Annotated in this window: 46 protein-coding genes and 2 pseudogenes (1 of these 48 cut by a window edge); 20 read left to right on the forward strand and 28 right to left on the reverse strand. The window is 67.2% G+C overall.

The window, feature by feature from the left end:
• Nucleotides 1-62 precede the first annotated feature (62 nt).
• The 9 genes from AC1DK4_RS20060 (at nt 63) to AC1DK4_RS20100 (ending at nt 10,201) form a co-directional block, all read left to right on the forward strand.
• Entirely contained in the window at nt 63-2,618 is a 2,556-nt protein-coding gene (locus AC1DK4_RS20060) for a DNA translocase FtsK (RefSeq protein ID WP_441649841.1), read from the forward strand.
• A 182-nt stretch (nt 2,619-2,800) separates the two neighbouring features.
• Nucleotides 2,801-2,980 carry a hypothetical protein gene (locus AC1DK4_RS20065; RefSeq protein WP_441615585.1) on the forward strand — a complete coding sequence of 60 codons (180 nt, stop codon included), beginning with the start codon at nt 2,801-2,803 and terminating at the stop codon, nt 2,978-2,980.
• Nucleotides 2,981-3,019: 39 nt separating this feature from the next.
• Complete coding sequence (locus tag AC1DK4_RS20070) at nt 3,020-3,772, forward strand: DUF2968 domain-containing protein (RefSeq protein WP_477131730.1); 753 nt, start codon at nt 3,020-3,022, stop codon at nt 3,770-3,772.
• Between the two features lie 126 nt (nt 3,773-3,898).
• A complete protein-coding gene (locus AC1DK4_RS20075) occupies nt 3,899-4,279 on the forward strand; it encodes a cupin domain-containing protein (protein ID WP_441615739.1) in 381 nt (126 codons plus the stop codon).
• Nucleotides 4,280-4,773: 494 nt separating this feature from the next.
• Complete coding sequence (msuE, locus tag AC1DK4_RS20080; RefSeq protein ID WP_441615589.1) at nt 4,774-5,340, forward strand: FMN reductase; 567 nt, start codon at nt 4,774-4,776, stop codon at nt 5,338-5,340.
• A 14-nt stretch (nt 5,341-5,354) separates the two neighbouring features.
• Nucleotides 5,355-6,503, forward strand: coding sequence for an FMNH2-dependent alkanesulfonate monooxygenase (ssuD, locus tag AC1DK4_RS20085; protein WP_477131731.1), 1,149 nt, complete (start codon nt 5,355-5,357; stop codon nt 6,501-6,503).
• Nucleotides 6,500-7,684 (forward strand): acyl-CoA dehydrogenase family protein, encoded by a 1,185-nt coding sequence (locus AC1DK4_RS20090; RefSeq protein ID WP_441615593.1) that lies wholly within the window; start codon nt 6,500-6,502, stop codon nt 7,682-7,684. The genes ssuD and AC1DK4_RS20090 overlap by 4 nt, the downstream gene beginning before the upstream one ends.
• A 4-nt stretch (nt 7,685-7,688) precedes the next feature.
• Nucleotides 7,689-8,897, forward strand: a complete 1,209-nt coding sequence (locus AC1DK4_RS20095) for a sigma-54 interaction domain-containing protein (RefSeq protein WP_441615595.1) — start codon at nt 7,689-7,691, stop codon at nt 8,895-8,897.
• Nucleotides 8,898-8,959: 62 nt separating this feature from the next.
• Nucleotides 8,960-10,201 (forward strand): acyl-CoA dehydrogenase family protein, encoded by a 1,242-nt coding sequence (locus AC1DK4_RS20100; RefSeq protein WP_441615597.1) that lies wholly within the window; start codon nt 8,960-8,962, stop codon nt 10,199-10,201.
• A gap of 15 nt (nt 10,202-10,216) precedes the next feature.
• Here AC1DK4_RS20100 and AC1DK4_RS20105 read toward each other — a convergent pair whose 3' ends face one another.
• The 15 genes and pseudogenes from AC1DK4_RS20105 to AC1DK4_RS20175 form a co-directional block, all read right to left on the reverse strand.
• Nucleotides 10,217-10,564 carry a HigA family addiction module antitoxin gene (locus AC1DK4_RS20105; protein WP_441615599.1) on the reverse strand — a complete coding sequence of 116 codons (348 nt, stop codon included), beginning with the start codon at nt 10,562-10,564 and terminating at the stop codon, nt 10,217-10,219.
• Nucleotides 10,565-10,605: 41 nt separating this feature from the next.
• Nucleotides 10,606-10,887 carry a type II toxin-antitoxin system RelE/ParE family toxin gene (locus AC1DK4_RS20110; protein WP_441615601.1) on the reverse strand — a complete coding sequence of 94 codons (282 nt, stop codon included), beginning with the start codon at nt 10,885-10,887 and terminating at the stop codon, nt 10,606-10,608.
• Nucleotides 10,888-11,279: 392 nt separating this feature from the next.
• The gene (locus AC1DK4_RS20115; RefSeq protein ID WP_441643404.1) at nt 11,280-11,933 is read right to left on the reverse strand and encodes a methionine ABC transporter permease; all 654 of its coding nucleotides are present in this window, start codon (nt 11,931-11,933) and stop codon (nt 11,280-11,282) included.
• A complete protein-coding gene (locus AC1DK4_RS20120; protein WP_441615604.1) occupies nt 11,914-13,074 on the reverse strand; it encodes a methionine ABC transporter ATP-binding protein in 1,161 nt (386 codons plus the stop codon). The genes AC1DK4_RS20115 and AC1DK4_RS20120 overlap by 20 nt, the downstream gene beginning before the upstream one ends.
• A 4-nt stretch (nt 13,075-13,078) precedes the next feature.
• On the reverse strand, nt 13,079-13,897 hold the full coding sequence (locus AC1DK4_RS20125; RefSeq protein ID WP_441615606.1) for a MetQ/NlpA family ABC transporter substrate-binding protein: 819 nt from the start codon (nt 13,895-13,897) through the stop codon (nt 13,079-13,081).
• 87 nt (nt 13,898-13,984) lie between these two features.
• Nucleotides 13,985-15,346, reverse strand: coding sequence for an LLM class flavin-dependent oxidoreductase (locus AC1DK4_RS20130; protein WP_441615608.1), 1,362 nt, complete (start codon nt 15,344-15,346; stop codon nt 13,985-13,987).
• Nucleotides 15,346-16,372, reverse strand: a pseudogene (locus tag AC1DK4_RS20135) (acyl-CoA dehydrogenase family protein). The gene AC1DK4_RS20130 and the pseudogene AC1DK4_RS20135 overlap by 1 nt, the downstream one beginning before the upstream one ends.
• Nucleotide 16,373: 1 nt before the next feature.
• Nucleotides 16,374-17,645 carry an SfnB family sulfur acquisition oxidoreductase gene (locus AC1DK4_RS20140; protein WP_441615612.1) on the reverse strand — a complete coding sequence of 424 codons (1,272 nt, stop codon included), beginning with the start codon at nt 17,643-17,645 and terminating at the stop codon, nt 16,374-16,376.
• Between the two features lie 21 nt (nt 17,646-17,666).
• Nucleotides 17,667-18,506: an ABC transporter permease gene (locus tag AC1DK4_RS20145; RefSeq protein ID WP_441615614.1), complete on the reverse strand. Its 840-nt coding sequence runs from the start codon at nt 18,504-18,506 to the stop codon at nt 17,667-17,669.
• A complete protein-coding gene (locus tag AC1DK4_RS20150) occupies nt 18,503-19,534 on the reverse strand; it encodes an ABC transporter permease (protein ID WP_441615616.1) in 1,032 nt (343 codons plus the stop codon). Before AC1DK4_RS20150 ends, AC1DK4_RS20145 begins: the two co-directional genes overlap by 4 nt.
• A 12-nt stretch (nt 19,535-19,546) precedes the next feature.
• Complete coding sequence (locus tag AC1DK4_RS20155; RefSeq protein WP_441615618.1) at nt 19,547-21,256, reverse strand: ABC transporter substrate-binding protein; 1,710 nt, start codon at nt 21,254-21,256, stop codon at nt 19,547-19,549.
• A gap of 128 nt (nt 21,257-21,384) precedes the next feature.
• On the reverse strand, nt 21,385-23,151 hold the full coding sequence (locus AC1DK4_RS20160) for an ABC transporter ATP-binding protein (RefSeq protein WP_441615620.1): 1,767 nt from the start codon (nt 23,149-23,151) through the stop codon (nt 21,385-21,387).
• Between the two features lie 268 nt (nt 23,152-23,419).
• Nucleotides 23,420-24,576, reverse strand: a pseudogene (locus AC1DK4_RS20165) (CMD domain protein).
• A gap of 72 nt (nt 24,577-24,648) precedes the next feature.
• Nucleotides 24,649-26,130, reverse strand: coding sequence for an NAD(P)-binding domain-containing protein (locus tag AC1DK4_RS20170; RefSeq protein ID WP_441615622.1), 1,482 nt, complete (start codon nt 26,128-26,130; stop codon nt 24,649-24,651).
• Complete coding sequence (locus AC1DK4_RS20175) at nt 26,127-27,206, reverse strand: LysR family transcriptional regulator (protein WP_441615624.1); 1,080 nt, start codon at nt 27,204-27,206, stop codon at nt 26,127-26,129. The genes AC1DK4_RS20170 and AC1DK4_RS20175 overlap by 4 nt, the downstream gene beginning before the upstream one ends.
• Nucleotides 27,207-27,370: 164 nt before the next feature.
• Between AC1DK4_RS20175 and AC1DK4_RS20180 the strand changes: the two genes are divergently transcribed.
• Nucleotides 27,371-28,948, forward strand: coding sequence for an ABC transporter permease/substrate-binding protein (locus AC1DK4_RS20180; RefSeq protein WP_441615740.1), 1,578 nt, complete (start codon nt 27,371-27,373; stop codon nt 28,946-28,948).
• Nucleotides 28,949-28,954: 6 nt separating this feature from the next.
• Here AC1DK4_RS20180 and AC1DK4_RS20185 read toward each other — a convergent pair whose 3' ends face one another.
• On the reverse strand, nt 28,955-30,385 hold the full coding sequence (locus AC1DK4_RS20185) for an aminotransferase-like domain-containing protein (RefSeq protein ID WP_441615626.1): 1,431 nt from the start codon (nt 30,383-30,385) through the stop codon (nt 28,955-28,957).
• A 173-nt stretch (nt 30,386-30,558) separates the two neighbouring features.
• On the opposite strand from AC1DK4_RS20185, the gene AC1DK4_RS20190 reads away from it, so the two are divergent.
• The 3 genes from AC1DK4_RS20190 (at nt 30,559) to AC1DK4_RS20200 (ending at nt 34,158) form a co-directional block, all read left to right on the forward strand.
• Complete coding sequence (locus AC1DK4_RS20190) at nt 30,559-30,744, forward strand: DUF2970 domain-containing protein (RefSeq protein ID WP_441615628.1); 186 nt, start codon at nt 30,559-30,561, stop codon at nt 30,742-30,744.
• 231 nt (nt 30,745-30,975) lie between these two features.
• Complete coding sequence (locus AC1DK4_RS20195; protein WP_441615742.1) at nt 30,976-32,244, forward strand: cytochrome c; 1,269 nt, start codon at nt 30,976-30,978, stop codon at nt 32,242-32,244.
• Between the two features lie 75 nt (nt 32,245-32,319).
• A complete protein-coding gene (locus tag AC1DK4_RS20200) occupies nt 32,320-34,158 on the forward strand; it encodes a flavin monoamine oxidase family protein (protein WP_441615629.1) in 1,839 nt (612 codons plus the stop codon).
• A 7-nt stretch (nt 34,159-34,165) separates the two neighbouring features.
• On the opposite strand, the gene AC1DK4_RS20205 is transcribed toward AC1DK4_RS20200, so the two are convergent.
• Nucleotides 34,166-35,407, reverse strand: a complete 1,242-nt coding sequence (locus tag AC1DK4_RS20205; RefSeq protein ID WP_441615631.1) for a tyrosine-type recombinase/integrase — start codon at nt 35,405-35,407, stop codon at nt 34,166-34,168.
• 105 nt (nt 35,408-35,512) lie between these two features.
• Entirely contained in the window at nt 35,513-36,541 is a 1,029-nt protein-coding gene (locus AC1DK4_RS20210; protein ID WP_441615633.1) for a sensor domain-containing diguanylate cyclase, read from the reverse strand.
• A 670-nt stretch (nt 36,542-37,211) separates the two neighbouring features.
• On the opposite strand from AC1DK4_RS20210, the gene AC1DK4_RS20215 reads away from it, so the two are divergent.
• Nucleotides 37,212-37,661 (forward strand): hypothetical protein, encoded by a 450-nt coding sequence (locus AC1DK4_RS20215; protein ID WP_441615635.1) that lies wholly within the window; start codon nt 37,212-37,214, stop codon nt 37,659-37,661.
• A gap of 45 nt (nt 37,662-37,706) precedes the next feature.
• On the opposite strand, the gene AC1DK4_RS20220 is transcribed toward AC1DK4_RS20215, so the two are convergent.
• Both AC1DK4_RS20220 and AC1DK4_RS20225 read right to left on the reverse strand, forming a co-directional pair.
• Nucleotides 37,707-38,000 carry a hypothetical protein gene (locus AC1DK4_RS20220; protein ID WP_441615637.1) on the reverse strand — a complete coding sequence of 98 codons (294 nt, stop codon included), beginning with the start codon at nt 37,998-38,000 and terminating at the stop codon, nt 37,707-37,709.
• A 389-nt stretch (nt 38,001-38,389) separates the two neighbouring features.
• The gene (locus AC1DK4_RS20225; protein WP_477131732.1) at nt 38,390-38,827 is read right to left on the reverse strand and encodes a hypothetical protein; all 438 of its coding nucleotides are present in this window, start codon (nt 38,825-38,827) and stop codon (nt 38,390-38,392) included.
• Between the two features lie 996 nt (nt 38,828-39,823).
• On the opposite strand from AC1DK4_RS20225, the gene AC1DK4_RS20230 reads away from it, so the two are divergent.
• Complete coding sequence (locus AC1DK4_RS20230; RefSeq protein ID WP_441615641.1) at nt 39,824-41,344, forward strand: MltF family protein; 1,521 nt, start codon at nt 39,824-39,826, stop codon at nt 41,342-41,344.
• A gap of 84 nt (nt 41,345-41,428) precedes the next feature.
• On the opposite strand, the gene AC1DK4_RS20235 is transcribed toward AC1DK4_RS20230, so the two are convergent.
• From AC1DK4_RS20235 to AC1DK4_RS20245, 3 genes are all read right to left on the reverse strand, one after another.
• Nucleotides 41,429-42,109, reverse strand: coding sequence for a hypothetical protein (locus AC1DK4_RS20235; protein WP_441615744.1), 681 nt, complete (start codon nt 42,107-42,109; stop codon nt 41,429-41,431).
• A gap of 671 nt (nt 42,110-42,780) precedes the next feature.
• Nucleotides 42,781-43,887, reverse strand: a complete 1,107-nt coding sequence (locus AC1DK4_RS20240) for a porin (protein ID WP_441615643.1) — start codon at nt 43,885-43,887, stop codon at nt 42,781-42,783.
• Nucleotides 43,888-45,506: 1,619 nt separating this feature from the next.
• Nucleotides 45,507-45,998, reverse strand: coding sequence for a ProQ/FinO family protein (locus tag AC1DK4_RS20245; protein ID WP_441615645.1), 492 nt, complete (start codon nt 45,996-45,998; stop codon nt 45,507-45,509).
• Between the two features lie 517 nt (nt 45,999-46,515).
• Here AC1DK4_RS20245 and AC1DK4_RS20250 point away from each other — a divergent pair.
• Nucleotides 46,516-46,833 carry an H-NS histone family protein gene (locus AC1DK4_RS20250; protein ID WP_441615647.1) on the forward strand — a complete coding sequence of 106 codons (318 nt, stop codon included), beginning with the start codon at nt 46,516-46,518 and terminating at the stop codon, nt 46,831-46,833.
• Between the two features lie 271 nt (nt 46,834-47,104).
• On the opposite strand, the gene AC1DK4_RS20255 is transcribed toward AC1DK4_RS20250, so the two are convergent.
• From AC1DK4_RS20255 to AC1DK4_RS20265, 3 genes are all read right to left on the reverse strand, one after another.
• Entirely contained in the window at nt 47,105-47,803 is a 699-nt protein-coding gene (locus AC1DK4_RS20255) for an RraA family protein (RefSeq protein ID WP_441615649.1), read from the reverse strand.
• Nucleotides 47,804-47,816: 13 nt separating this feature from the next.
• Nucleotides 47,817-48,812, reverse strand: a complete 996-nt coding sequence (locus AC1DK4_RS20260; protein WP_441615651.1) for a Bug family tripartite tricarboxylate transporter substrate binding protein — start codon at nt 48,810-48,812, stop codon at nt 47,817-47,819.
• A gap of 77 nt (nt 48,813-48,889) precedes the next feature.
• The gene (locus tag AC1DK4_RS20265) at nt 48,890-50,098 is read right to left on the reverse strand and encodes a pyridoxal phosphate-dependent aminotransferase (RefSeq protein ID WP_441615746.1); all 1,209 of its coding nucleotides are present in this window, start codon (nt 50,096-50,098) and stop codon (nt 48,890-48,892) included.
• 154 nt (nt 50,099-50,252) lie between these two features.
• On the opposite strand from AC1DK4_RS20265, the gene AC1DK4_RS20270 reads away from it, so the two are divergent.
• On the forward strand, nt 50,253-51,167 hold the full coding sequence (locus AC1DK4_RS20270) for a LysR family transcriptional regulator (protein WP_441615653.1): 915 nt from the start codon (nt 50,253-50,255) through the stop codon (nt 51,165-51,167).
• Between the two features lie 91 nt (nt 51,168-51,258).
• Here the strand turns inward: AC1DK4_RS20270 and AC1DK4_RS20275 are convergent, their stop codons facing one another.
• On the reverse strand, nt 51,259-51,990 hold the full coding sequence (locus AC1DK4_RS20275; protein ID WP_441615655.1) for an enoyl-CoA hydratase/isomerase family protein: 732 nt from the start codon (nt 51,988-51,990) through the stop codon (nt 51,259-51,261).
• Entirely contained in the window at nt 51,987-53,210 is a 1,224-nt protein-coding gene (locus AC1DK4_RS20280; RefSeq protein WP_441643406.1) for a CaiB/BaiF CoA transferase family protein, read from the reverse strand. The genes AC1DK4_RS20275 and AC1DK4_RS20280 overlap by 4 nt, the downstream gene beginning before the upstream one ends.
• Before the next feature lie 82 nt (nt 53,211-53,292).
• Between AC1DK4_RS20280 and betC the strand changes: the two genes are divergently transcribed.
• The 3 genes in view from betC to mmsB are tightly spaced (at most 26 nt apart) and all read left to right on the forward strand, a layout consistent with a single transcriptional unit that may run on beyond the window.
• On the forward strand, nt 53,293-54,816 hold the full coding sequence (gene betC, locus AC1DK4_RS20285) for a choline-sulfatase (protein WP_441615658.1): 1,524 nt from the start codon (nt 53,293-53,295) through the stop codon (nt 54,814-54,816).
• A 10-nt stretch (nt 54,817-54,826) separates the two neighbouring features.
• Entirely contained in the window at nt 54,827-56,329 is a 1,503-nt protein-coding gene (locus AC1DK4_RS20290) for an aldehyde dehydrogenase family protein (RefSeq protein WP_441615660.1), read from the forward strand.
• Between the two features lie 26 nt (nt 56,330-56,355).
• Nucleotides 56,356-57,079, forward strand: the 5' portion of a protein-coding gene (mmsB, locus tag AC1DK4_RS20295) for a 3-hydroxyisobutyrate dehydrogenase (RefSeq protein WP_441615662.1). 152 nt of this gene lie beyond the right edge of the window; 724 of the gene's 876 nt are visible here — the first part of the coding sequence; it begins with the start codon at nt 56,356-56,358; the stop codon falls past the right edge of the window.

Genomic DNA, 57,079 nt, shown 5'->3' on the forward strand with positions numbered 1-57,079 from the left:
CCGATGCCCCGGCCACGGCCCCCGAAACGCTGCAGCCGGTGGCTGTGCTGTCCGCGGAGGATGTGGCCATTCCACCCGCTGCTGCCGCCGCCGGCGCCGGCATCGGCGTCGAGACGCATGATGTGACGCTGGAACAGATCCGCCAGGAGGCGGAGACGCTGCTGGCCGAACTGAAGGCGCTGGCTGCCGGCCGGCAAGCGGCGCCGCAGGCGGACGCAGGGGCGGATGCGCCGGTGGCCGGGACGGTCGGGCAAGCCGGGATAGTTGAGCAAGCCGACCTGGCCGAACAGGTCGAGGCCCGAACGCCTGGCGCCACCGATAGCGACGCCGCACCGGATACCGCCGGTATTCAGGCCGCGCAGCCGGCGATCGCCGAAGCGGCTCCGGCTGCGTTGCGCGAGCCCATCCTGCTCGCTGACGCATTGGAGGCGCCCGCCGCGGACGAGCCGGAGGCGATAGCCGGGACGGAGACCGGCACGGAGACTGGCACGGAAGAGGGCGCCGACAGCGTGCTCGATGCCAACCTGCTGGTCGAGCATCGCGGCGAGAGCATCGCGGCGGCTGCAACTGCCGCCATCGCGCAAAGCGTTGCCGTGGCCGCCGGCCAGATGGCGTCCGAGGCAGACCGGGCCGGTCCGCAAGCGCAGCCGGAAGTGGAGCCGGAGGTGGAGCCGGAAGTAGAGCCAGAAGCAGGGCTGCATGTTGCCGACGATGCGGGAGCCCGGGCAGGGGCCGAGTCTGGAGCGGGGACGGATATCGATGCCGATGCCGCTACGGATGCAGGTGCCGGCGCCGGGCCGGAGGGTCATGTTGTCCACGCACCCGAAATCACCGAATCCGAACAAGAAGTCGTAGCCGAAGCCGTAGCCGTAGCCGAAGCCGAAGCCGAAGCCGAAGCCGAAGCCGAAGCCGAAGCCGAAGCCGTAGCGCAGCCCGAGCCGGCGCCGGAAATGGAAACGGCCGCGGCCGCGCCCGCGCCCGCTCCACAGCCCGGGACGGCTCCCGCCGCCCCCACGCCGAAGCCCCGTATCGTACTGCCCGCCGTGGTCGGCAAGACCGTGCCGCTGGCCCCCGCTGCACCGGCGCTGCCGCCCGCGCAGGCCATCGCCGTCACGCCTGCGCCCGCCCGCATCGCCGACTACCGCCTGCCGCCGCTGGCGCTGCTGGAGGCCGCCTCGTCCGATGTCGAGCAGGTCAGCGAAGAACGCCTGCAGGAAACCGGCAACCTGATCGCGCAGCGCCTGGCCGAGTTCAAGGTGCCGGTGTCGGTGGTCGGCGCCTCGGCCGGCCCGGTGATCACGCGCTTCGAGGTGGACCCCGCGATGGGTGTGCGCGGCGCGCAGGTGGTCGGCCTGATGAAGGACCTCGCGCGCGCGCTGGGGGTGACCTCCATCCGCGTGGTGGAAACCATTCCCGGCAAGACCTGCATGGGCCTGGAACTGCCCAATGCGCGGCGCCAGATGATCCGCCTGTCCGAGATCGTGGCGGCTTCGTCCTTCCTCGCGCACAATTCGCACCTGGTGCTGGCGATGGGCAAGGACATCACGGGCAATCCCGTGCTGACGGACCTGGCGCGCGCGCCGCACCTGCTGGTGGCCGGCACCACCGGCTCGGGCAAGTCGGTGGCGGTCAATGCCATGATCCTGTCGCTGCTCTACAAGGCCACGCCGGACGATGTGCGCCTGATCATGATCGACCCCAAGATGCTGGAGCTGTCGGTCTACGAAGGCATCCCGCACTTGCTCGCGCCGGTGGTCACCGACATGAAGCAGGCCGCGCACGCGCTCAACTGGTGCGTGGGCGAGATGGAAAAACGCTACCGCCTGATGTCCGCGCTGGGCGTGCGCAACCTGGCCGGCTTCAACCAGAAGATCCGCACCGCCGAGGCCGCGGGCGAGCACGTGCCCAACCCGTTCTCGCTCACGCCGGACGCGCCCGAGCCGCTGCGCAAGCTGCCGCTGATCGTGGTGGTGATCGACGAACTGGCCGACCTGATGATGGTGGCCGGCAAGAAGATCGAGGAACTGATCGCCCGCCTGGCGCAGAAGGCGCGCGCGGCCGGCATCCACCTGATCCTCGCCACGCAGCGGCCTTCGGTGGACGTCATCACCGGCCTGATCAAGGCTAATATCCCGACCCGCGTGGCCTTCCAGGTCTCGTCCAAGATCGACTCGCGCACCATCCTCGACCAGATGGGCGCGGAGAGCCTGCTGGGGCAGGGCGACATGCTGTTCCTGCCGCCCGGCACCGGCTACCCGCAGCGCGTGCACGGCGCTTTCGTGGCCGACGAGGAAGTGCACCGCGTGGTCGAGCACTGGAAGCAGTTCGGCGAGCCTGACTACGACGAAGCGATCCTCGCCGGCGACCCGGGCGAGGCCGCGGCCGCCGACCTGTTCGGCGAAGGCGGTGGCGATATCGAGGCAGATCCGCTCTACGACGAAGCCGCGGCCTTCGTGCTCAATACGCGGCGCGCGTCGATCTCCGCCGTGCAGCGCCAGCTGCGCATCGGCTACAACCGCGCGGCGCGCCTGATCGAGCAGATGGAAGTGGCGGGCCTGGTCTCGCCGATGGGCCGCAACGGCGCGCGCGACGTGCTCGCGCCAGGCTCCGGCGACTAGACCGCGGCGGGGTCGGGGCCGGGGTTTGCGGCGCCGATCCCGCCTTGCCGGGCTGCCGGCATGCAAGAAGACGCACATCCCGTGCGCAATGGCCGAATAGCGCCATCTTTTCCTCGCTAATGTCCGCCTGCGCGTCGCGCCGCCTCCAATATGCTGGGGTCATCGAACTTCGGCAGGCCAGCATGGGCGAAGAACAGACAATCCCGGTTTCCCTTTCCCTCGACCAGCTCAAGGCGTTCGCCACCGTGCTGACGCAGGGCTCGCTACTGCAGGAGGCGACGCTGCGGGTCGTCGCCGAGTGCGAGCAGAAGGCGATCATGGCCAATCAGATGCGCTGCGCACGACAGCGCCAGTGGGATTGACATCTCTGCAACCGGTTCCCGAGCGCTAAAGGATCTCCAGTGAAAAATGTCGCCGAACAGTTCTTGGATGCGGACAACTATGAGCCGCCTCCGCTCAGGCAGGTCCTTGGCGAGGATGCCGACGCCATCGACGCCATCGACGCCAACGACGCCATCGATGGCAGCGAGCTTGCGGATCCCGCGACCGGCCAGCCCGATGGCAAAGAGGGCCCGCGCCAGTTCCCGCGGCTGCTGCCGGTGGCGGTCGCCTCCGCCCAGTCCGGCGCGCGCACCGTCAAGGTGGCCGACATCGCCGGGTTCGAGCGACTCGTCGAGCAGAACGCGCTGACGGAATTCCGCGTGTTCCGCAGCTTCGGCTACTCAGTGGTCCTGTTCTTCCACGCCGCGGAGATGGTCTTCTATACCGTGCTCTACCAGGACGGTTCTCCCTGGCGCGTGATGACTTCCGTCGATCACGAGGCCAGCGAGTCGGTTTTCGTCCACTTCGAGGAGCGTACACGGCGCTGGGCCGAGGGCGAGGCACGCTGCGCGCTGGTCAAGGCAAGGAACGAGCAGATGGCGCGGATGTTCGAGCAATCGGAGCAGAGAGCGGAGCGCCTGCGCAGCGACCTGCAGCGCGTTGCCATGCAGGACCAGGCGCTGGGCAGCCGCCRGCAACAGGTGCGCAGGGAACTGGCCCGGCTCGAGGGCCTGCGCGTCACCGCCCAGGCCCAGCTCAACAAGTCCACCCGCCAGGCCCACCAGCTCATGCTGGCCGAGAGCGAAGGCTTGCCGCATCTGCCGGGCCGCTGAGAACGCGTACGGCGAGCCGCCCGGCACGCCTCGGCACACCTGCGCACAATTTGCCCGCGTGAGCCGGCACAATGCGGGACCGGCATGCATTGCGCCATGCCGGCCGCCCGCGCTGTGGAGACGATGATGGACACGACAGACAAGCCGGCCGGCGCCACGCCGCCGGCAATCCCGCATGGCAATCTGCTGGCCGGCGTGCCGGTGGAGCGCGCCGCCGAGCGCTTCGACGCCTTGCTCGAGCGCCCTGGCCTGAAAATCGAGCGCATCGTCTCGAATGGCCAGGCCAGCCCGCCGGACTTCTGGTACGACAGCGCGCAGGACGAATGGGTGCTGCTGCTCAGCGGCAGCGCCGGCCTGCACATCGATGGCGAAGCCGAAGCGCGCCGCCTGCTGCCCGGCGACTGGCTGTATCTGCCGGCGCATTGCCGCCATCGCGTGGCCTGGACCGATGCGGCGCAGCCTTCGGTCTGGCTCGCCGTGCATTGCGAACCGGGTGCGCAAGGCTGAGCCAGCGCTCGTCCCGCATCCGCATGCCCGACACCCGCATACCCATATGCGGGCCGCTGCTCTATGCATAGACGAAATGCGCGCTTCGGCGCGGGGCGCCGCTCGGCTATCGTGTGAGCTTGGCAAGCCAACCAGTCCATAGCGGGCTCGCCGCGTATCCAGCGGCCTGATAACCCGCCCATCCCGAATCATGTCTTTCCCGCTCCAGGCGCGGCTACCCGCGCGGCTCCCCGAGTCCTCGCCAGCGCGGGCACGCGCCGCCACTGTTGCCGGTGCAACAGCGATTCAACAAGCTGCGCCTGCAGCTGCTGCGATCGCGCCGCCGATCGTCGCAGGTGGCCGCAAATGGCCGCGGATAGCTCCAATCGCGGGCGATCCGTGCGGGCTTGCTTCTTGCGTCGTCAGCCGACAAGCGCACGCGGCAAGCGCCGGCGGACGGCCGATCGTTTTCCCCGCGGCGTCAATCCGGATCCATTCCTCAGGAGGTTTTCTCAATGGCTAAACCGCTGAACGTAGTTGCCGTCAACGGCAGCGCGCAGCAACCGTCGCGCACGCTGGCGCTGGTCCAGGCACTGCTGGACGAGCTGGACGCGCGGCTCGCGATCCAGCGCCGCATCGTCAACCTGGGCGACATCGCGCGGCCTCTGGGCGCCGCGCTGACACGCGCGGAACTGCCCCACGAGATCGAAAGCGAGCTGGTGGCGATCGAGCAGGCGGACCTGCTGCTGGTGGCGGCGCCGGTCTACCGCGGTTCCTATCCGGGCCACTTCAAGCACCTGTTCGACCTGATCGGGCAGGAGGCGCTGGTCGACAAGCCGGTGCTGCTGGCCGCCACCGGCGGCAGCGACCGCCACGCGCTGGTGCTGGAGCACCAGTTGCGGCCGCTGTTCGGCTTCATGCAGGCGCTGACCTTGCCGATCGGCGTGTACGGCAGCCCCGGCGAGTTCGAGCACTACAAGGTGAGCAGCCCCGCGCTGGCCGAGCGCATCCGCCTGGCCGCCGATCGCGCCGCGCCGCTGTTTGCCGCGCACCGCCGCACGGCGCTGCAGCGCGCCGCCTGAGGAGCACGCCGGCGATGAACGTATTCTGGTTCCTTCCCACCCACGGCGACGGCCATTACCTCGGCACCACCGAAGGCGCGCGGCCGGTCTCGCTGCGCTACCTGAAGCAGATCGCGCAGGCCGCGGACGACCTCGGCTACTACGGCGTGCTGATTCCCACGGGACGCTCCTGCGAGGACTCCTGGGTGATCGCCTCGGCTGTCGCGCCCTGGACCGAGCGGCTGCGCTACCTGGTGGCCATCCGCCCGGGCATCATCTCGCCCACGGTGTCGGCCCGCATGGCGGCCACGCTGGACCGCATCACCRACGGCCGGCTGCTGATCAACGTGGTCACCGGTGGCGATCCCGACGAGAATCGCGGCGACGGCCTCTACCTGGATCACAGCCAGCGCTATGCCGCGTCGGCCGAATTCCTGCGCGTATGGCGCCGCGTGCTCGAAGGCGAGGCAGTGCATTTCGCGGGCGAGCACATCAAGGTGGAGAACGCCAAGGCGCTCTATCCGCCGGTGCAGCGCCCCTATCCGCCGCTGTACTTCGGCGGCTCCTCGGAAGAGGCGCACGAACTGGCGGCCGAGCAGGTCGACGTCTACCTGAGCTGGGGCGAGCCGCCCGCCGCGGTGGCGCAGAAGATCGCCGACGTGCGCGAGCGCGCCGCGCGGCTCGGGCGCACGGTGCGCTTCGGCGTGCGGCTGCACGTGATCGTGCGCCGCACCAGCGAGGAAGCATGGCGCGCCGCGGACCAGTTGATCGCGCAGATATCCGACGAGACCATCGCCGCCGCGCAGACATCGTTCGCGCGCTTCGATTCGGTCGGCCAGCGCCGCATGGCGCAGTTGCATGGCGGGCGCCGCGACCAGCTCGAGATCTATCCCAACCTGTGGGCCGGCGTGGGCCTGGTGCGCGGCGGCGCCGGCACCGCGCTGGTGGGCAGCCCGCAGGAGGTCGCGGCGCGCATCAAGGAGTATGCCGATCTTGGCATCGAGAGCTTCATCTTCTCGGGCTACCCGCACCTGGAGGAAGCCTACCGTTTCGCCGAACTGGTGTTCCCGTTGCTGCCCGAGCCGTATGCCAGCCTTGCGCGCGGCGGCGCCACCAACCTGACCGGACCGTTCGGCGAGATGATCGCCAACGACGTGCTGCCCGGCAGCAAGGCCGCGGCATGAGCGTGCGCCCGCGCGTGGTGCCGCTGGACCCGCGCCGCACGGCCCAGGCGCTGGCGCGCGACTTTGCCGGGACCGCCGCCGAGCGCGATGCGCGCGGCGGCACCCCCAAGGCCGAGCGCGATGCGCTGCGCGCCAGCGGCCTGCTGGCCCTGACCATTCCCGCCGAGCTCGGCGGGCTGGGCGGCAGCTGGGCCGACATGCTGGCCGTGGTGCGCACGCTGGCCAGCGCCGATGCGTCGCTGGCCCATGTCTATGGCTTCCATCACCTGACACTGGCCACGCTGCGGTTGTTCGGCAACGCCGGCCAGTGGCGGCCGTGGTGGGAGCAGACCGCGCTGCGCGGCTGGTTCTGGGGCAACGCGCTGAACCCGCTCGATGCGCGCACCGTGGCCAGCCGTGGCGCGGCCTGCTACGAATTCTCCGGCAAGAAGAGCTTTTGCTCCGGTGCCCTCGATTCCGAGATGCTGGTGGCATCGGCGCTGGAAGATGGCAGTGGCCGCCTGCTGATCGCCGCGCTGCCGACCAGCCGCAGCGGCATCACGCCGCATCATGACTGGGACAGCATCGGCCAGCGCCAGACCGACAGCGGCAGCGTCTCCTTCGAGCGCGTGCGCGTCGAGGCGCAGGAACTGCTGCTCGACCCGGGGCCGCTGAGCACGCCGTTCGCGTGCCTGCGGCCGCTGCTGGCGCAACTGGTGTTCTGCCATACCTTCCTGGGCATCGCCGAAGGCGCCTTCGAGGAAGCGCGCGGCTATACGCGGAACGAGGCGCGTCCGTGGTTCCGCTCCGCGGCCGCGCACGTCACCGAGGATCCCTATGTGCTGGCGCGCTACGGCGAGTTCTGGGTCGGCCTGGAAAGCGTGCGGCTGCTGGTGGAGCGCGCCGCCGCCCACTTCGACAAGGCCTGGCAGGCCGGCGAGCGGCTCGATGCCGATGCGCGCGGCGCGCTCGCGGTCGACATCGCCGCGGCCAAGGTGGCTTCGACCCGCACCGGGCTCGACCTCGCCAGCCGCATCTTCGAGGTCACCGGCGCGCGCGCCACGCACGGCGCGCTGCGGCTGGACCGCCACTGGCGCAACCTGCGCACGCAGTCGCTGCACGACCCGCTCGACTACAAGCTCCACGAACTCGGCGACTGGGCACTGAACGGCGCCGTGCCAAGCCCATCCTTCTACTCATGATCCCATGCAGCTAGTGTCCTGGCCACCGCCGGCGTCGCGTCCGGCGCAGCACCTCGCGCACGTCTTCGCCGACACGAGATCTCTGGCCCTGCTCAGCCACGTGGAAAAGGTCGCGCCCAGCGAGGCCAGCATCCTGATCGTGGGCGAGACCGGCACCGGCAAGGAGATGATGGCGCGCCACGTCCACAACCTGAGCGCGCGCCGCCACCGGCGCTTCGTCGCGGTCAACTGCGGCGCGTTCTCCGAGTCGCTGGTCGATGCCGAACTGTTCGGCCACGAGAAGGGCGCCTTCACCGGCGCCCTCGGCGCCAAGCCGGGCTGGTTCGAGGAAGCCGACGGCGGCACGCTGTTCCTCGACGAGATCGGCGACCTGCCGATGTCGCTGCAGGTCAAGCTGCTGCGCGTACTGCAGGAGCGCGAAGTGGTGCGGCTGGGTTCGCGCAAGCCGGTGCCGATCGACGTGCGCGTGCTGGCCGCCACCAACCGGCCGCTGGACGAAGCCATCCGCAACGGCAGCTTCCGCAAGGACCTGTTCTATCGCCTCAACGTGGTGACGCTGGAGATCCGTGCGCTGCAGGAACGCCCCGGCGACATCCTGCCGCTGGCGCAGCATTTCCTGCGCAAGTACGGCGAGCGGCTCGGCTACGGCGAGGTCGCGCTGAGCCCGGACGCGCAGCGCAAGCTGCAGCGCTATGCGTGGCCCGGCAATATCCGCGAGCTGGAGAACGTGCTGCACCACGCCTTGCTGACCTGCCAGCACGACTGCATCGACGCCGGCGACCTGCATGTGCGGGAGCCGGGCGGGGACGTCACCGCGGTGCTGCCCGATGCGGCTCCCGGCGTGGCGCTCGCCGCGGGCGCCATGCCGGCCGCCGCCGGGCCGGACGATGAAGCTGCCTCCGCCTTGCTGGAACGCGCGCTGCTGCGCCTGTTCGAGCAAGCACCGGAAGGCGTGCACGAAACCGTGGAGAGCGCGCTGCTGCGCGCCGCTTTCCGCTACTGCCGCTTCAATCAGGTCCACACCGCGGCGCTGCTTGGCCTGAGCCGGAACATCACGCGCGCCAGGCTGATCCAGCTTGGCGAGCTGCGCGTCAACCGGCGCAAGCCGGGCGAGCCAGAAGAGCCGGCGAGCACCGATCCGGCCGGCATCGGCGAGGCCGCCGGTGGCACGGCACAAGCCGGCGCCGCGAAGGTATTCGCCATCGCCATCTGAACCTGGGTCAGGCCGGCGTCCAGGGCAACAATCCAACCAGGCGCAACACCGCCATTTCCACCATGCCAGAAAAAGATCATTTCCCCGCGTCGGCCGAACTGGCCGCCCGCTTCCGCCCACTGTTCGCCGGGATCGCCGAACGCGCGGCCGAACGCGAGCACACGCGCGAACTGGCCTTCGATGCCGTGAAACTGCTGCGCGAGTCCGGCTTCGGCGCGCTGCGGGTGCCGGTGGCGCTAGGCGGGTTCGGCGCCTCGCCCGAGCAACTGGCCGAACTGCTGGTCGAGCTGGGCGCGGCGGACTCCAACCTGCCGCAGATCCTGCGCGCGCATTTCGGTTTCGTCGAACGCCTCTATGCCGAGGTGGCGCCCGCGCTGCGCGAACGCTGGCTGAGGCTGGTGGCCCAAGGCACCATCTTCGGCAACGCCACCACCGAGACCGGTGACGGCACGCTGGGCCGGCATCGCACTACGCTGACGCGTGACGCAAGCAACGGCGAAGGCTGGCGCCTGGACGGCGAGAAGTTCTACAGCACCGGCACGCTCTATGCGGACTGGATCGCGGTGGCCGCCAACCGTGTCGGCGAGGACAGCGCGCCCGACACCGTCGATACGGTCTACGTGCTGGTGCCTGCCGATGCGGCCGGCATCGAGCGCGTCGACGACTGGCGCGGCTTCGGACAGCGCCTGACCGGCTCCGGCACCACGCGCTTCGACGGCGTGACGGTCGGCGATGCGCAGGTGCTGAGCTTCCCGCGCAATGTGCCCACCTCCATGACCGCCTTCTTCCAGCTGGTGCACCTGGCCACGCTGGCCGGCATCGCGCGCGCGGTCGAGCGCGACGCCGCCGCCTTCGTGCGCGCGCGGCGCCGCGTCTACAGCCACGGCAGCGGCGCCACGCCGGCCGAAGATCCGCTGGTGCAGCAAGTGGTGGGACAGTTGAGCGGCACCGCCTTCGTCGCCGCCAGCGCGGTCGCCGCGGTGGCGCAGGGCCTGGGCGAAGTGGACCGCGTGCGCCAGCGCGGCGAGACCGTGCCCGCGGCCCTGCTCGACGAGGTGGAACTGCGCGCGGCCAAGGCGCAGTCGGTGGTGCCCGACCTGGTGCTGGCAGCCGCCACGCGCCTGTTCGATATCGGCGGCGCCTCGGCCCTCGACGAAAGCCGCCGGCTGGACCGGCACTGGCGCAATGCCCGCACGCTGGCCTCGCACAATCCGGCCATCTACAAGGCGAGGGCGGTGGGGGACAACGCGATCAATGGCGCCGCGCCTACCTACTACTGGTCGGTGGGCGCCAAGGCGGCCTGACCGGTCCGGTGGGGCTCAGGCCGCCAGCGGCACGATCTCGCGGGCGATAGCCTCGCCCGACGCTGCCCACGCCACGCGCAGGTCGTAGGCTGCCTGCAGGTTCGCCCAGAATTCCGGCGTGGTGCCGAAGTAGCGTGCCAGGCGTAGTGCCGTCTCCGGCGAGATGGCGCGCTTGCAGCGCACGATGTCGTTGATGCGGGGTGCCGGGACATGCAGGGCCATGGCCAGGGCATGCGCCGTCATGTTGTTCGGAACGAGGAAGTCCTCGCGCAGGATCTCGCCGGGGTGGACCGGCTCGATGCTTTCGCCGGTGGCGACATCCGAGAAATCGACCTTGTTCAGGTCCGCGCGCTTGATCGTCATGGTGGCCTCGATGGTCGATGTGGTCGATGTGGTCGGTGTGGTCAGTGGTAGTCGGTGATTTCCACCTCGTAGGCGTCGCCGCTGCCAAAGCGGAAACAGATCCGCCACTGGTCGTTGATCCGGATGCTCCACTGGCCCTTGCGGTCAGCCTTGAGTGCCTCCAGCCGGTTGGCGGGCGGCGCCCGCAGGTCCTCGAGTGCGGCCGCCGCGTCGAGCATCTCGAGCTTGCGGAGCGCGGGCCGCTGGATTTCGCGCGGAAGGCTGCTCACGAACTTGCCGGCGTACACCGCTGCGGTGGCCTTGCTGGCGAAGCTTCGAATCATGTCGGCAATCCTATAATGCGTTGAGTTTAACGTCAAGCGTTATTCGCTTCACGTTAAGTCGCGTCCGCGCGATGCACACGCCGGCACGCTGGGGTTGCGGATGGCGGCGCCGATATGACGCTTGCGGAAATAGAAACGGGTGCGCGAGGCGCCTGGGGGAAGGCAACCGCGCCTCGCGGCATGCGCAAGGCGCGGGGGCGAAGACGCCCGGGTGTTGAAGCGTGCCGGGACGTCCGGGGTGCTGAAGGCGGAGGTTTCATGAGGTCCATGCATGGCGAACCGCTCGCGGTCCAGCCAGAGAGCGTAAATCCGCTCTCCCCGGGCATGCATGGGACGATTCTCAAGGCGCCCGGTTAGTCGGCCGTATCGGGCCCTGCCGGCCCGGCCCGCGCTCAGGGCGCCCGCAGCAGCCGCGCGCAGCGGTCGCCCAGCCACTGGATGATGCTGACCAGGCCGATCAGCAGCACGATCACCACCACCATCACGGTGGTGTCGAAGCGCTGGTAGCCGTAGCGGATGGCGATATCGCCGAGCCCGCCCGCGCCCACCGCGCCGGCCATGGCCGACGCGCCTACCAGTGATACCACGGTGATGGTGAAGCCGCCCACGATGCCGGGCAGCGCTTCCGGCAGCAGCACGTGCCAGACGATATGGCGGCGCTGGCAGCCCATGGCCTGCGCCGCTTCCACCAGGCCGCGGTCGACTTCGCGCAGGCTGATCTCGGCAATGCGGGCGAAAAAAGGCGTGGCGCTGATCGACAGCGGCACCACGGCTGCCCACACGCCGATGGTCGCGCCCACCACCAGGCGCGTGAACGGCAGCAACGCCACCAGCAGCACGATGAAGGGCGTGGCGCGAAAGCCGTTGACCACGCTGCCCAGGGCGCGGTGCAGGCGCGGCGACGCGAGCACGCCGCCGGGCGCGCTGAGCACCAGCACCAGCGCCAGCGGAATGCCCAGCGCCACCGCCACCAGTGCCGAGGCGCCGACCATGGTCAGCGTATCGAACAAGCCTTGCCAGATACGTTCAATGGTCAGTGGGGACATAGCCGATCACCTTGGCGTGTTGGGACTGGATGGCGGCGGCCAGCGCCTCGGGCGCCAGCCTGGTACCGGGCGCGGCCAGCAGCAGGCGGCCCTGGCTGTGGCCCTGGATGCGGTCGATGCCGGCGTGCAGCAGGCGCACGCGGCCACCCAGCGCGGCGGCGATGCCGGCCAGCTCGGGGGCGGCGCCTGCGCCGCTGTAGCGCAGCTCGACCAGTTGTTCGCAGGCGCCGTGCGCCGGCGGCGCGGCCTGCAGTTTCTGCGCGAGGTCTTCGGGCAGGCCGGCTTGCAGGGGCTGCAGCAGCGCCTGCGTGGCGGCATGGCGCGGATTGCCGAACACTTCCCAGACCGGGCCATGTTCGGCGATGCGGCCGCCCTCGAGCACCAGCACGCGGTCGCAGATGTCGCGGATCACGCGCATCTCGTGCGTGATCAGCACCACGGTCAGGCCGAAGCGCCGGTTGATGTCGCGCAGCAGCGCCAGGATGGACTGCGTGGTTTCCGGGTCCAGCGCCGAGGTGGCCTCGTCGCACAGCAGGATCTGCGGCCGGTGCACCAGCGCGCGGGCAATGCCCACGCGCTGCTTCTGGCCGCCGGAGAGCTGGCCCGGGTAGGCGTACTGCTTGCCGTCCAGCCCGACCAGGCCGAGCAGTTCCTCTACCCGCGGCGCGATCTCGGCGCGCGGCACGCCGGCCACCTTGAGCGGCAGCGCCACGTTGTCCCATACGGTCTTGGCCGAGAGCAGGTTGAAGTGCTGGAAGATCATGCCGATGCGGCGGCGCAAGGCCACCAGCGCGGCGGCGTCGAGCGTGGCAAGGTCGGCGCCGTCCACCAGCACACTGCCGCTGCTGGGCGTTTCCAGCCGGTTGATGGTGCGCAGCAGGCTGGACTTGCCGGCGCCGCTGCGACCGATGATGCCGAACACGCCGCCGGCGGGGATGTCGACGTCGATCTCGCGCAGCGCATGCACGTCGCCGGCCGGCGTGTGGTAGACCTTGCAGACCTGCCGGAAGGCGACGGCGCCGGCGGCGTTCGTGGCCTGCCTGGTGTTCGTGGCGGCATCGCGCGGGCTGCCGGCATGGGCGGGCAGGCTCGCCCGGTCGGGCGCGGCTCCGAGCCGGCGCAGGAAGGTCAGCGTGCCCATGGCGTCACTGCTTGCGCCACGGCAGGCTATAGAGCTTGTCGTTATTGGCGTAGGACTCGCGCAGCTTCTGCAGCACGGCCGGCGACTCCTGGTAGAGCCTGACGAAGCGGGCGATGCGCGGGTCGCCGGCATTGTCCTGGCGGCTGACGAAGCGGATGGCAAAGTAGACGTCGTCCACGCCGGAATAGAGCAGGCCGGCGCCAGCGATCTGCGGCTTGCCCGCGTTGACGAAGTGGGCCGGGTAGCCTTGCGCCAGGTCCACGTCGTCGAGCGCCCGTACCAGTTGCGGGCCTTCGATCTCCACGAACTTGAGTTTCTTCGGGTTGGCCACGATGTCGTCGAGCCCGCCGCGCGCACCCACGCCGTCGCGCAGCTTGATCAGCCCGGCTTTCTGCAGCAGCAACAGGCCGCGGCCCTGGTTGACGGGGTCGCTGGCCACGCCCACGCGCGCGCCGTCCTTGAGCTCGTCGAAGCGCTTGATGCGGCTGGAGTACAGGCCGATATTGGGCAACACGCCCACTGCCACGCTCTTGAAGGCATAGCCGCGTTCCTTCACGGCATTGTCGAGGAAGGCCTGGTGCTGGAAGTAGTTGAGGTCGAGATCGCCTGACGCCAGCGCCACGTTCGGCGTGGTCCAGTCGGTCAGCTCGACCACCTTCACGTCCAGGCCCTGCTTGCGCGCCTCGGCCGCGGCCACTTCGACCGAGTCGGCCAGCGCGCCCGGGGTGACGCCGATGCGCAGCGGCGCGGCATGGGCGGCATGCAGGGCCGTCGCCAGGGAGAAGCCCGCGAGGGCGGAAATCAACAGTCGCTTGAGTGTCATTTGCTTGGATGCCCGGTTGAAACGGAAGTGGATGCGCAGTGGCTTGCGCGGTTGTTTGCGCAGTTGTTTGAAACCTGCCCGGCCGCCTTAGTCCGACAGCCGGCGGAACTGCGCCGCCGCGTGGCGCGCCGGCAGGCGATCGCCTTCGCCGAACAGCTTGCCGCGCAGGCTGCCCTCGGCGTAGCGGGTCTTGTAGAGGCCGCGGTTCTGCAGCTCGGGCACCACCAGCTCGACGAAGTCCTCGTAGCTTTCCGGCACCACGGTGCGGCTCAGGTTGAAGCCGTCGATGCCGGTCTCGTCGATCCAGGACTGCAGCTCGTCGGCCACCTGCGCGGCGTCGCCGACGATGGCCGGATAGCGCCCGCCCAGCTCGAACAGCTCCAGCAGCCGCCGGCGCGTCCAGCCGTGCTGCTGGGCTGTGCGCGTGGCGGATTCAATGGCGTTGCCGCCGTTGTAGTCGACCGGTGCGTCGAGGTCGTAGCGGCCGAAGTCCACGCCGGTGCTGGCGGCGAAGTGGGCGAGGCCAGCCTCGCGGCTGGCGTAGTCCTTGTAGTCGGCGTGTTTCTGGCGCGCCTCGGCATTGGTGCGGCCCGCCACCACGGCGGCGCCGGCGAATACCTTGATATCGTCGGGCCGGCGGCCGGCCGCCATCAGTTGCTCGCGCAGCGCGCGCACGGTGTTGCGCGCGGCTTCCTTGCTGGGCGGCGAGATGAATACGCATTCGGCGTGGCGCGCGGCGAATTGCTGGCCGCGCCCCGAGCTGCCGGCCTGGAACAGCACCGGCGTGCGCTGCGGCGACGGCTCGGCCAGGTGACAGCCCTCGACCTTGTAGTACTTGCCCTGGTGGTTCACCTTGTGCACGCGGCCGGGGTCGGCAAACACGCGCGCGGCCTTGTCGCGCCGCACCGCGTCGTCTTCCCAGCTGCCTTCCCACAGCTTGTAGAGCACCTCCAGGTATTCGTCGGCGCGGTCGTAGCGCTCGTCGTGGGCGATCTGGTTGTCCAGTCCCATCGCGCGCGCGGCGCTGTCCAGGTAGCCGGTGACGATATTCCAGCCCACGCGCCCGCGCGTGAGGTGGTCAAGCGTGGAGAAGCGCCGCGCCAGCAGGTAGGGCTGCTCGTAGGTGAGGTTGACGGTGACGCCGAAGCCCAGGTGCTGCGTCACGGCGGCCATCGCCGATACCAGCAGCAGCGGGTCGTTGACCGGCAACTGGATCGATTCGCGCAGCGTCACGTCCACGTTGCCCTGGTAGATGTCGTACACGCCCACGATGTCCGCGATGAACAGGCCGTCGAACAGGCCGCGCTCGAGCGTGCGCGCCTGGCCGGTCCAGTATTCGATCGTGTTGTAGTCGATGGAGCGGTCGCGCGGATGCGTCCACAGGCCGTGGTTGATATGGCCCACGCAGTTCATGTTGAAGGCGTTGAGCAGGATTTGCTTGCGTGCCATCAGAGGGCTCCGTGCCGGGTGGGAAGGCGGTCGTTGAGGTAGTAGTTGCCGACCGCGTGGTACTTCCAGCGCACCGGGTCATGCAGCGTGTGAGTGCGTGCGTTGCGCCAGAAGCGGTCCAGCCCCAGGCCATCGAGCGTGGCGCTGGTGCCGGCCAGCTCGAACAGCTTGCTGCCGGCCAGCAGCGATGCGGTGGTGGTGAGCGCGCGCGCCTCGGCCACGGCGATCGAGGCCGCGGCCACGCTGCGCTCGTCCGGCGCGGCCTGGGCCACGTCGACGATGCGCCCGGCGCGGCGCAGCAGCGCTTCGGCCGCGCGCAGGCGCACCGCCACCTCGCCCACCTGGTGGATGGTCAGCGGATCGTCCGCGGCGCGCGCCACGCCGGCATCCAGCCACGGGCGCGACTGCTCGCGCACGAAGGGCAGCGTGGCCTCGAAGGCGCCGCGGCCGATGCCGAGGTCGATGGCGGCGTGCATGATCTGCGCCACCGGGCCGATGGTGGTGGGCTGCTCGAAGGAGGCCAGGAAGGGCACCACCCAGTCCGCCTCCACGCGCACGTTCTCGAACGTGACAGAGCCACTGCCGGTGATGCGCTGGCCGAAGCCGTCCCAGTCGTCGGTGATGGTCACGCCCGGCGCGGTGCGCGGAACGACCGCCAGCAGCGTGACCTCGCGGCGCATAGAAATGGTTCTGCGGGATCTGCCCCAGCGAGCCGTCGGCGCCGGCGATGGTGGCGATCACCTCGGCCAGCGTCACGGTGCAGACGCCGGCGCCGCCGAACTCGCGCGGCACCGTGATGCCCCACAGGCCGCTGGCGCTGAAGGCGTCGAGCTCGGCCCAGGGCAGGCGGCGCTCGCGGTCGCGCAGCGCGGCCCCGGGCGCGAACTGCGCGGCCAGCCGGCGTGCGGTGGCGATGGCGTCGGCGTCGTCGCGGATCAGGGCGGGCGCCTGCGCCGGCGGCGCGGCGGGCGCGGGGCGGCTGGCGGGGCTGTCGTCGGCGGGAACCGGGGTAAGTAGCAAGGACATGTCAGTTCCAGGAGTGGCGCGCGGGCAGCACGTGATTGAGGTAGTAGTTGCCGATCAGGTGGGTCTTCCAGCGCACCGGGTCGTGCAGCGTGTGGGTGCGCGCGTTGCGCCAGTGGCGGTCGAGGTTGTGGCGCGCGCGCGTGGCGGAGGAGCCGGCCAGCTCGAACAGCTTTTCGCTGGCGGCAAGCGCGGCCTCGGTGGTCAGCACCTTGGCCTCGGCCACGGCGACCGAAGCGCGTGCGCTGGCCTCGGCGTCCGGCCCCTGCGGCGCGGCCGCGGCGGCGATGGCGTCCAGCGCGCGGCCGGCTTCGAGCAGCACTTCGCGCGCGGCGTGCACATCGATCTGCAGGCGGCCCACGTCGGCGATGAGATGGGGGTCGTCGGTGGCGTGCTCCAGGCCGGAGTCGATCCACGGGCGCGCGTACTGCCGCGCGAAGGCAATGGCGTCGGCCAGCGCGGCCTCTGCGATGCCCTGGTCGATGGCGGCCTGGATCAGTTGCGAGGTGGCGCCGTACAGGCCGGGGCGCTCCGCCAGCTGCCACACCGGCAGCACGTCGTCGGGCGAGACCGGCACGTTGTCGAACACCACGCCGCCGCTGGCGGTGGTGCGCTGGCCGAAGGAGGACCAGTCGTCCACGATGGACAGGCCGCGCGCCTCGCGCGGCGACCACACCTGCACCGCGCGGCCCTGCGCATCGAGCGCGCGCGCCGGCACGCGGTGCGCGAACAGCGCGCCGGTGGAATAGAAGCGGCGGCCGTTCAGGCGCAGGCCCTGCGGCGTCTCGCTCAAGCGCGTGGTGCCTTGCAGCACGTCCGGGCTATGCTCGGAGCGGCGTTCCGGGCCGGCGTTGCCCAGCCGCGCGCCGGACAGCACCTCGCTGTAGAAGCGGCGCTTCTGCGCCGCGGAGCCGGCTTCGCGCAGCACGCCCAGCAGGCCGAAGTGGTTCTGCGGGATCTGGCCCAGCGCCGGATCGGCCGCGCACAGGATCACGAAGACCTCGGCCAGCGTGGCGTAGGACACCTCGGCGCCGCCGTAGGCGCGCGGCACCGTGATGCCGCCCAGGCCGCTCTCGGACCACAGGTCCAGTTCTTCCCATGGCAGGCGGCGCGTGCGGTCGCGCCCGGACGCGCCCTCTGCGAAGCGGGTGGCAAGATCGCGCGCGGCCTCGAGGGCCTGGGCGTCGGTGGCGATGCGCCGCACGCGCTCGGGGTCGGGCAGGCGCGCCGGCGCGGCCGGCAGGGCGGAAGCAGGAAAATCTGACAGTCGGGTCATGGCAGTCGAGGAAAGGAAAAGCTAGGCCGGCGCCGTGGTGCGGACGCGGCGCAGGCGAGGATTGAGGGCGGCCTGAAGGCCATCGCTGAGCAGGTTGAGCGCAAGCACGGTCAGCACTACCGCCAGCCCGGGGATGGCGGTCATGTACCAGCCGGTGCGCAGGGCGTCGCGGCCCAGGCCGATCATCGAGCCCCAGCTCACCACATTGGGGTCGCCCAGGCCGAGGAAGGCCAGCCCGGCCTCGGACAGGATGGCGTTGGCCACCAGCAGCCCGGTGGAGACGATGATCGGCGTCCAGGCGTTGGGCAGGATCTCGCGGAAGATCAGGTGCACGTCGCCGGCGCCCACCGCCACCGCGGCGCGCACGTACTCGCGCTCGCGCAGCGACAGGAATTCCGCGCGCACCAGCCGCGCCACGCTGGTCCACGAGGTCACGCCGAGCGCGAACACGATGGTGCCCAGCGTGGGCTTGAGCACCGCCACCAGGATGATGGCCAGCAGGAAGGCCGGGATGGTCTGGAAGAACTCGGTGATGCGGCTCAGCACGGCGTCGGTGCGGCCGCGGTAGAAGCCGGCCACGGCGCCCACCGTGACGCCGATGGCCAGCGCCACCAGCGCCGACGACACGCCCACCAGCAGCGACACGCGCGCGCCGTGCGCCAGCCCGGCCAGCAGGTCGCGGCCCATCAGGTCGGTGCCGAGCGGCGTGGCGGGACCGGCGCCGGGCCAGGTGTAGGGCGCGCCCACCATGTCGAGCGGGTCGTCGGGGAACAGCACGCCGGCCAGCGCGGCGGCCGCGGCCACCACCAGCAGCACGATGCCGCCGAGCCAGATCGAAGGTTGCAGGTACCAGCGTTTCATGCGGCGCTCCCGGTAGCGGATGCAGGCGGGCGCGCCGGCGAGGCCGCGCGGCGCACGCGCGGATCGAGCGCGGCCTGCGCCAGATCCACGAGAACGTTGGCCAGCACCACCAGCACGCCGCTGCAGATCAGCACGGCCAGCAGCACCGGGATGTCGCGGCTCTTGATGGCTTCGAACGACAACTGTCCGAGGCCGGGCCAGGCGAACACCGTCTCCACCACGATCGAGCCGCCCAGCAGGGCGCTGCTCTGCACGCCCAGCATGGTGACCACCGGCAGCAGCGCGTTGCGCAGCGCATGGCGGAAGATCACCTGGTGCTCGCGCGCGCCCTTGGCACGCGCGGTGCGGATGTAGTCTTCGGCCAGCGTCTCGATCATGGCGGCGCGCGCCAGCCGCGCGTACACCGCCACGTAGTAGATCGCCAGCGTCAGCACCGGCAGCGCCAGGTGCCGCAGGTAATCCAGCCACAGTTGCACGCCGTGGTAGCCGGCGTTGACCTCGCGCAGGCCGCCTACCGGCAGCCATTCGAGCTGTACGCCGAACAGCACGATCAGCATCAGCGAAGTCCAGAACATCGGTGCCGAATAGCCCACCGTGGCCAGCGCCGACAGCACGGTGTCGGTCAGCCCGTGCGGGCGCCGCGCCGCCGCCACGCCCAGCAGCACGCCGGCCAGCGTGGACAGCAGCAGCGCCGCGCCGACCAGCGCCAGCGTGGGGCCGAGCCGGTCCAGCAGCAGGTTGAGCACCGGCTCGCCGAAGCGGAACGAGTAGCCCAGGTCACCCTGCGCGATGCGGCCCAGGTAGGCCAGCAGTTGTTCCGGCAGGCTGCGGTCCAGCCCGTAGAGCTGGCGCAGTTGTGCCACGTACTGGGGCGGCACGTTGCCGCTCTCGCTGGCGATCACGTCGACCAGGTCGCCCGGCAGCGCCTTGAGCAGGGCGAAGTCCAGCACGGCGGTGGCGAACACCACGCCCAGGAGTTGCAGCAGGCGCCTGAGCAGCGACCTGAGCAGGGATCTGGCTATGCGCACGGCGTCCTCGCTTTACTTGGCGGCCAGCCAGACCCGGGCAAAATTGCTCTGGCTGTGGTCGAAGGTGTCGGTGACGTTGCGCAGGCGCTTGTCCCACACGCCGAACCAGCGGAACTCGAACAGGTTGAGCAGCGCCAGGTCCTGCTGGGCCAGCTTCTGGAAATCCTGGTAGAGCCGCACGCGGCGCGCCGGGTCGGGTTCCACCTGGGCCGCTTCGAGCAGGCGGTCCGCTTCCGGGCTGGCGTAGCCGGAGGCGTTCTGCCACGGCGTGCCCTTCGATTCGGCCTTGGACCAGTAGTGCTGCTCGACGCCGATCTGCGGGTCCTGCCAGTTGATGCCCCAGGAACTGACCAGCTGGAAGTTGTAGTCGCTGAAGACGTTCTTGGTCCAGGTGGGCAGGTCCTGGCCGCGCAGGTTCACGTCGATGCCCACCGCGCGCAGCGACTGGCGCACGAACTCCCCGGTGCGGCGGTAATCGTCGCCGAAGGGGATGTAGTCATGGTCCAGCTTGAAACGCCAGCCGTCGGCCTTGCGCGGGAAGCCGGCTTCGTCGAGCAGGGCTTCGGCCTTCTTGCGGTCGTATGGGTATTGCCTGGTGTCGCGCGTGTAGAAGGTCTTGAGCAGCGAGGACACCGGCCCGGTGGCGGGTTCCGCGTAGCCGCCCCACACGGTCTTGACCAGCGCCTGGTCGTTGATCGCGTGCAGGATGGCCTGGCGCACCTGGAGCTTGCCGATGATGGGGTCGCGCAGGTTGGGGATCAGCCACAGCCAGCCGGCAAAGCCGTTGTAGCCCTCGGTGCTGACCACCAGGTTGGGCGACTTGGCCAGGCGGTCGGCATCGGCGAAGGTCACCGGGTTGCGCTCGCCGTATTGCACCGCGCCGGTTTCCAGCGCGGTGGCGCGGCCGGCCACGTCGGGAATGATCTTGAAGGTGAGCTTGTCAAGGTAAGGCAGGCCCGGCGCCCAGTATTTGTCGAAGCGCTCCAGTGCGATGTGCTGGCCACGCACCCACTCCTTGAAGACGAAGGGGCCGGTGCCGACCGGCTTGTTGTTGTACGGGTTGTTGGGGATGTCGGTGTTTTCGTAGAGATGGCGCGGCAGCACCGGCGCGGCCACCACGTCGAGCGCGTTGAGGATCACCGGGGTCGGCTTGGCCAGCGTGAGCACCACGGTGTAGTTGTCGGGCGTCTCCACCTTGCGCAGGTGCTGGAACACGCGCCGCGCGGTCGGCGCGTACCTGGACCAGATCTGCTCGGCGGAGAACTTCACGTCGGCGGCGCCGAAGGGCTTGCCGTCATGCCACAGCACATTGCGGCGCAGCTTGATGCGCACGGTCAGGCCATCGGGCGAGACGTCCACGCTCTCGGCCAGTTGCGGGCGCGGCTTGAGGTCGGGGCCGTAGTCGAGCAGGCCGTCGAAGATCTTGCTGACCACCGTGCGGCCCGGGGTCGACGTATTGATGAAGAAGGCCAGCGTGGGCGGCTCGGGGTGCACCACGGCATCGAGCGCGCCGCCGCGCTGAGCGCCTTGCTCGGTATTCGGCGCGGACTTGGTCAGGGCCTGTGCCTCGGGCAACAGGCCGCCGAACAGGCCGCCGGCCAGCAGCGCGCCGCCGGCGCCCAGCCATTGTCGGCGCTGCGGGCTCTGCAGGTCGGCGGTGCCGGGAGAGGCTGCGTCGGCAGCGGAGGACGGATCGGCGATGGCGCGGTCTGGAGCGGTCATGGGGCGTCTGTGAGGCCGGAAGGCGGAATGTTGGAAAGGGCGAAGGAACGAAAGCGGCGCGATGAAAGCGGCGAAGGTGCAGCGAAGGCGTAGCGCAGGAAAACGAAGTCAGACGGAATGGAATCGAATCAGCCGGCCAGCGCCAGTTGCGGCGGTGCCGGCGCATCGTCGCGGCACGGCCGCGCGGTGCCCGGCACGGCGGCCAGCAGCGAGCGCGTGTACGGGTGCCGCGGGCTGGCCCACAGCGCATCGGGCGTGCCGCTTTCCACGATGCGTCCGGCCTGCATTACGCACATGCGGTCGGCGATATAGCGCACCACCGACAGGTCGTGCGAGATAGACAGGTAGGTCAGGCCATGCTCGGCCTTCAGGTCCGCCAGCAGGTTCAGGATCTGGGCCTGGATCGACACGTCCAGCGCCGAGACTGGCTCGTCGCAGATCACCAGCTCGGGGCGCAGCACCAGTGCGCGCGCAATCGCGATGCGCTGGCGCTGGCCGCCGGAAAACTCATGCGGATAGCGCCCGCCGGCGGCGCGGCCAAGGCCCACGTCGTCGAGGATGGCGGCAATGCGGCGCGCGCGTTCGGGGCGCTCGCGCACGCCGTGGATGGCCAGCGCGTGGCCGAGGATCTCTTCCACGCGCTGGCGCGGATTGAGCGAGCCGTATGGGTCCTGGAAGATCAGCTGCACGCGCCGCCGCCACGGCAGCAGGGCGGGCGGCGCCAGCGCCAGCAGGTCCTGGCCGGCGAACAGCACGCGGCCGGCATCGGCCTGCGCCAGGCGCACGATGGCGCGCGACAGGCTGGACTTGCCGCAGCCCGATTCGCCCACCAGGCCCACCGTTTCGCCGGCGGCGATGTCGAGCGACAGGCCGTCCACCGCGCGCACGCGCTGGTGATCGTCGCCGGGGTAGCTTAGCGTCAGGTCTTGCACGCTGAGCAGTGGCATGGCGGCCGCCGCAGCGCGCGATTCGATGCGCCGTGGCGCGGCGGGCGGCGTCACCAGCCGGAAATCGCCGTCGCTCCCGGCGCGGATCTCCGCCAGCCTGTCGCGGCTATAGTGCAGCCCGCCGGCGACGTGCAGCGAGGCGCCCAGCAGGCCGCGCGTGTAGGCATGAGCCGGCGCGGCGAACAAGGTTCCGGTGGCGCCTTCCTCCAGCTTGCGCCCGCCGTGCATCACCGCCACGCGGTCGGCGTAGTCCGCCACCACGCCGAGGTCGTGCGTGATGAGCAGCACCGCCATGCCCAGCGTGTGGCGCAGGCTGTCGATCAGGGCCAGGATCTGCGCCTGGATGGTGACGTCGAGCGCGGTGGTGGGCTCGTCGGCGATCAGCAGGCGCGGGCCRCAGGCCACCGCCATGGCAATCATCACGCGCTGGCGCTGGCCGCCGGAGAATTCGTGCGGATAGGCGTCGAAGCGCCGCGCGGGTTCGGGCAGGCGCACCAGTTCAAGCAGCTCGATGGCGCGCGAACGCGCGGCACGGCGCGACAGCGGCTGGTGCAGGGTGATGGCCTCGGCTACCTGCTGGCCCACGCTGAGCACCGGGTTCAGCGAGGTCATCGGTTCCTGGAAGATCATCGACACGCTGCGCCCGCGCTCGGCGCTCAGCGCGCGCTCGCCCAGGCCGATCAGTTCGCGGCCGTCCAGGCGCACGCTGCCGGTGCTGCGCGCATAGGCGGGCAGCAGGCCCATCAGCGCCAGCGCGGCGCTCGACTTGCCGCAGCCGGACTCGCCCACCAGCGCCAGCATCTCGCCGGCGGCGAGCTGCAGGTCGAGTCCCTGCACGGCGTGCTTGCCGGGAAAGTGCACATCGAGCCCGCGCACGGCGAGCAGCGGCGCGGCTATGCTGGCGGCCGGGGTGGCATCGGATCGGGGAGTCTGGGCAGGAAAAACCATGCGTGCATTGCAGCATGGCACCCCGCGGTCTTCCCACGAATATTTGCGTAGATGCTTACTCGGATATGCGTTTGTGGCTGCCGGCGCGCTGTGCTAGCGCGGCGCGGCGCAGGGCGCGCAACCCCCATGGCGCCTGGGCTGGCGGGACGGGCGTTGCTTGCGTGGCGGCGCTCGCGCACCTGGGCGGCGCGGCGGCGCCTGCTGGCGGGCATGCAGTTTGCGCGCGCCATGTTGGCAGGCGGGCAGCGCGTGCCCGCCCCCGGCCAGCCTAGGCGGCTTGCGGCGCCGGGAACACCGGCTCGCCCAGGTTCAGCATCAGGCGGTTGGCCCACGCGAAGATGGCGATCGAGTGGATCAGGTCCAGGATCTCGGCGTCGCTTACGCCCACTTCGCGCAACGCGCGCAGGCTGTCGGCACTGACTTCGTCGGGCTGCTCGGTCAGTTCGATGGAGAACTTCGCGATGGCCTGCTCGCGCGCGGTGGTGCCGGCGCCGCGCGGGTCTTCGAACACCTGGGCGATCACGTCGTTGCGCTTGGCCAGTTGCTCGAAGCGCTGGGCATGGACCGAGGCACAGTACACGCAGCCGTTGACGCGCGACACCACCGTGCTGGCCAGCTCGCGCTCGGCGCGCGCCATGCCGCCGGGGGCGTACATGATGGCGTTGAAGGCGGTGGAGCGCTGGCGCAGGATCTCGGGCTGGTGCACCAGGAACAGGTAGTAGTCGGATACCTTGGCCTTGGGGTGGCTTTCCTCCAGCACCGCGATCTGTGCGGGCGTGGCCTGGTCCAGCCGGGCCACATCCAGCCATGCCTTCCAGTCGAGCACTTCGTTGGTGAAGCCGTGGGCCTTGATGGGTGCGTTGGCGGGCAAGTTGGCGGACAAGTTGGCGGGCGCGCTCATGCTGCGTTCTCCTCGGCTTGCAGGGTCTTGAGGGCCTTCAGGCCGGCCACCAGCCGCACCTGGTAGGACAGGAATGCGATCAGCTGCGCCAGCGTCACCACGTCCGGCGTGGACAGGCCCGCCGCGGGCAGCGTCCTGAGCGCGGCTTCGTCGCCGGCCACCGGGTTCTCGATCAAGGTGCGGGTGAAGGCCAGCATGGCGCGCAGGCGCGCGTCGGCCAGCGTGGCTGGATCACCATGTCCGGCGGCTTCGATCAGTGCGGCGTCGGCGCCGGCTGCCTCCAGGCGCTGGCGGTAGTGCGCGGCCAGTTCCGGCGAGGGCGTGAGGCGTGCCGCATAGAGCGCGACCAGCAGGCGCTCGGCCAGCGGGAGGCCGGGCAGGGCGGGATCGAACAGGGCATCGTAGCTGCCCTGGGTGGCGGCTGCTACCTTGTCGCGCTGGTGGCGCAGCGCATGCGTGGCGGAGCCGGCCGCGATGCCGGCCACGCGGTCGACCACGTCGGGATTGGGGTTGGCTTGGGTCATGACCTTGTCTTCGTCTCGGTTCGGTTGACGGTTTCGTTCTGGCTCGGGAATCGGTTGGTCCGGATGGCGGGATCAGCGCGCTGGCGGCGGGTCGGCGGCCACCCATTCGTCGCCGAAGACCTCGGGCTCGGCAAACGCCTCCAGATTGGCGTAGTGCGTCTCGACGTCTTCCTGGTAGAGCAGCGCGGCAATGCCCTGGCCGAGCCGCCTGGCGCCATCGCTGATGGCCGGGATGTCGCCCGACACGGTGCCGTGCGTCAGTGCCGCGGGGTAGTTGAAGCAGTGGATGCGCGACAGCCCCGGGCAGGCGCCCGGCGTCGTCTCCAGGAATTCGAAGGCGGGGCCGAGGTCCGGCGAGTCCGACAGTTCCTGGTCTTCCTGCCCCGCGCGCGGCGCGTAGCGGTCGCGCCAGTAGCGGATATGCGGGGCGAAGGCGGCGAACTCGTCGCGGCTCTCGAGCGCGATGCGAAAGCCCGTGGAGAACACCAGGAAGTCCAGCTCGAACACGCCCCTGGACGTATGGACGCGCAAGGTGTCGCCGGCCTGCTCGATGCGCCCGATCGCGCAGCCGAGGTTGAAGCGCGCGTTCGCGTGGCGCGACACCCGCTGGGTGCTGCCGCGCGGCGGCGGTACCTGCTGCACGTTGATGTAATGGCGGATGCGCCATTTCCATTCGTCGGGCAGCCCCGGATAGCCATGCGTCATGCCTGCGTTGCCGGCGCCTTTGCCTTTGTTCACGCGGGGGATGTCGGCGCGGCGGATCAGCAGGTCCACGCTGGCCGCGCCCGCTTCCAGCGCGGTGGCGGCGCTGTCCATGGCGGATGCGCCGGCGCCTATCACGCCCACGCGCTTGCCGCGCAGCGTGCCGTAGTCGAATTCGTCGCTGGAATGCGCCCAGCTCGCGCGCGGCAGCGCTTGCGCGAAGGGTGGCACATAGGCGCCGCCGAGGCCGTCGCGGCCGGTGGCCAGCACCACGCGGCGCGCCAGCACGGTCTGCATGCCGTCAGGGGTGCGCATTTCCAGCGCCACCAGCCCGTCGGCGCGCGGCAGCACGCGCGCCACGGTGTGCGCGTTGCGGATATCGAGTTCGAGCACGCGGCGGTACCAGCGCAGGTAGTCCATCCATTGCAGGCGCGGGATCTTGTCCAGCGCCTCCCAGGCCGGCGTGCCGAACTGCGCTTCGAACCAGGCGCGGAAGGTCAGCGCGGGCAGGCCGAGCGCGGGGCCGGTGAGCTGCTTGGGCGAGCGCAGCGTCTCCATGCGCGCGGTGGTGGCCCACGGGCCTTCGAAGCCTTCGGGCGAGCGGTCGAAGATGCGCACCGCGATGCCGAGGTGCTTGAGCGTGGCGGCCGCGGCCATGCCTGCCATGCCGCCGCCGACCACCGCCACGTCGAGCACCGGCTGGCCCTGATGCGTGCGCGCGGGAACCCACGCTTTGGCGGGCAGCTCAAGCCAGGCCAGGTCCTGACGTAGGCGTGCTTCCAGTGCGGCCAGGCCTTGGGCGGCGCCGGCGGCGGCCGGCCGGGCCGGGGTGATGTCGGCAGTCAGGGTCATGATTCGTTCGTTTCCGTATCTTGGGAGGCGTGCGCGTCGTCGGCGGGGCCATAGAGCGCTTGCAGCAGCGCGCTATGCTCTTCGGGGCCGCGCTGCGTGAAGTCGGGAAGCAGCGCGCGGGCTGCATCGGCCAGGGCGTCGATCAGCGCCAGCACCGCCGCGCTGGCCGGGCGGCCCTGGGGCGTGATCACGCCGAAGTAAAAGGGAATGTCGGTATCGATCGGGCGCACCACGATGTCGGCCAGCGGCACGCCGCGCGCGGTAACCGGCTCCAGCACGGCAATGCCCAGGCCGGCACGCACCGAGGTCAGCGCATTGAAGGACGAATTGGTATTGATCAGTGCGGCCGGTGTCACCCCGGCGCGGGCAAAGCCTTCGTCCACGCGGCGGCGCAGCCGGTAAGGGTTGTGCATGGTGATGATGCGCCGGCCGCTGCAGGCCGACAGTGGAATCGCAGCCAGCGCGGCGAGCGGATCGTCGGCGCGCACCGCGGCCACGCAGGCGGCCTGTCCGATCCAGTGCACGGTCACGCCGCGATGCTCCAGCGGCAGGCTGGTGACGCCGATCTCGGCGGCGCCGGTCAGCACCGCATGCACGACCTTCTCGGGGAACAGGCTATCGATATGGATCTGGCTGGACTGGCCCGCTACGCCATGCGCGCCATACGTACCGTGCGCGGGATGGCCGGCCTGGTTTGCGGCCTGGCCCATGGCCTGGCCCACGGCGTGATCCGGCAGGCGCCCGGCGAGCGCCAGCGGCAGCAGCCCGGCCGCCAGCGCCGGCGTGGCGGCGATATGCAGCGGCCGGTTCGCGTCGCGGGCGATCTCGTCGGCCCGGGCACGGATCTGCTTCAGGCCCACCAGCGCATGTTCCACGTCCTCGTACAGCAGGAAACCACGCTCGGTCGGCGTCACGCGCGGCCCGCTGCGCACGAACAGCGCAAAGCCGATCTCGGCCTCCAGTTCCTGGATCAGCCGCGTGATGACAGGCTGCGAGCGGCCCAGCAGGCGGCCAGCAGCCGTGATGCTGCCGCTGGTGATGACTGCCGCGAAGGCTTCCAGCTGCCGGATTTCCATGGTTTGGCACGATGTATGTGGTTTTAGCATTCTCCATCGTTAAGTATTCTGATTGCAAATACTATTTTTGCATTCCTTCGTGCTACGACAGATGGCCGAGGCGCCGCATGGGGCGAGCACGTATCATGCGATCAACCGACGTCGCCATCCGCATGCCGCCGCTCATGGAAAGCCTGCCTTCGACACCGCAACCTTGTTTCGCCCGCCGGTATCCATTGCGGCCCCGGCTGGCGCTGGCCTTGTGCTGGGCGCTGGCGTGGCTGGCATTGTTGGCGCCGGTGCGCGCCGATACGCTGCGGGTTGGCTCCAAGCGCTTCACCGAGTCCTATATCCTCGGCGAGATCCTCAGCCAGACCGCGGCCGCCCACGCCAGCACGGAGAACACGCCTGGCCTGGGCAACACGGCGATCGTGTTCGAGGCGCTCAAGAGCGGCAGCATCGACCTCTACCCGGACTACACCGGCACCATCGCCAGCGAAATCCTCAGGCTGCCGGCCGGCGCCAGCCTCGAGCAGATCAACCAGGGTCTGGCGCCGCTCGGCTTGGCGGCGGGCATCGCGTTCGGCTTCGAGAATACCTACGCGGTGGCCATGGCAGGCGCGAAGGCGGGCCGGCTCGGGCTGGCGACGCTGGATGACCTGGCCGCGCATCCCGATCTCCGCCTGGGGTTGTCGCACGAGTTCCTGGGCCGCGCGGACGGCTGGCCCGGCCTGGCCCGGCGCTACGGCCTGCGGCAGCGGCCGCTCGGGCTGGACCACGGCGTGGCCTACGAGGCGCTGGCCAGCGGACAGGTCGACGCGATCGACATYTATTCCACCGACGCCAAGATCCGCAAGTACGGGCTGCGCGTGCTGGCCGACGATCGTCACTATTTCCCGCGCTATGACGCCGTGGTGCTCTACCGGCGCGACGTGCCGCAACGATTTCCCGGTGCCTGGCAGGCGCTCGAAGGGCTGGCCGGCAAGATCAGCACGGCGGACATGATCGCCATGAACGCGGCCGCCGAACTGGACGGAAACTCGTTCGTCACCGTGGCGCGCAATTTCCTGGCGCGCGGCATCGGCGGCGTGGAGGCGGGCGAGACGGCGGCGGGCGCGCGCGCCGGGCTCGCCGGCACACTGTTCAGCCGCGACACGCTGAACCTGACATGGCGCCATCTGGGGCTGGTGCTCGGCGCGGTGGGCGCGGCCACCTTGCTGGGCGTGCCGCTGGGCATCGTGGCGGCGCGCCGGCCGCGGCCGGGGCAGGCGGTGCTGGCGCTGGTCAGCGTGCTGCAGACGGTGCCGTCGCTGGCCTTGCTGGCGATGCTGATCCCGCTGATGGGGCGCATCGGCGTATGGCCTGCGCTGGTGGCGCTGTTCCTCTATGCGCTGCTGCCCATCGTGCGCAATACGCTGACCGGCCTGCGCCAGGTGCCCGCCGGCATGCGCGACGCGGCGCGCGCGCTGGGCTTGCGGCCCGGCCAGGTGCTGCGCTATGTAGAGCTGCCGCTGTCGATGCCGGTGCTGCTGGCCGGCGTCAAGACCGCCACCATCATCAGCGTGGGCACGGCCACCATTGCGGCCTTTGTCGGCGCCGGCGGCTACGGCGAGCGCATCGTCACGGGGCTGGCGCTGAACGACGACAGGCTGCTGATGGCCGGTGCGATCCCGGCCGCCGTGCTGGCGCTGGTGGTGCAGGGCGGCTTCGAGCTGGCGGAGTGGTACCTGGGCCGGCACGGACGCACCGGCAGCAGGCACTGAGCAGCGCTATCGCTGAAGCTGAAGCTGGGCCTTGGCCAGCGCGCCGAGCGTCGCCACCGCGTTCTCCACCGCATCGCTCCAGAGATGGCCGTAGTTCAGCCGGATGCAGTTCCGGTAGCCCTGCCGCGCCGAGAAGATCGGCCCCGGCGCGATGCCGATGCCGTGCTCCAGCGCCGCGCGGTGCAGGGCGAGTGCGTCGAAGCCCTCGGGAAACTCGACCCAGAGGAAGTAGCCGCCGTCCGGCTGCGAGACCCGCACCGATTCCGGAAAGTGCCGGCCGATCGCCGCGATCAGCTGGCCTTGCTGTATTTCCAGCACATGGCGCAGGCGCCGCAGGTGCTTGTCGTAGCCGCCGTTCTGCAGGTATTCCGCCAGCGCCACCTGGGTCGGCACGCCGGCCGACAGCGTGGTCATCAGGCGCAGCCGCTGGATGATATCGCCGTAGCGTCCCGGCGCCACCCAGCCCACGCGGAAACCCGGCGCCAGCGTCTTGGAGAAGGAGCTGCAATGCATCACCAGGCCTTCCTGGTCGAAGGCCTTGGCGGGCAGCGGACAGCGGTTGCCGAAGTACAGCTCGCCATACACATCGTCCTCGATCAGCGGCACGCGGTGGCGTGCCAGCAGCGTCACCAGCGCCTGCTTGCGTGCTTCGGACATGCTGGCCCCAAGCGGGTTCTGGAACTGTGTCATGAACCAGCAGGCCTTGATGGGGTGGCGCTCGAGGGCATTTTCCAGCGCCTCGAGATCGATGCCTTCGCTCGGGTCCACGGGGATCTCCACCGCGCGCAGGCGCAGGCGCTCCAGCGCCTGCAGCGAGGCGTAGAAGCCTGGCGATTCGATGGCCACCACGTCGCCGGGCTGGGTCACCGCCATGAGGCACAGGTTGAGCGCCTCCAGCGCACCGCTGGTGACGATAATCTCCTCGGTCGGCTGGGGCGCGCCCGCGCCGAGGTAGCGCAGCCCGATCTGCTGGCGCAGCGCCAGATGCCCGGCCGGCATGTCGTTGACCGAATACCACGGATCGAGCTCACGGCCGGCGCGCGCCAGCGACTTGCCCAGCCGCTCCCACGGAAACAGCTCGGGCGACGGGAAGGCCGAGCCAAGCTGGATCAGTTGCGGATCGCGGGCGGCGTCCAGCACGGAGAACACCAGCTTGGAGATATCCACGTCGGTGGAGACCTGGTGCGTGCGCCGCACCGCGGTCTGCGGCAACGGCAGCGTGCGTCCGACCGGGCCGGTCACGTAGTAGCCCGAGCGCTCGCGCGCCCGTACCAGCCCACGCTCTTCCAGCCGGTAATAGGCCTGGAAGGCGGTGGCCGGACTCACGGCGTACTGCGCCACCGTCTTGCGGATCGACGGCATCTTGGTGCCGGGCGGCAAATTGCCGTTGCGGATGTCCCTGGCCAGCGTCTCCGCCAGTTCTTCGTAGCGCTTCATGGGTTGGGCAACAGCCGGGTGGTCCGGCGGGCTGTCAAAACTGATACGCAAAATTATCGCAGATCTGATGCTGTTATTGCTTGCCGGCAACAGCCATAATCCGTTCCAACCCGTAAAGGATTTGCACCCGGATCTCCCCTCGGCGGCCGGACGTACAAGGAAGGAAAAGCAAAATGAACCCCTTGAGATTGGTGACCACCGTGTTGTGGGGATTCCTCGGCCTGCGCCGTGGCGAGGAGCATATGCGCGACTTGCAGGCGGTGCGGCCGGTGCCGCTGATCCTGACCGGCGTGGTGCTGGCGGCCGGGCTGGTGCTGCTGTTGCTCACGCTGGCGCACTGGGCGGTGACGCACGGCTGAGCGCGTGGGTTTCGTGCCCGGTCGCGCGGCCAGCGCACAGACTTGCCCGCCGCGTGCGGGCTGTGCTGCGTTGGCCTGCCGGCAAGCGCGCCGTGTGCAATGGTGCGGACAACGATACATGACGACATGAGCCTCATCCCCGGGCGGCCCGCCGCTGCCAACGGTTACATCAGCGACATCAGCTTGCTGGCCGGCGGCCTGCGCAAGAACGTTCGCCGTGCCCTCGGCGCCATGCTGCTGCTGGCATCGTGCGCGGGCCTGGCGCCGCTCGCCGCCGCCCAGCCGGCGGACACCGCGAAGATCGAGCGCGGCCGCTACCTGGCCAAGGTCGCCAACTGCGCGGCGTGCCACACCAGCCCCGGCGGTGCGCCGTTTGCCGGCGGGCTGCCGCTGCGCACCGGGGTGGGCACCGTCTACTCCACCAACATCACGCCCGAGCCCGATACCGGCATCGGCGCCTATAGCCTGCAGGAATTCGATCGCGCACTGCGCCAGGGCGTGGCGAAACATGGCAAGCGGCTTTACCCGGCCATGCCTTATCCGTCCTACGCCAGGCTCGATGAGCCCGACGTGCAGGCGCTCTATGCCTACCTGCGCGCCGAGGTGAAGCCGGTGCGCAGCGAAACCGCCGAGCCCGATATGCGCTGGCCATTCAATATGCGCTGGCTGCTGCGTATCTGGAACTGGCTGTTCCTGGAGAGCGGGCCGGTGCACACCGGCACCGGCCAGAGCGCCGACTGGCAGCGCGGCGCCTACCTGGTCCAGGCCGTGGCCCACTGCGGTGCCTGCCACACGCCGCGCGGCACGCTGATGGCTGAACGCGGGCTCGACGAGCGCAGCCGGCATTTCCTGGCCGGCGCCAGCGTGGACGGCTGGGCCTCGACCAGCCTGCGCGGCGATCCGCGCACCGGGCTGGGCGGCTGGTCGCGCGAGGAAATCGCCGAGTACCTGCATACCGGGCGCAACGCGCACGCCACCTCGTTCGGGCCAATGTCCGAGGTGATCGCGTCGTCGACGCAGTTCATGAGCCGGCCCGATCTCGACGCGGTGGCGACCTACCTCAAGTCCATCCCCGGCGCGCGCGACGAAGCGCCATACCGCTACGATGCCGGCACTGCCGACCGCCTCGCCCAGGGCCGCTTCGATACCGCGGGAGCGCGCCAGTACGCGGAGTTCTGCATGCCCTGTCACGGTGCGGGCGGCAAGGGCTTCGCGCGGGTGTTCCCGCCGCTGGCGGGCAATCCCACCGTGATGGACCCGGACCCGTCGGCGCTGGCCAGCCTGCTGCTCGACGGCGCCGTCACGGCCCAGGTGGGCACGGCCGCCACCGACTACCACATGCCCGGCTACGGCTGGACGCTGGACAACCAGGAACTGGCCAACGTCCTGACCTTCATCCGCGGCGGCTGGGGCAACAACGCCAGCCCGGTCAGCGAGGCAACGGTGGCCGCGCGGCGCGCCGAACTCGGCCGCCACAAGGAAGCGATGAGCGGGCGCTGAGCCCGCGCCACGCCCGGGCACGCGAAGAGCAAAAGACCGGCATGACCCCGACCCCGACATGACCCCGACCCCGACATGACCATTACGCGCAGGGATTTCCTCAACGGCGCCGCGCTGACCATCGCCGCTGGCCTGGCGCCCGCCCAGTTGCTGCAGGCCGCCGAGCGCGGCGCGGTCTATCCGCCGGCACTCACGGGGCTGCGCGGCAACCATGCCGGCACCTATACGCTGGCGCACAGCCTGGCGCGCGAGGGCGCCAAATACCCCGGCGTGCTCGCGCGCGAAGTGTTCGACCTGGTGGTGGTGGGCGGCGGGCTCAGCGGGCTGGCGGCCGCGTGGTTCTACCAGCGCCGCTTCGGCGCCGGCAAGCGCATACTGATCCTCGACAACCACGACGATTTCGGCGGCCATGCCAAGCGCAACGAGTTCACCGTGCGTGGGCGGAAGCTGGTTACCTATGGCGGCAGCGCCGAGATGCCCTCGACCGCGCTGGATAGCCGCGCCGTTGCCACGCTGCTGGCTGGCCTTGGCGTCGAGACGAAGCGCCCGCCGCCGGTGGCGCGCGATCCCTACCGTGACCTCGGCATGGGCCGTGCGGTGTTCTTCGACGCCGAGCATTTTGGCCGCGAGCAACTGGTGGCCGGGGATCCCTTCGCCGAGCTCATCGACGCGCGCAACGCGGGGCGCGCGCAGCCGCCCTCCGCAGATGCGCTCAAGACCTTCCTCGACAAGGCGCCGCTGCCGCCGCAGGAGCGCGCCGCGCTGGCGCGCCTGGCCGATGGCGGCACGGATTTCCTGCCCGGCATGAGCGATGCCGAGCGGCTGGCCTATCTCAAGCGCACCCCGTACGCCGTCTTCCTGCGCGACAAGGCGGGCCTCGGCCTGGATGGCCAGCGCTTTTTCCGCAGCCGCAGCAACGACGCCTACGCGCTCGACGCGGACGGCATCTCCGTGTTCGACGCGCTCGGCATCGGCCTGCCGGGCGGCAAGAACATGCCGCCGGCCAGCCTCGATCCGCGTCTGGGCAAATCGGCCGCCTCCACGTTGTGGTTCCCTGATGGCAACGCCTCGCTGGCACGCCTGCTGGTGCAGAGCCTGGTCCCTGGCGTCGCCAGGGGGGCGGGCCCCGAGGCCATCGGCACGGCGGCCTTCGACTACAGCCGGCTCGACACCGACGACGCCACGGTCCGGGTGCGCCTGAACAGCACCGCCATCGCCATCGAACCTGACCAGCGCATCACGCGCGTCACCTACGGCTGGAACGGCAACCTCCACCGCGTGGAAGCCGCGCACGTGGTGCTGGCCGGCTACAACATGATGATCCCGTTCATCATGCCCAGCCTGCCCGAAGCCCAGAAGCAGGCCCTGCGCTCGGATGTGAAGGCACCCGTGGTCTACAGCAAGGTGGCGCTCGACAACTGGCAGGCCTTTGCCGCGCTCAAGGCGCGCCGGATCCATGCGCCCGCCATGGCCTACACCGACCTGTGGCTGGAAACCCCGGCCGGCGCGCGCCCGTCCGACCCCGTGGTGCTGCATATGCTCTACGTGCCCACCGTGCCCGACAGCGGCATGCAGGCCCGTGATCGCTTCCGCGCCGGGCGCGCCTTCCTCCTCGGCACGCCGTTCGACGCGCTCGAAGCCGGCATCCGCGGCCAGCTCGACCGCATGCTGGCGGGAGGCGGATTCCGGTCCGGCGACGTTATCCGCGGCATCACCGTCAACCGCTGGGCGCACGGCTACAGCTACATGCCCAACAGCCTATACGAAGACCAGGCCGCCGCGCAGGCCACGCTGAACCGCGCGCGCGCCGCCGCGGGCAATGTGGTCATCGCCAATAGCGACAGCGCCGGCAGCCCTTCGATGACGGCGGCAATCGAGCAGGCGTGGCGGGCGGTGGGGGAACTGGGCGGCTGAGGCAGGCCTAGTCCGAAGCATCCGGCGGCGTCGCCGTCCACGCAATGCGGTGGGCTGCCTCCGTCGCGCGGTGGCGCGCATCGTCCTCGGTATGCAGGTAACCGCTGGTGGTGGCGATCGAGGCATGGCCAAGGTTGTCGCGCACGAAGCGCAGGTCTACCTGGCCATCGGTCATATGCGAGCCAGCCGTGTGGCGCAGCCAGTGCGCCGAGGCGCTGGCCAGCAGGTCGGCGCGGCTTTCCCATTCGGGCCCGCGCGTGCGCAGGCGTTGCGCCGCCAGTGCAAACACTTCCTTGAGCACCAGGTGCAGCGCGCCGCGCGATAGCGGGCGCGGTGCGCGCGCCTGCCCGGTCACCGGCAGCACAAGCGGCCGCGCCTCGCCTGGCAGCGGGCTGGGCGGCAGGCCGCAGGCGCGCCGGTAGCGCGCCAGCTCCGCGATCAGCTCATCGGTGGCAGGCACCAGCCGCGTCTTGCCGCCCTTGCCGGTCACTTCCAGCCACCAGCGCTCGACGCCGTGCGCATCGCGCCTGCTGAAGAACGCCCCCATGGTAGTGTCGGCCACCTCGGCCGCGCGCAGGCCCCCCAGGTACAGCACCGTCAGCAGCCAGCGGCAGCGCGCCGCGTGCTGGCGCTCGCGTTCGGTTTGCGCCGGCATGCTTTCGATGGTGTCCTTTACCGCTTGCCACAGTTCGTGGCTCAGGTAGCGCGTGATCCGGGGCTTGGCATGGCCGCGCCGCCGGCGTGCCAGCGAGAGCGGGTTGCCGGCCAGGTAGCCGGCTTCGACCAGCCAGGCAAACAGCGCGTTGATGATCACCAGCGCGTGCCGCACGCTGGCCGGGGAGAGCGCGCCGGCGAAAGGCCGCCAGTCGGGCGCGTCGCGCGCCAGTTTCTTGCGCGACGTCATCACCCAGCGAGCAGCCGGCTGCGGGTCGGCCAGGAAGCGCTCGTACACCAGCAGATCCTCATGCGTCAGCGATGACAGCGGCTTGCCATGCTGCATCACTGCCCATAGCAGCAATCGTTCGGCCTCGCGCCGGTAGCTTTGCAGCGTGGCGGGGGTGCCGCTGTAGCGCGCCAGCCAGGCAGCCACGGCAGCCACGTCATCCTGCGCGGCGATCTGCGGGACGCCGCCACGGGCACGGTTGCTGCCGTCGGCGCCCGATAGCGCGGGAGGCAGGGCGAGTTGTTCCAGCGGCGATGCCGGCAGCGTGGCGAGGGGCAGGGCAGGGACGGAGGCTGGGACAGGCATGAATGGCAATCCATCTGCAGGCGATTCGAGGCGTGATTATAGACAGAAGCTACCTCGCAAATACGCCGTCCTCGCGTTGCGCGTCGAGCGGTCGCCTCGGACTGGCTAGAGAATCACGACTCTATTGCGCCCGTTGTTCTTGGCTCTGTACAACGCGCGATCGGCGGCCGCGAACGTTGTCTGGTGCGCGGAATCCGTGCTGCCTAGTCGGCGCCTCACCGCCGCGCCGACACTGACGGTCACCACGCCGGCCGGGGAGCGGCGGTGGGCAATCGCGAGGCGAGCTACACCGGCGCGCAGCTTTTCCAGTGCCGCCTCCAGGGCCGGCGGTGGCAGGCGGCAGAGCAGAAGCCCAAACTCTTCACCGCCCAGACGCCCTGCAATCATCTGGTGCTCATCAGCGATTGACTGCAGGACCGAAGCCACCCGGCGCAGACACGCGTCGCCAGCCTGATGCCCATAGGTATCGTTGTATTGCTTGAACCAGTCGATATCGACCATCACTGCACCCATCTCATCGCCGTCTGCTGCCTCATCCCACTTTCGGCGAATGCTTTCGAGCATGAAGCGCCGGTTGAACAATTGCGTGCCCGGGTCGGTTGCATTCGCGCTTCGCAGCTTCAGATCGTTCTCGATCATCGCGCGCAGATGGCGAAAGACATCGGCTTGCGCGGCGGTCATGCGGCCGGGTGCCGCATCCATGGCACACAAGGCTCCCACGATCTCGCCGTCAGGTCCCCGCAGCGGGATGGCCGCATAGAACCGTACAAAAGGCGCGTTCCGCACGAGTGCGCAGTGGGCGAAGCGAGGGTCCGCGCCGGCATCTTCGACGACAAAAAGCGCGTCATTCTGTACGGCGTAGTTGCATAGCGACTGCCTGCGAGGTATTGGCAAAACGGACAGGCCGATCTCCGCGCGATAGTGCTGATGCTCGGCGTCCAGCAACAAGATCGCAGCAATCGATGCGCCGGTCACCGCTTTCAAGATACTGGTGGCGTGTCGGAAGCATTCCCGCATCACCTGATCGTCATGAAGCAACCACTCAATGACAGGCGACTCTCCGTTCGTGCTGGAACCTGGAAATTCACAGGACTGCGCACGGCTAGCCGGGTGATCATTGAAGGAGAAAGACAATTTAATTCCACGCGAATCGAATATCCAATGTCAACGGCTTGCCACATGAAAACTTTAATCGGAATGTCATGGTTGGAATCGAAGAGGCCAGTCGGGTACGTTTCCTGCCATTCGTGAATGCCGGGGTCGTCTGATCGGGTTCAGCCATCGCGGGATTGGACATTGACGCGTGGACTGATTCGCGGGGGAGGTGGTCAGGATTTGCCCTGTCGACCCTGCGGTACGGCTTCTGGGTGAAGGCTGAGGCTGGCACGGACGGGACCCACGGCCATCTTGATCGTACGCGGTACCGTGCAACGGACGGTGCGCCGATACCATACTCGCTCCTTGAAGCGCACCCCCCCACTTCGAGGGGTTATCGCATGATGATCTGTTGCCGATAGGGTGAGGAAGCGCAATCACGCCAAAGGCGGATAGCCGACGTCTGCGCTCATCGTGATTCACCCAATATCGCTAAAGCACGCGAACTTGATACAACCAGATTAAATACGCGGTCTCGGTGGGGGCTGCCTGTGACCCAAGGTTTTGGCATAAGCGCCGTAAGGCAATCATTTATCGGTATTTCATCGCGATGTTCCGCGTACTACAGGCAGGCTGGCCCAGCTGCGCACTCCTCGATCTGCGACGTCACAACAAATGAGAGCAGCCCTGTCCCGTGCAGACCACGCGGATGAGGATCATCTCAAATATCTTGCCAGCCCAACACAAGCAGATGCAGACGCGGCCCACCTATACCAACGCAGGCAATTTCACGATTCGGTTCCCGTTCCCCAAGCCTTACGGCGAAGGCTTGTGCTATTACGTGCTCGCGCCGGCCACTTCTGCGTCTTTCGGATTCGCCCACCAGCGTAACCCACATGTCACGCGGCTCGAGTCGGCCCTCGCCGTCCTCCCGGAAACCGATGTCGAGTTTTTCCGCGAGCTCGTCAAGGCGTTTCTACGCTATGGCAAGCTGGCCGCCATCTTCCGGCTATTCATCGCATATCGGGACGGCGCCCCACAGGTAGATTCCTCTTCCATCCGCTACTTTGATGTCGACGATCCCGACTCTGGCGCCAAGGAGTTGGTCCTCAACCTTGATTGGACAGGTTTCAACCGCCGTCTTGTCGCCCAACGCTGATTTCCATTGGGATGCCGGGCCGCGGTTGCCGATGGGCGCGCAACATCAGGCGGCGCCATCGGGGGGCGCGGACACGCCGGTGCGATCCATGCCGGCCAGCGTGAATGAAGCGCCCTTGCTGTCTGCGCCGTCGGTGTAGGGCGAACGCGATTCGAGCGCGCCGCGGGCACCGTCGGTGTAGACGCTGCGCGGTTCCTGTACGCCGCGTGCGCCATCGGTGTACACATTGCGCGCTTCGTTCACGGTGCTGGCGCTGGCAGTCTGCACGTGCAGTGCAGTGACGGCGCTCGCTGCGAGGATCAGGGCTTGCAGGACGGTGGCGACGGAACGGCTTTGCATGATGGATCTCTCTCTATAAGTCGGTTGGAAAACACTTGAGATGGTCCATGTCGTCGTTGCCGGCAATCCGGAGACCGATGTCGGTGAACCATGGAAGCCATGGTAGGAGAGGGGCACGGGCGGCGGAGGATACAGTGCCCCGCCGACTCCGACATCACAGTTCCGGGCCCGGCGATGCCTATGCGCCAAGTGCGCGGGGAACACCCAGGCTTCGCCAGTTCTTCTAACGGCGCTCGTCGCATCGCCATCAACTGTTCCAATCGGCGTTGAGCGAGGTCAGCGCCAGGGTCGCAGCCCTGGCTAGGTAAATGCGGCGGCAACTGGCTGGTGTGCTCCGCCAATGCCTCTTGGCGTAATGCTGCGTGGCAAACGGCTGCCCGGAGCCTGTCTTACGTGTATTGCGAAGGCCATGCAGGAACTGGTGCTCGCTTCAATGAACGTAGCTCATCGGCCACGAAGACTCGCGCCATGGTGATCCATGGGAAACGAAGCGCGGTACCCGGGCGGTAGAACGAAATCATCGGGTAGTGGCCGTCAAGGATGCACTTGAAGTGGCGAACACCCTTTTGCGGATGGGTTGCCGTGTAGCAGGCACCGTGGGTTAATTCAAACTCGACGGGGCCCTGGTGGAACGTCATGGTGCGACCACAGGCAACGTCCGTCGCAGTACCGGTTTCTTCGCCCTCTGCCGAAGCCAGCTTGATCACAAACCAATCATCGAACGCTAGCGTTGTCTTCCCATCAGCCACTTCCATCAGCCATTGTTCGGAGYGCGGAAACGGCGGCAAAATTGTATCTAAGTCAATTGCCTGGCGTTTTATCTTCATTCTGCACTTTCTTTCAGGCCCGTTTAAATGTCATGAACAGGACGGACCTGAAACTGACAGCGAGCTATTGTGATTTCCATGGGGGATCGTCTCCGGATACTTGCCTGGGCGCCGCACATCGCGAGGATTCCGGTTGGCGCCGTCCGAGATCATCCGTGGGACGACTACCCGGGCGACAACTATCGCGCCAGGGCAGCGGGCGCCGTCGCACTGGTGATCGAGTCAATCCGGACAGTGCGAGAAGAGCGCAGAGCCACTACCGACATTGGCGGATACCTGTCCGGAACCCTGTGGCGAGATGACGGGGGAAATACGTGCAGGTCCTTTGCAAGGCCTCACACAGCATGAGTCGTCAATGCAGGAGACGCGCTTAAAGGTTGCTCCTGGGTCGAGGTGCTTGTGGCGTCGGCGGACATCAGAATTCATCACGGAGCAAGCCGATACTGCCGCCGGCGCCCATATGCCAAATCCGATCGATTACGGACTGTACCTTTAGCCCAAGGCAACGCACAGATACAGTTCATGCCGCCGCCAAGGTGGACAGTGCTGGACGACCGTGGAAGACGTTCGCGGTATTGCGATTGCGTTCCATCAGGCTTGCCTCGGCTGGTGGATGGCGCGCGCAACGTCATGGTCGTCCAGGCGACGGACGCCGGCATGAAGCCGCCGGGGTTGATGATGCTGTCATCGCCTCAAGTCCCGGGGGGATGGTATTTCAAGGCGCTGCGGGGGGCGGCGCGGCCCGGCTGATTCGCCACGTCAGGTGCATTTGCGGCCTTCTTGCCGAAGTACGATGCACTAGACTTTAGATGTCGCCCCAGAGGCGAATGGCAGCCTACCTTTCGCTTTTGTCCGCAGCACGGGTACGCTGGCATGACAGGTCCAGCGTTGCCGCTTTGCATCTGGCATTGCATCGCGAGCGCTGCCGTGTATTGAGCAAAGCACTCGAAATTTTCCAGCCGGGGCGTTGCGCCGATGCGCGCGGAGGATCTCGTCATGCGCCCGTCCACATTGTTCCATTGGCTGGCTGGACTACTTTGCCTGGCTGTCTTTGCCGCACAGGGGGCGCAGGGAGTTGACCAGCGACCGCCGGCCGCAAGCGCATCCGTGCCGGCAGCAAGCGCCTCCGCGCCGGCTGCGTCCGCACCTGCCCGCCAGCTCAACCTGGCGGTCAAGCCGTGGCAAGGTGACTTCGACGCCATGCTTGAGCGGCGCATGATTCGCGTCCTCGTTCCCTATAGCCGCACACTCTATTTCAACGACAAAGGTAGCGAACGCGGCCTGACCGCGGAACTGATGCGCGACTTCGAGCGCTACCTGAACAAGACCTACGCTGACCGGCTGGGCAAACGTCCCCTCACCATCTTCATCATTCCGACCACGCGGGATCGCTTGCTGCCCGGCCTGGCGCAGGGGCTTGGCGACATCGCCGCGGGCAACCTGACCGTGACGGACGAGCGGCTCAAGCAAGCGGATTTTTTTGCGCCACGGGACCGCAAGCCGGTTCGCGAACTGGTCGTGACCGGACCGAAGTCGCCTCAGATTGCCACGCTGGAGGACCTTGCCGGCAAGACTGTCCACGTGCGGCGCGCGTCCAGTTACTACGAAAGCCTCACCGCGCTCGACAAACGCCTGCGCGATGCGGGCAAGCCACCCATCAAGCTGACGCTGCTGCCCGACGCGCTTGAGGATGAGGATGTTCTCGAGATGCTCAATGCCGGCCTGCTCCAGATTGCGGTCGTGGATGACTGGAAGGCCGCGATGTGGGCGCAAATCCTGCCGAAGGTGAAAGTGCACAACGACATCGCGGTTCGTTCCGATGCCGTGATCGGCTGGGCTATGCGCAAGAACAGTCCGCAATTGCAGCAGGTCGCCAGCGACTTCTATCTTCAATACGCGAAGAAGCAAGGGGTGGTCGACTATCGGCTGAAACAAGCCATGAAACGGGTCAAGCAGATTGCCAATAACACCGAGGCCGCCGAGCTCAAGCGCTTCCAGCAAGCGCTTGCCCTGTTTGAAAAATACGGCAAGCAATATGACTTCGATCCGTTGATGCTTGCGGCGCAGGGCTTTCAGGAGTCGCAGTTGAACCAGGAAGCGCACAGTCGCGTGGGCGCGATCGGCGTCATGCAGATCATGCCATCCACGGGCAAGAGCCTGAACGTGGGCGACATCAGGACCGTCGAGTCGAATATCCATGCCGGTACGAAGTACATGGACCAACTGATGACGCGGTACTTCCCGGATGCCAGGTTTACCGAGAACAACCGTCCGTTATTTGCCTTCGCCAGCTACAATGCCGGCCCTGGCAATATTGCGAAAATGCGCAAGGCCGCCGAAGAGCGGGGCCTGGACCCGAACAAGTGGTTCAACAATGTCGAGATCGTGGTGGCGGAACAGATCGGGCTGGAAACCACCACCTATGTGCGGAACATATACAAGTACTACGCGGCCTACCGGCTGCTCCTGGAAGCTCAGGAGCAGCGCAGCAAGGCAATGCAAAAGGCTCGCCAATAGTGGCGCCGGGATGCGGCCTGACGCCGCCTTGAACGGTACTGGACCAACGCGGCGAAGCCCAGGGCAATCGCCAGTGCGCGCATCTCATCCACCCAGCGCGATGATGGCCATGGTCAGCGCCACGCCGAGCGCCATCATGCCGAGGCCGGTGCGCAGGGCGCCGAATCGCGCGTAATGCCCGAGGGCCGCGCCGCCGCCGAAGAGCATGACCAGCGTCAGCAAGCGCGAGAGGATCAAGGCCTGCGCGACGTCGTCCAGCAGCACGAACGGCAGGGCAACCGGAAACGTGGAAAGCACGACGATGCAGAAGATGCGCACCGCGCCGAGCAGGTCTTGCGCATCAAGGGCGGGGCGGTTGGGCACCGTTGCGGATGCGACAAGGCGGGACCGGATGGCCTCCAGTTCCGCGTCGGCAACCAGCGTCTTCATCAACTTCGGCAACGTGTTGCGGATGACCTGCACCCCCTGTACGGGATCCGGTGCGTGCCTCACTGCCAGCACGAGTCCGAGGCGCCTGCCGCGGTTGACGAGCGTGCGCACCAGGAACATGACGGCGTCGACCAGTCCCCACGCCAGGTTGCAGCCCAGGGCTGTGCGCAGCATGGTCTGGCCCGCGTCCTGCCCCGCGGTGGTTGTCGATACCGCGCCGACGAAGGTCAGCGCCATGAACAGGCCGAAGCACATTTCCGAGACGCGGTCGACAACGTCCAGGACGGGTTCGCGCGTCTCGGCCTGCTGCCGCGATAAGGACTGGTCGTCGTTCATGGATTCCCGCCTGTAGATTGCGCAATTCATCAGGGTGCGCATTGATGTTCTAAAACAAGCATAGATCGGCAGGGAGGTGACGGAAACCGCGCAGTGCCGGTATCTCGGTATCGCTTTCAGCGGGTAGCGCAGAGGCTTCCATACCTTGGCAGATTGCGGGCTCTTGCGTGCCGCTGCGCGTGATGAATCCGGCACGGATTCATCCGGCCCGAGGCTTATCGCGAGAAGGCTGTCTCCTATACTTAGGAAACGCACTGAGCCGCCGAAGCGGCCGGCCAGCGTCACCGTGACGCAGGAAGGTGCGAGGTTGGCCGCGCCAGCAGCAGGGGACATAGTGAATTCGTCCGGTTCATGGCCACGCCCTGTCGTGCGCGCGATCTGGCGATGAGTCGCCAGGCTTGAACGGGGTATCGCGGACGGTACCCGCTGCTCGCTGAACCTGTCAGGGTCCGATTGCGATCCTGGGCAGTCGATGTCCGATGCAGCAAGATGGCGGGCTCCCGCAGGCGCTTCGAAGTTTGAGGCGCCTTTTCTTTTGCCTTTGTCCGAATCCGCTTCACGCCTCACCCAGGCAGGCAGCCCGGCACGGGAAGGGGAAGAAGGGCAGGCGCCGGGCGGCCGGGCGGCCGGGCGGCGCGCGGCCGCCCGTGCTCGTCTGCAACCGCGTCGAGTCAGAACCTGTGCCGGATACCGAGGACCGCGCCGAACTGGTTCTCGCTGCCATTGACCGTACCGAAGCCGGTGCCCCCGATCGCACCGGCACCGCCCGAGGTCACGCCTAGATTGGAGCCGTCCTTGTTCTTCGCATAGGCCAGGTTCAGATAAGCGTCGGTGCGTTTCGACAGGGTGTAGTCAGCCGATGCGACGAACAGCCACGGATCGGCACCGGTACCCTTGAAGTCCTGGTAGTAGGCTGCGCCGGTCAGCGAGAATGCCGGCGTCAGGTTGTAACCCAGGCCCAGCCAGTACAGGTTGGAAAGGTTGTTGGCTCCCAGGTTGCCCGGCAGCGTGGCGCCATCGAGCGCCTTGGCCCAGCGATAGCCTGCGTACATCTTGGCCGGTCCGAACGAGTAGGTGCTTGCCACGGTGGCGCGCCGGATCTTGGCATCCTTGAGGGCGCCGGAGGCCGCCAGGCCGGGGTTGATTTCATCGTACGCAGCACCGACCGAGAGGGGGCCCGCAGTGTAACCAACGCTTGCGCTGTACTCCTGACCGACCTTGAAGCTGCCAGGGACCTCGCCAGCGGCGCCGCCGCCAGTGTTCGAGCCGAAGCTGTACATGGCGATGGCGGTCACGCCGTTGAAGGTGCCGGCGTACTTGATCGAGTTGTCGGCGCGACTGGTAAGGCTGGCATCCTGCGCAATGATCGAATAGTTCGTCGAGATGCCCATCGGGTCATATTTCAGGCCGAATTCATAGAGTGGCGTCTGTTGGCGGCCCAGGGTCACGCCGCCATAGGGGCTTTGCACACCGACGTAGGCCTGGCGGCCGAACAAGCGCCCGCCCTGGGCCGACTTGCCGTCATCCACCGTGAAGCCGCTTTCCAGCACGAAGACCCCTTTCAGTCCGCCACCCAGGTCCTCCACGCCACGCAAGCCCCAGCGGCTGCCGGACATATTCCCGGAGGTAATTCGGGTGACGCTGTGGCTGCCCCCAGGCTGGTTGTTCTGGTACTCGATCCCCGCGTCAACGATGCCGTACAGCGTTACGGTCGACTGCGCGTATGCACCGGTAGCTGCCATGGCAGCGCCGACGGCGGCCAGCAGTTTCATCTTCATCTCGACACCCCCATTGCGAAATGACTGGAAAATCGTCGCCCGACCGCGTACGCGGATGTTCCCAATATAGGCGCAACCGTCCCCCGGCGCACAAACGCGATAGGGAATGCGAGACCGGTGCTATAAAAAAACCAGCCCGACAACCGATGCACCCGCGGCGCTCTTCCCCAGGCAATCCGGCGGGATAGCCGGTCACTGGTGATTGCGTTTCGCGTGGCCAGTTCCGTTGCCTGCGCCGATATTTATCTCTTGTGTCTGCCAATCTCTCTTGGCGGCGCGGTATTGCGAGGGGGATAGAGTTTCTGGAATTGGGCAGTCGTGATTCCCATCCCGGCCTTGTCATCGATGATCGTCATCTCCTGCCATGCCGTTGGCTTGCCTTCCAGGCCTGAGAACTCCCTCAATTGCCAGATCCGACCCGTTTGCGTGTCGAGGAGAAGGGGGCTCGCATGGCCCTGGGGACTAATGGCGATCTCGTATCGCCCAGGCCCTGCGGGCGCAGGCCTCTCGAGGGCTTCTTGCGGTCCGGTGGTTACGGCCGCTTCGCTGCTTCCCGATGCCGCAACTTTGCCGCCCCCGGGGGCGGCCGACTGCTCGCGGGCACCGCAGCCAGCTAGCAGAAGCATCGACAAGTACGATGCATGGAATGCCGCGAAGCGCATATCTTCCTCCCAGACCCGGCGGCTTTGGCCGCCATGCTATGAGAGCATAGTTGCGCTTCGGCTTCTGACCTACCTCGGGCAACTAGTCCGTTTGCAGAAATCGCCCGCCGGATACCGGGTCAACTGTTTCTGCGGCGTCCATCTTTACCTGCGTCCTGACTGCGACAGAATCCTTGCGGCAAGAGAAATGCAATTAATCCCCAATATGTCTGCCCCAGGCCGAAACCGCGGTATGGCGGCCGGGTAGATCTCTTGCGGCCTTTGTCGTTGCCGACGGAGCGATGAACGGGGCCGATCTCGCTAGTGATCTGGAAGTCTTGTACGGGAGTGATGTTGTAGTGCTCTGTGAGCCACTATCCCATTCATTCTGTCGTCAAGGCACGCACCGCTCGTTTAATCCGGCTCGCGGACGTTTAAAAATTCCGCATTTTTCTGATTATCGTAAGCGCCACATTTTTGCCGCACTCTTCTCGGAGGGAGTCGGACTGCGAAACCGTACTGCCGCTGGCAGCGAGTGAGTTCAGTGCCCAGACGTCGGTGGGCGGAGTAAAACGCAATTAATCGCCTGTTCTCGTCCATCTGTGACGATGTCGTGGCCTGCCAGGAGGACCGAGGGCTACCGAGGGTTGCCGAGGTTGCCAATTGGCCAAGCCACCAGGCATTGCGTGCATCCGTCGGCGTGCTGTCCAGGCGGAGAACCTGTCCAGGCGGAGAACGGTAGAGGGGGCGAATCTGGAGCGCGTGGCTTTGGGTGCGCCGGACGGTACGAGTTTGACGAAGCTCGTCGTCCCGAAGGCGCAGTTTCCCCACGCTCGAGCAGGCATGCCACCCATGCGGGCAAAGCCTCCCGGCACGCAGCGTGGGAGGCTGACGCCCACATGGATGCGGGCGACTCCCGGTGCTCTTTTGCGGTCATGCGCGAACCCGGCACGCCCGCGGCGGTTGTTTGCTGGCCGTTCAGTTGGCCTTGGCGGCTTTCGCTGGGTGTTGCGCCGGTCGCATTGCGCGACGGGCTTGCAGCTGCTGCGCCCATTTCGCATCGGCCTGCGATACCTGTCCCGCCTCCTGGCCCGACAGATCCACGCGCGGCGCTCCTTCCGCCAGGCAGGTCCAGTATCGGGTGCCGCGGCACCAGGTCCGGAGCGCGTCGAGCAATGCGGGCTCTGCCAGGGCGAGCTCCTCAGCGTGCTTGGTCAGGTCCTCGAAGAGGCCAACTTTCAACGGCACCTTGGGCGCGGGGTTCTTCGGAAACGCTGCCGGGAAGCGCTTTTGCAGCTTCGCGATGGCCTGCAATACCGGATCCACGGGTTTGGATCGATCCGCGGGAACCACAGCTTTGGATCGCTTGACCGGCACGGCGGGGCGTACGCGTGGTGCCTTGGCCTGCGGCGCGGACTTCGCCTGCTTCGCCAGTTGTTCTTTCAGTGCCGCCAGTTGTTCGAAACCCATCGTGCCCAGCCATAAAAAAAGTGTGCCGATTGTAGCAGGCCCACGCGTTTGGTGATGCCGCCCCTCTCTGCCGCCGAGGTCCAACGGTTCGGACTGGGTTGCCTTGAGAATATCTGGGAGGCACGCATCGGCCAGAACTCGCGTACTGCGGGTTTCTCGCAGCGGTCGGGTCTGGCCGATCCCAACCAGATCCCAAGCCGATCACCGCGGCATTCAGCCTCGCCGCGAGAATGTCGTCGCCCGGTGATGTTGCCTTCGCCTCAAGGCGCACCAACTCGGCGGCTGACAACGTGCTCAATTCAAATTGGCAATTCAGCCACGCATGCAAATTGCACCTTGTGCCGCGGCCATATCCGACCGGGCGATTGCACCAGGTGGATCGACATGCTGACTAGCAAGCTGAAGGAAGAAATCCATTTCCATTATTCAATGGTGCGGGAAAAAGTACGATCTAGACATGCTCCATCGTGATAATTAATGTACGATTCCGAGAATTGGAACCAATTGGAGAAAGGCGATGGCCACATACAAGCAGTTGCTGGCAGAGAAGGAAAAGCTCGAAGCACAACTTGTGGAAGTGCGTGCCACTGAAGTTGCCGATGTTATCGAGCAGATTCAGACCTTGATGGCCCAGTACGAATTGACCGCCGAAGACCTCGCGCCAAAACGACGTCGCGGCCGTCCTGCCTCGAGCGTGGCGCCTGCAGAAAAGATCAAGGTTTCGCTGCCGCCTAAATACCAGGACCCGAAGACCGGCGCTACCTGGACGGGTCGCGGTCGTGCACCAGCCTGGCTAGGCAAGAACCGTGACAAGTTCCTGATTCCGGAGGCGTAGTCAAGGACGCCGCCAGGCGAGGCCACGCTAACTCGCGTGGCAACTTCCGCAATCCAGGTTTGCACGCCATCGTCTGGCTATCGCCTTAAATCGGGGTGACGGGCGGCGCTGGCGACGTGCCGTTCTGTTCTACTGCTTGGAACAGAAATCATGCCGGCCAGGCGATGACCGATTTGCTCGCGGGTCGGGTATCGAATGTTTTCGAGGGCCAACACAACGACGGCGTTGGCCCCTTTGCTGGATTTCATCTGCTCGTTCGCGCCGGCAGCGATTAAAGCGCCTCTCCCTGTTTCAGGATACCTGCGGCGATGAGTGCGGCTTCCAGCCAGGACGGTCGGATCGATTTTCCCGAGCGGATGTTGTCGATGCGGGCGCGTTCCGCAGCCACCTTCTCGGCGGCCTTGTCCAGCACCGTGGCGACCATGTCGCGCTCGATCACGACAATGCCGTCGGCATCTCCGACGACGAGATCGCCTGGCTGGACGGCCACGCCGCCGCACTGGATCGGGCGATTGACGCGGCCGGGCACCAGCTTGGTCGGGCCGTTCGGATTGGTGCCGACCGAATACATCGGAAAGCCCAGTTCGCAGATTTCATCACGATCACGGGCTGCGGCGTCCAGCACGGCCGCCGCGACGCCGATGGCCTTGCACTGATTGGCCATGATTGCGCCCATCAGTGCACAGGACTGGTCTGCCTTGCCGTCCACGACGATGACATCACCGGGCTGCGCGATCGCCATTGCGGCATGGATCATCAGATTGTCACCGGGCCGGACTTCGACGGTGAGCGCCGGCCCACAGAAGCGGCTGCGGTGATCCATTGCGGTTATCCGTCCGTGCATGCCGCCGCGGCGGCCGGCGACGTCGGCCAGGATCGACGATGGAAATTGCGATGCGCGTGCAATCAGCTCAGGTGATACGCGCTTGAAATCCTGTTCGATAGCGCGTTGTGCATGTTCGTTTGCCATGATCTTCTTCCCTTCAGTTCATTGTCACGTTGGCTGCCTTGATGACATCCGACCACTTGCGCTTGTCCGTCACGAGGAATTCGCGGAACTTCTCGGGAGAGCTGCCTACGACTTCCATGCCGTCCTGTTTCAGCCGCTGCGCGATGTCGGGCTGGCGCAGCACTTGCTGGACCTCCTTCTGAAGACGGGCAACGATTGCCGCCGGCGTACCCTTGGCGGCGCATAGGCCGGTCCATGCGACGGGATCGAAGCCGTTGACACCGGATTCTGCGAAGGTCGGGACGTCGGGCAGTCCGTCGAGGCGGCGCAGGGCGGCAACGCCGAGCACGCGCAGCTTGCCGGACTTCGCGTATTGCAGCGAGCTGATCGGCTGGTCGAAGATCAGCGACACCTGGCCGCCCAGCAGGTCGGCCATGGCCTGGCCGGTGCCTTTGTACGGTACGTGCACGATGTCGATGCCGGTCCGCAGCTTGAGCATCTCGCCGGCAAGGTGCCCGGCAGTGCCGTTGCCGGACGATGCGTAGTTGAGCTTGCCGGGATTGGCCTTGGCGTAGGCAATCAGTTCCTTGACGTTATGGATCGGCAGCGACGCGTTGACCAGCGCGACGTAAGGCGTATTGGCGATCAGCGAGACCGGCACGATGTCGGTCTGGGAGTCGTACGTCATCTTCTGGAGCAACGGCTGGATCGACAGCATGCCCGTGGTGCAGATCATGAGCGTATGGCCATCGGCGGGTGCCTTGAGCATGACGTCCGCGGCGATGTTCCCGCCGGCGCCGGGCCGGTTGTCGATCAGGACCTGCTTGCCCAGCGCGTCGGCCAGTTTCGGGGCGATGATGCGGGCCACGATGTCGTTGGAGCCGCCCGGCGAGAAACCGACGAGAATCCGGACCGGCCGGGACGGATAGGCCTCCTCGGCGTGTGCGGGCAGACAAGCCGCCAGCGTCAGGCCGGCAGCAAGAACTTGAAGGAAGCGCGAAGGGAGCGAACGCTTTGGCAGGCTACGCATGATGGATGAGGGCGTGTGGTAGTGGTAGGCAAGGACAATGTGGATCCGTATCGGATCTCTGGGAATACGGTGTCGGGCTATGGCCGGATCAACGCCTGGGCCGCGGCCGCGATACGTCGCGCTCCTTCGGCAAGCACGTCCATGCTTGTTGCGAAGGAGAGCCTGAAATGGGTGTCGACGCCGTATGCGGAGCCCTGCAGCATGGCGATGTTGGCCGACTCCAGCGCCCATGCGGTCCAGTCATCGCTGGTGCGAATCTCGCGGCCATCGGGTGTGCGGGAGCCAAAGAGCTGGTGGCACGATGCAAAGAGGTAGAAGGCCCCGGCGGGCGCTTTGCATTCGATGCCGTCGATCTTGTCGAGGGCATCGACCAGGAAATCCCGACGCTGCCGATAAACCTCGCGGTTCGCAGCGATGAAGTCTTGCGGGCCGTCGAGTGCCGCGAGAGCCGCGGCCTGCGCAATGGCGTTGGCGCCGGAAGTACTCTGCGATTGCAGCTTGACCATGGCCTTGATCAGCGCGGCCGGCCCGCCTGCGTATCCGATGCGCCATCCTGTCATGGCATAGGCCTTGGATACGCCGTTGATGGTCAGCGTCCGGTCGGCGAGCTGCGGCGCCGCCTGCGCCATGGATACGAATCCGGTGCCGTTGTACATCAGGTGCTCGTAGATGTCGTCGGTCATGATCCAGACATGGGGGTGGCGCTCGAGCACCTCTGCCAGCGCGACCAGTTCGTCGCGGGTATAGGCGGCGCCGCTAGGATTGTTCGGCGAATTCAGGATAAGCCAGCGCGTACGCGGTGTGATGGCGCGCTCAAGTTCTTCAGGCATCAGCTTGAAATCGTGCTCCGGCTCGCAGGCCGCGTACACGGGCGTGCCACCGGCAAACATCGTGATGTCCGGGTACGACACCCAGTACGGCGCGGGCACGATGACCTCATCGCCGCGCTGGATCGTGCAAAGGATGGCGTTGAAGATCACCTGCTTGGCGCCGGTGCTGACGATGATTTCATTCTGCTGGTAGTGCAGATTGTTTTCGCGCGCGAACTTGCGTGCCACGGCCTCGCGCAATGGCACCGTGCCGCCGACATCGGTATATCCCGTCTTGCCGGTGTTCATGGCTTGCCATGCCGCCTCGCGGATATGAGCCGGCGTGGCGAAGTCTGGCTCGCCGGCCGTCAGGCCGATGACATCGCGGCCGGCAGACCGGAGTTCCCTGACCCGTTGGCCCGCCATCGAGCTCGGAGATGGTTTGATGCGGTTGAGGCGATCGGAGAGTGTCAGCATGGATGTCCGGCTAGGGGTGATTGGGCTTGAAAGAAGTATCCAGCCTTGTCCGGCACGCCACAAACGAGTAATCGGCCACCCCAGCCATTCCATTTTTTCGTATAGTGCTGCTTCGTGGTGCGAGCGGAAAGCAGATGGAGCGGGGTAGATCAATGTGAATGTGACTTTAAAGCAGCTTGAAGCCTTCTATTTCAGCGTCTCGCATGAATCGTTCACCTCGGCGGCGGCAAAACTCAATACGACGCAGTCCGCGGTCTCGAAGCGGGTAATCGAACTCGAGCAGGCACTAGGCGTTCAGCTGGTGCATCGCATGCCCAAGGGGCTGGTCCCAACGCAATCCGGTACACGGCTGCTCCCGCTCGCGGAGGAGGCCATGCACCTCAAAGGGCGAATTGCCAGCGAGATCGGTCTGGACGACGATATCAAGGGTACCTTTCGCATCGGGGTCACCGAACTCGTGGCGCTGACATGGCTGACAAAGCTGCTGCGCGAACTCAAGGCTCAGCATCCGGCATTGCACGTCGAGCTGGTCGTCGATGCGGGCATGAACCTGTTTGGTGCGCTGGAGGCCAATACGATCGATCTGGCCATCCTGCCCGGGACCTTCTGGGGCGACGCCTACAAGTGCGTCGAGGTGGGCCGGGTGGAGGATTTGTGGATGGCCAGCCCGAAGCTGGACTTGCCCGACCGCCCCCTGAAACCCGCGGAATTTTCCGACTACCCTGTGCTGGAGCAGTCGGCGGGGTCAGCCAAGAATGCTTTCTACGGCGCGTGGCTCCATGAGCACGGTTTCCGCTTCAAGAAGGTGTTCTCGACAAATAGCCTGACGGTGCTGCGCGAGCTTGCCATCGAAGGGCTCGGCATCAGTCAGCTGGCCGTCGATTACTTCGCGCCGGACATCGAAGCCGGCCTGCTGCGTATTGTCCGTACCGATCCAATGCCGCCTGCGCTCGTGTATTCGGCCGTCTATCGCCAAGCCAGCTTTTCCAGGGCTCTGGATTTCATTGCGCAGACCTCCGCACGCGTATGCAGCTTCGTTCGCGGTCCATACGACCTGTCCAGCCGTTGAGCGGGCACACCTGGCTGTCGAGGGACGGCGCTAAACGGCCTGGGACGTTCGTTGCCAGGGCCAAGACTGCGGAACGGACAGGGCTGGAGGCCTACCTGGCCGCGAGCTCGGCAAGGCGTCGCACAGTTTCCTCGGCGCGCAGGGAGGCTTCGTAGGCCGATCTGCCGATGCTCTCGTTCCATTCACCGCCGGCAATCGCATCGATGTGCCGCTTCATGGAGCGAACGGCGTCCCGGTCGCAATCCCCGATGTTCCCTGCATACGTGTCGATGACGTCGGGGAGGTCCTCGCGGCGCACAAGGTCGGTGAGAAAGCCGATCCGGAGCAATTCCTCGCTTTCGAGCGTCATGGAAGTCAGGAAGATTTTCTTGGCTGCGGGAGAGCCCAGGCGCGAAACGAAGCGCCGCAGACCCCCTGGGTAGTAGTGCAGTCCAAACTTCGCGGCGGGCATGAACAGCTTGCAACCGTGAACGCCGACACGGAAATCGCAAGCCAAGGCGAGGTCCGTGCCGCCACCGTAGGCGCTGCCGTTCATCGCGCATAACGTCGGGAGCTCGAGGTTTTCCAGGGCGTCGATCATGTCTTCGAGCGACCGGTCCAGGCGCGTGCCGATCTGGCTCAGCGTATAGCCCGAGCAGAAGGTTTTCTCGCCTTCGCCCGTCAGCACGAGCAGCCGCAAGGCCGGGTCGCACCTCACTTGTTCCACGAACCGCAGCAGGATCCCGATATCGTCTGGGTCAAGCCGGTTGTGCTCGGCAGGGCGTCGGAGTGTGATCGTCGCCGTCGCGCCGGCGATTTCAAGGGTAGGCTTTGCGGATGTCATGGCTTGGGGTCGTGGCCGTGTTGCAGGATGATGCCTTCGCGCGCCAGTGCTTCCAGGTCAGGCGTGATGAATCCATGCTCCCGAAGGACATCGAACGTGTGCTCGCCGAGCAAGGGCGGCGCGCGCCGAATGGATTCCCCATGGCGGCCGTCGAAGGCGATCGGGCTGCCGACTTGGCGGATAGAACCCAGCTCCGCATGCTGGACTTGCTCCACCAGCCGCGAGTGAATGACCTGTTCGTCAGCGAAGACATCCGCAACGTTGTAGATCGGCCCAGCCGGAATATCGGCCGCCAGCAGTCGTTCCGTCCACTCCTTGCGGCTGTGCGCCTTCAACCTGGCCTCGATGATCTCCTTGAGCTCGGCGCGCCGCTCGATCCGCGCTGCATTCGTCGCGTAGCGCGGATCATCGATGAGCTCTCGGAGTTCAAGCACCTCGCACAGGCGCCGCCACATCTCGGCTGTCGCCGGTGCGATGTTCAATGGCCCATCCGCGGTCTGGAACACGCCGTACGGCGCAATCACAGGGTGCGTATTGCCGGCGAGACCGGGAATCTCCCCCAGACTCAGGTAACGCTGGGCCTGGACGCTCATGAGCCCGACGAGTCCTGCCAGCAGTGATGTCTCCACCCGGCGGCCTCGCCCTGTCGCATGGCGCTGTGCTACGGCAGCAAGGATGCCGATGACACACCACATCCCGGCAGTCTGGTCACCGATCGCCACACCCACCCTGACCGGTCCCGATTCCGGCATGCCCGTCACGCTCATGAGTCCCGAGTACCCCTGCGCAATCTGGTCGAACCCTGGACGTTGACTCGCCGGCCCCGACCGGCCGAAGCCGGTGACGCTCGCATAGATGAGCCGTGGGTTCGCTTCGGCAAGCGCTTCGTACCCAAGACCCATGGATTCCATGGCGCCGGCACGAAAGTTCTCCACGATCACGTCGTACTGGCCGGCGAGATCGCGCAGCAGGTCAAGCGCGCGGGGATCGCGGAAGTTGATGGCGATCCCGCGCTTGTTGCGGTTGCCGCTCAGGTAGTAAGCGCTGGTGCCGCGGTCGAAAGGCCCCCAATGGCGGATCATGTCGCCGCCCGCGGGCTCGACCTTGATCACGTCGGCGCCCAGGTCGCCCAGGACCATCGTGCAGAAGGGGCCGGCAAGCGCCCTGGTGAGATCCAGGACGCGAATCCCCGAAAGCGGCAAGGAAGTTGGGTCGGTCATGCTTTCTCCACTTGTAAGATCGCATGTCCCACTCTATATTGCATACAACGGAAATGCAACCGTTGTGCAATAAAGGAGAATCATGCGCAAGCCCAACATTCTTTTCGTCATGGCCGACCAACTCTCGGCGCCGGTTTTACCCTTCCATGGCAACACCGCCGTGAAGGCGCCTCACCTCCAGGCGCTCGCCGAACGGTCCGCAGTCTTTGACAACGCCTACTGCAACTTCCCCTTGTGCGCGCCTGCCAGGTTCTCGCTGCTTGCAGGCCAGTTCGCCACGCGCATCGGCGCGTTCGACAATGCGTGCGAGTTCCAGGCCGCCACGCCCACGCTGCCTTATTACCTCGCGCAGCAGGGCTACAAGACCATCCTCGGCGGCAAGATGCACTTCGTGGGCCCTGACCAGAAGCACGGCTTCCAGGAGCGCCTTACAACCGATATCTACCCGGCTGACTTCGGCTGGGCAGCGGACTGGGCGGAGGGCGAGTTCAGCTTCTATTCACCTGGACACAACCTGACCACCGTGGACGAGAGCGGCTCTTGCTTCCGCAGCCTGCAACTCGATTACGACGAGGAGGTCGAGGCGAAGGCGATCCAGCGCCTGTACGACCTCGCGAGGGAGGACGAGCAACCGTTCTTCATGTGCGTTTCCTATACGCACCCCCATCCGCCTTATCACATCCTTCCCGAATACCTGGATCGTTACTCGCCGGAGGAGATCAACCTGCCCGTTGTCGGCGACATGCCGATGCAGGCGCGCGACAAGCTCAGCCAGTGGGTGCAGTATTCCCACGGGCTGGACAAGCAAGGGGCCACCGACGAGCAAGTGCGGCGTGCGCGCCACGCCTACTATGCGATGGTGAGCTATGTCGACGACAAAGTGGGCCGCCTGCTGGAGACGCTCAAGCGCGCGGGCTTCGAGGACAACACCATCGTCGTGTTCACGTCCGATCACGGTGACATGCTGGGCGAACGCGGCATGTGGTTCAAGCGCGTGTTCTTCGACTGGTCGGCCAAGGTTCCGCTGCTCGTCTATGACCCGCGCAAGCGCGAACCCCGGCGCATCGCGGAGCCGGTTTCTCACGTGGACCTGCTCCCCACATTGCTGGATCTTGCGATGGATGGGCAAACGCCGGCCTGGGTCGAGCCGGTTGATGGTCGCAGCCTCGTGCCGCTGCTCGCGACAGGCGATGACGACGGCGAGGCGGAAGCGTTCGTCGAGTACACCGCCGAGGGCGTCACTGGTCCATGCTGCATGCTGCGGCGTGGCCGATACAAGTATGTGTACACCCATGGCCATCCAGACCTGCTTTTCGACATGGAGGCCGACCCGAACGAGCTGGCGAACATCGCGCAAGAACAGCCGCAGGTACTTGCCGAGTTGAAGGCACGCGTGCTCTCCCGGTGGGATCCGGCCGCAATCACGCAGCAGGTGCTTGCCAGCCAGGCGCGCCGCAAGTTTATCAACTCGCTGCCCGAGGGCATTCAGCCTACCTGGGACTACCAGGCGGGCACGGACGACACACGCCGCTTTGTGCGCCGGGGCAGCGCGCGCGTGATCAAGGTAAAAAAGCGCTGGCCGGCCGTGGCGTCCGCCGCTAAGTGAACGGAGGCCGATGATGACTCAGAACAAGCTCACGGCGGACATCGATCCGCACCGTCTGGCTCGCGCGATAAGCGGCTACAACCTGATCGGCGGGGACCTGGTGAGGGCCCGTTCGGGAGATACGTTCCCGGTAGTCAACCCTGCAACCGGACGCGAGATCGGATACGCGGCGCAAAGCGACGCAAGCGACGTCGAACGAGCAGCGAATGCGGCGGCCCAGGCGCAGCCCGCCTGGGCTGCAATGCCGGCGCGCAAGCGTGGCGCCCTGCTGGCCGACTGCTCGCGCCTGATTGCAGAGCACGTGGAGGAACTAGGTCGGCTGGTGGCTCTGGAGACCGGCAAGGCACTGCGCACCGAGAGCCGGGTCGAAGCGTCTGTCGTTGCCGACGCGTTGCAGTTCTATGGCGGCCTGGCCTCGGAACTCAAGGGCGAAAGCGTGCCGTTCAGCCCGGACATGCTGACCGTCACGCAGCGCGAACCGATTGGGGTGGTGGGCGTCATCATTCCCTGGAACGCCCCCATGATGCTGATGGCGCTGAAGATCGCCCCGGCGCTGGTGGCCGGCAACACGGTTGTCGTGAAATCGGCCGAAGAGGCGCCACTGGCAGTCTTGAGGCTCTGCCAGATCCTCAGCCAGGCGCTGCCCCCGGGGGTGCTGAACATCGTCTCGGGCTTCGGGCCCGAATGCGGAGCACCGCTGGTCGCGCACCCCGCGGTCGGCAAGGTGACGTTCACCGGCTCCGTCGAAACGGGGCGAATCGTGGCACGCACGGCTGGAGAGAAGCTCATCCCCGTCACGCTCGAGCTCGGCGGCAAGAGCCCCATGATCGTGATGGAGGACGCCGACATCGCGAAGGCCGTCGCCGGCGCGGTGAGCGGCATGCGCTTCACCCGCCAGGGACAGAGCTGCACGGCCGCCAGCCGAATCTTCGTGCAGGACAAGGTGCACGATGAGTTCGTCGCCATGCTCAAGGCGCGCGTTGACACGCTGAAGATGGGCGATCCCCTGGATGAAGCGACGGACATCGGCACCGTTATCTCGCGCGCCCAGCTCGACAAGGTTCTCGGCTACATCGAAAGCGGTCGAGCCGAGCCTCGTGCCCGCGCGCTCGAATGCTCCCAATTGCCTGCAGACGAGTCGCTTCGGCAGGGGCTGTTCATCAGGCCGGTCATCTTTACCGGCTTGGGCAACGCGTCCCGGCTGGCACGCGAGGAAATCTTCGGGCCCGTGACGTGCGTGATCCGCTTCTCAAGTTACGAAGAAGCCGTGGCGCAAGCCAACGACAGCGACTATGGACTGGCTGCAACCATCTGGACGCAGAACCTGAAGACCGCGCTGGATGCCACCCGGCGCCTGCAGGCAGGCTTCGTGCAGGTGAACCAGAACATCGTGGTCCAGCCGGGATTGTCCTATGGGGGCGTGAAGCAATCCGGCCTTGGCCGCGAGGCGTCGCTGGAGGCAATGCTGGACCACTTCACGCACAAGAAGACCGTGATCTTCAACATGAACTGAGCTGCGCTCGGTACGAGGAGACAAGAATGGCTGCGATCGGTTTCATTGGATTGGGCAATATGGGATTTCCCATGGCGTGCCGGCTGAAGGAGGCAGGGCATGACGTTCGCTGTTTCGATCTCGACGCGGGCTCGATGGAGCGCGCATTGCATGCGGGCCTCCGGCCGCGGGCTTCGGTCGAGGAAACGGTATCCGGGGCGGAGGTCGTCATCACCATGCTGCCCAGCGGCCGGCATGTGCTGGATGTGCTCACGGCAGACACCCTGCCGCTCGCACCTGAAGCGCTTGTGATCGATTGCTCGACGATCGATGTCGCGTCCTGCGCTGTCTTCCACGAAACGCTGCGCAAGAAGGGGCTTGTCACGCTTGACGCTCCCGTTTCCGGCGGCGTAGGCGGCGCGGCGGCGGGGACACTCACGTTCATGGTCGGAGGCACGGAAGCAGCCTTCGCGCGTGCCCTCGGACTGCTGCGCGCGATGGGCAAGAACATTTTCCATGCAGGCGCGGCGGGCGCCGGCCAGGCGGCGAAGATCTGCAACAACATGCTGGCGGGCATTTCCATGGTGGCCGTCTCCGAGGCCCTGCATCTGGCCAAGCGACTGGGGCTGGATCCACGCAGGTTCCACGAAATTGCCTCGGCGTCTTCGGGCCAGTGCTGGGCGCTCACGAGCTATGCGCCYGAGCCCGGCCTGGTGCCATCCGCGCCGGCCAACCGGGATTACGAAGGCGGCTTCGCTTCCGAGCTGATGT

It is taken from the genome of Cupriavidus sp. 05N38 (assembly GCF_056397345.1).

What these genes read in the sequence shown, in the direction of transcription:
- AC1DK4_RS20065 (WP_441615585.1), top strand. Translation starts at nt 2,801, where the DNA reads ATGGGCGAAGAACAGACAATCCCGGTTTCCCTTTCCCTCGACCAGCTC.
- AC1DK4_RS20075 (WP_441615739.1), top strand. Translation starts at nt 3,899, where the DNA reads ATGGACACGACAGACAAGCCGGCCGGCGCCACGCCGCCGGCAATCCCG.
- msuE (WP_441615589.1), top strand. Translation starts at nt 4,774, where the DNA reads ATGGCTAAACCGCTGAACGTAGTTGCCGTCAACGGCAGCGCGCAGCAA.
- AC1DK4_RS20090 (WP_441615593.1), top strand. Translation starts at nt 6,500, where the DNA reads ATGAGCGTGCGCCCGCGCGTGGTGCCGCTGGACCCGCGCCGCACGGCC.
- AC1DK4_RS20095 (WP_441615595.1), top strand. Translation starts at nt 7,689, where the DNA reads ATGCAGCTAGTGTCCTGGCCACCGCCGGCGTCGCGTCCGGCGCAGCAC.
- AC1DK4_RS20100 (WP_441615597.1), top strand. Translation starts at nt 8,960, where the DNA reads ATGCCAGAAAAAGATCATTTCCCCGCGTCGGCCGAACTGGCCGCCCGC.
- AC1DK4_RS20105 (WP_441615599.1), bottom strand. Translation starts at nt 10,564, where the DNA reads ATGACGATCAAGCGCGCGGACCTGAACAAGGTCGATTTCTCGGATGTC.
- AC1DK4_RS20110 (WP_441615601.1), bottom strand. Translation starts at nt 10,887, where the DNA reads ATGATTCGAAGCTTCGCCAGCAAGGCCACCGCAGCGGTGTACGCCGGC.
- AC1DK4_RS20115 (WP_441643404.1), bottom strand. Translation starts at nt 11,933, where the DNA reads ATGTCCCCACTGACCATTGAACGTATCTGGCAAGGCTTGTTCGATACG.
- AC1DK4_RS20120 (WP_441615604.1), bottom strand. Translation starts at nt 13,074, where the DNA reads ATGGGCACGCTGACCTTCCTGCGCCGGCTCGGAGCCGCGCCCGACCGG.
- AC1DK4_RS20125 (WP_441615606.1), bottom strand. Translation starts at nt 13,897, where the DNA reads ATGACACTCAAGCGACTGTTGATTTCCGCCCTCGCGGGCTTCTCCCTG.
- AC1DK4_RS20130 (WP_441615608.1), bottom strand. Translation starts at nt 15,346, where the DNA reads ATGGCACGCAAGCAAATCCTGCTCAACGCCTTCAACATGAACTGCGTG.
- AC1DK4_RS20140 (WP_441615612.1), bottom strand. Translation starts at nt 17,645, where the DNA reads ATGACCCGACTGTCAGATTTTCCTGCTTCCGCCCTGCCGGCCGCGCCG.
- AC1DK4_RS20145 (WP_441615614.1), bottom strand. Translation starts at nt 18,506, where the DNA reads ATGAAACGCTGGTACCTGCAACCTTCGATCTGGCTCGGCGGCATCGTG.
- AC1DK4_RS20155 (WP_441615618.1), bottom strand. Translation starts at nt 21,256, where the DNA reads ATGACCGCTCCAGACCGCGCCATCGCCGATCCGTCCTCCGCTGCCGAC.
- AC1DK4_RS20170 (WP_441615622.1), bottom strand. Translation starts at nt 26,130, where the DNA reads ATGACCCTGACTGCCGACATCACCCCGGCCCGGCCGGCCGCCGCCGGC.
- AC1DK4_RS20175 (WP_441615624.1), bottom strand. Translation starts at nt 27,206, where the DNA reads ATGGAAATCCGGCAGCTGGAAGCCTTCGCGGCAGTCATCACCAGCGGC.
- AC1DK4_RS20185 (WP_441615626.1), bottom strand. Translation starts at nt 30,385, where the DNA reads ATGAAGCGCTACGAAGAACTGGCGGAGACGCTGGCCAGGGACATCCGC.
- AC1DK4_RS20190 (WP_441615628.1), top strand. Translation starts at nt 30,559, where the DNA reads ATGAACCCCTTGAGATTGGTGACCACCGTGTTGTGGGGATTCCTCGGC.
- AC1DK4_RS20195 (WP_441615742.1), top strand. Translation starts at nt 30,976, where the DNA reads ATGCTGCTGCTGGCATCGTGCGCGGGCCTGGCGCCGCTCGCCGCCGCC.
- AC1DK4_RS20200 (WP_441615629.1), top strand. Translation starts at nt 32,320, where the DNA reads ATGACCATTACGCGCAGGGATTTCCTCAACGGCGCCGCGCTGACCATC.
- AC1DK4_RS20205 (WP_441615631.1), bottom strand. Translation starts at nt 35,407, where the DNA reads ATGCCTGTCCCAGCCTCCGTCCCTGCCCTGCCCCTCGCCACGCTGCCG.
- AC1DK4_RS20215 (WP_441615635.1), top strand. Translation starts at nt 37,212, where the DNA reads ATGAGGATCATCTCAAATATCTTGCCAGCCCAACACAAGCAGATGCAG.
- AC1DK4_RS20220 (WP_441615637.1), bottom strand. Translation starts at nt 38,000, where the DNA reads ATGCAAAGCCGTTCCGTCGCCACCGTCCTGCAAGCCCTGATCCTCGCA.
- AC1DK4_RS20230 (WP_441615641.1), top strand. Translation starts at nt 39,824, where the DNA reads ATGCGCCCGTCCACATTGTTCCATTGGCTGGCTGGACTACTTTGCCTG.
- AC1DK4_RS20235 (WP_441615744.1), bottom strand. Translation starts at nt 42,109, where the DNA reads ATGAACGACGACCAGTCCTTATCGCGGCAGCAGGCCGAGACGCGCGAA.
- AC1DK4_RS20240 (WP_441615643.1), bottom strand. Translation starts at nt 43,887, where the DNA reads ATGAAGATGAAACTGCTGGCCGCCGTCGGCGCTGCCATGGCAGCTACC.
- AC1DK4_RS20245 (WP_441615645.1), bottom strand. Translation starts at nt 45,998, where the DNA reads ATGGGTTTCGAACAACTGGCGGCACTGAAAGAACAACTGGCGAAGCAG.
- AC1DK4_RS20250 (WP_441615647.1), top strand. Translation starts at nt 46,516, where the DNA reads ATGGCCACATACAAGCAGTTGCTGGCAGAGAAGGAAAAGCTCGAAGCA.
- AC1DK4_RS20255 (WP_441615649.1), bottom strand. Translation starts at nt 47,803, where the DNA reads ATGGCAAACGAACATGCACAACGCGCTATCGAACAGGATTTCAAGCGC.
- AC1DK4_RS20260 (WP_441615651.1), bottom strand. Translation starts at nt 48,812, where the DNA reads ATGCGTAGCCTGCCAAAGCGTTCGCTCCCTTCGCGCTTCCTTCAAGTT.
- AC1DK4_RS20265 (WP_441615746.1), bottom strand. Translation starts at nt 50,098, where the DNA reads ATGCTGACACTCTCCGATCGCCTCAACCGCATCAAACCATCTCCGAGC.
- AC1DK4_RS20275 (WP_441615655.1), bottom strand. Translation starts at nt 51,990, where the DNA reads ATGACATCCGCAAAGCCTACCCTTGAAATCGCCGGCGCGACGGCGACG.
- AC1DK4_RS20280 (WP_441643406.1), bottom strand. Translation starts at nt 53,210, where the DNA reads ATGACCGACCCAACTTCCTTGCCGCTTTCGGGGATTCGCGTCCTGGAT.
- betC (WP_441615658.1), top strand. Translation starts at nt 53,293, where the DNA reads ATGCGCAAGCCCAACATTCTTTTCGTCATGGCCGACCAACTCTCGGCG.
- AC1DK4_RS20290 (WP_441615660.1), top strand. Translation starts at nt 54,827, where the DNA reads ATGATGACTCAGAACAAGCTCACGGCGGACATCGATCCGCACCGTCTG.